Below are 57,671 nucleotides of genomic sequence, written 5' to 3'. Positions count from 1 at the left end.
TCCTCCCTGGATCAGGCCGTCAGGCCTCGTTCAAAACTTGATGCGACAATTGACTATCCGTCGTCAACGGTCCATCGTTCCCGATTGCATGGCGGCATTCCGAACACGACAGCGCGCTTGTATGCCAGCCTGTCTCAGGCAATAGTCCGCCACGCGGCAAAATCCGCTGCGCCGTGCCTCAAACGACGTCTGACGCCAGAAGTAACCTGAAATCGAAAGCCATGCCTGATAATCCCACCCTTGCTTCACTCGCCGCCGACCTCGAGAGCGGCCGCATCACGGCCCGCCAACTGGTCGAGCAATGCCTCGCCAAGATCGCCGATCCCGCAGGCGAGGGACAGCGCGTCTTCATTCACGTCGACAAGGAGGCCGCGCTCGACGCTGCCGATGCGATGGACCGCCTGCGCAAGGCGCATGCTGCGCCGTCGCCCTTTGCCGGCATTCCCGTTTCGATCAAAGACCTCTTCGACATCAAGGGACAGGTGACCCGCGCCGGCTCCCGTGCGCTGGAGGATTCTGCGCCGGCAGAAGCCGACGCGCCTGTGGTGGCGCGGCTGCGCGCGGCCGGCTTCGTCGTGATCGGCCGCACCAACATGACCGAGTTTGCCTATTCCGGCATCGGCATCAATCCGCATTACGGCACGCCGAAGAGCGCCTACAATCGACGCGTCGGCCACGTGCCCGGCGGCTCGTCGTCGGGTGCGGCGGTATCGATCGCCGATGGCATGGCCTTTGGCGCGCTCGGCACCGACACCGGCGGTTCCTGCCGGATCCCTGCGGCCTTCAACGGCATCGTCGGCTACAAGCCGACGCAGCGGCGCATCCCGCTCGATGGCGGTGTGCCGTTGTCGTTCTCGCTCGACAGCTACGGCCCGCTCGCCAATTCCGTCGCCTGCTGCGCAACGCTCGATGCGGTGCTCGCGAGCGAGCCGGTGACGCCGCTGCAGCCGCGTTCGGTGAAAGGCCTGCGGTTCGCGGTGCCGACCACGGTTGCGCTCGATGACCTCGACGATGCCGTGGCAAAGACGTTCGACCGTGCGCTCGCAGCGCTGTCGAAGGCGGGTGCGCTGGTCGAAAAGATCGAGATGCCGGAGTTCCTCGACGTCGGCATCATGAACGCCAAGGGCGGCTTTGCGGCTTCCGAAAGCTACGCCTGGCACCGCTACCTGCTCGCCAGCAAGGGCGACATCTACGATCCCCGCGTCGCCACGCGCATTGCGCGCGGCGAGGGATATCTGGCGGCGGATTACATCGATCTGCTCAATGCGCGAAAGTCGTTCATTGCGCGCGCCGAGAAACGTATCGCGCCCTATGACGCGCTGCTGCTGCCGACCACGGCCAACACGCCGCCGAAGATCGCCGACCTCGATGACGACAAGGCGTTCACATCGGAAAACTTGCGCGCGTTGCGCAACTGCACGCTGATCAACGTGCTCGACGGCTGCGCCATCTCGCTGCCGGCCCATCGTGAAGATGATGCGCCGGTGGGCCTGATGGTGGCGGCAGCGGGCGGATCGGATCGCCGCATCTTCGAGATCGCGGCCGCAATGGAGACCATCATCCGTGTATGACCTCACCTTCACCATCGACGACAAGGGCGTCGCGACGCCGCTGACGCTCGCCATCGACCAGGCCGTGATCGCCGGCTGGACCGGCCGCGATCCGGTGGCGCGCGACAAGCATATTGCCGAGCTCGAGGCGATCGGCATCGCGCGGCCGGCGACGACGCCGATCTACTATCGCTGCTCGGCGCGGCGGCTGACCACCGAGGACACGATCGAAGTCTGCGGCGAGGATTCCAGCGGCGAGGTCGAGTTCGTATTGATCGGCTGGCAAGGCCGCATCTTTGTCGGTTGCGGCTCCGATCACACCGACCGCAAGGTCGAGAGCTACAGCGTCACGGTTTCAAAACAGATGTGCGACAAGCCGATCGCCTCCGAGCTGTGGGAGCTCGAAGATGTCATCGGCCACTGGGACCAGATGATCCTGCGGTCCCACGCCTGGATCGATGGCAAGCGCGTGCTGTACCAGGAGGGTACGCTCGACGCCATGTTGCCGGTGAAGGAACTGATCGCGCACGGTTTCGACGGCAAGGGGCTGCCCGACGGCTGCGCCATGTTCGGCGGCACGTTCGCCGCCAAGGGCGGCATCCGCCCGGCAAGCCGGTTCGAGTTCGAGCTGGAAGATCCCGTGCTGAAGCGCACGATCCGCCATGCCTATGACGTGCTGACCTTGCCGGTGCGGGGGTAGGTAGTCGCCCCATCGTCATTGCGAGCGTAGCGAAGCAATCCATGCCGCAGCGGGCGGAGAGATGGATTGCTTCGCTACGCTCGCAATAACGCCTCATTATCGGAAATCGGGTGGTTGACGGCTCGCGGATTTGCCACCACCTCGGACTAAAGCGAGTATCGTGGTTTGACGGCCGACTTGTTCGATAACTTAGCCGAGCGTCCGGCGCGGGAGGTGATCGCGGAAGGCGCGGTGATCCTGCGCGGATTTGCGCGCCCGTTGGAGCCTGAACTGATCCCGGCGTTGCGCGAGATCGTCGCGCGGGCGCCGTTCCGCCGCATGTTCACGCCCGGCGGCTATCAGATGTCGGTGGCGATGACCAATTGCGGCACGGTCGGCTGGGTCACCGACCGCAGCGGCTATCGCTATGACGGCATCGATCCGGAATCCGGAAAGCCGTGGCCCGCAATGCCGCCGGTGCTCGTGCGGCTGGCGCGGGAAGCGGCAGCGGAAGGCGGCTTCGACAACTTCGCGCCGGATGCCTGCCTGGTCAATCGTTACGAGCCAGGCACAAAGCTGTCGCTGCACCAGGACAAGGACGAGACGGATTTTGCCGCGCCGATCGTATCGGTGTCGCTCGGCCTGCCCGCGACCTTTCTGTTCGGCGGCCTGAAGCGCAGCGACAAGACGGCTCGATATCGGCTGACGCATGGCGATGTCGTAGTGTGGGGTGGGCCGTCGCGATTGTTCTTCCACGGCGTCGCGCCGCTCGCCGACGGTGAGCACGCGGTGCTCGGTCGACAACGGATCAATCTCACCTTCCGCAAGACGCGATAGCTCTCTTTAGTCTAGAGCGATCAAGGTTTCGGCGGATGGATGAACGCCCACGGACTCACTTCCGAATCCGTTGGCACTTCGATCGCGATCACATAGGGCCCGCCGTCGGCCAGCGCCTTTTCCAGCGCAGGACGTAAATGATCCGGCGAGGTGACGCGCGCGGCACCTGCGCCGAACGACTCTGCGAGCTTGACGAAATCCGGATTGACCAGGTCCGACGCCACCACGCGGCCGTCAAAGCGCTCGCGCTGGTCGCGCCGCACGTTGCCATAGGAATTGTTGTTGAACACCAGCGTCACCACGCCGATGCGATATTGCACGGCGGTGGAAAGCTCCTGCACGCCGAACATGAAACCGCCATCGCCCGTGATGGCAACTACCGGCTTGTCGGGATTGGCGACCTTCGCACCAAGGGCGGTCGGAAAGCCGGAGCCAAGCGTGCCCTGATAGCCTGACGTGATGAAGGTGCGCGGCTCGTAGACGGGAAAGCCGTACCAGGAGGCGAAGCCGACCTGCGACAGCTCATCGGTGACGATCGCATTCGAAGGCAGCACCTCGCGGAGTATCTTCAGGTAAGCCATTTGCGGCTGGATGCGCTGGATCTCGCGCGCAGCCGCCGCGGTCGCTTCGCGGATAGCTCCGCGCCGGCCGCTGCTCTTGCCAAAGCCAGCCTTGCGCACAGCCGCGAGCAGCGCGGCGGTGCCGGCCTTCGCGTCGCTCACGATGGCGGCGTCAGACGCGAGCCGGCGCATCTCGACGGGATCGATGTCGATACGGATCGACTTGATGCCGTCAGGCTGGTACGGCCAGCGGAATCCTGACGCCGGCAATTCCATGCGGGTGCCGATCCCGATCATCAGGTCGGTCGTCGGCCACAATTTGTAGGCGGCTGCCATGGTCAGCCCGAGCTCATGCGCATTGGAAACGATGCCGCGGCCGCTGCGGAAGGCGACGACGGGTGCGTCGATCATTTCCGCCAGCTCAAGAATTTCCTCGCCCGCATCGACCGCACCGCTGCCGACAAAGATCATCGGCGTCCTGCTCGCCGCGATCAGTGCAGCGGCGGCCTTGATCCTGTCAGGGTCGGGCAGTGGCGCCGGGAATGGCTCGAACGGCCTTGATGGCGCGACGGCTGCGCGCTGGGTGAAGACGTCCCAGGGCATCTCGAGCGACGCCGGCCCGCGCCGGCCCGACAGCATCTCCTGGAATGCGCGCGACACCATCGCCGGCGCTGCATCGGGATATTCGATACGGTCGGCCCATTTCACGAAGGTGCGCAGCGTCGCGAGCTGGTCCGGCATCTCGTGCAGGTGGCCGCGGCCCTTGCCGAGGAACGCGGTCGGCACCTGGCCGGTGAGGCAGAGCACCGGCTCGTTGCAGCCGAAGGCGGTGAGCAGCGCCGCGCTGGCATTGAGCACGCCGGGGCCGGGCACCACGCTGAACACGCCCGGGCGGCCACTCGAACGCGCATAGCCGAAGGCCATGTAGCCGCAGGCCTGCTCGTGGCGCGCGCCGATCACCTTGAGCTGCGCCTGATGGAAGGCGTCGAACAGGCCATAGATCTGCGCGCCGGGCAGGCCGAACACGGTGTCGACGCCGTGGGCGACGAGCCCGTTGACGATCGCTTCGCCGCCGCTGGTTGAGCTCATCCTGCCGTTCATCCTCTTCTTATAGTTCGTCGACCACGCCGTTGCGCAACACGCCAACGCCTTCGGCCTCGATCTCGATGACATCGCCGGGCTTGAGGTAGCGCGGCGGATCGAACCGTGCGCCGGCCCCGGTCGGCGTGCCCGTGACGATCACATCGCCGGGAACAAGCGTGGTGAAGGTCGAGATGTAGTTGATGAGGTAGCGGAAGCCGAAGATCAACCGACCGGTGCGATCATCCTGCCGTGTCTCGCCGTTGACGCGCGTGGTCAGGCGGATATCCGCGATCTGCGACTCGTCCGCGTAGGGCACGATCCAGGGCCCGAGACTGCCGGTGGAATCGAAGTTCTTGCCCTGCGTGACATTGAACTTGGCGTGTCGCACCCAGTCGCGGATCGTGCCTTCATTGCACAGCGTGATCGCGGCGATGTGACCAAGCGCTGCGCTCTCCGCTATATGCCGGCCAGCCTTGCCGATGACGAGCGCCAGCTCGCCCTCGTAGTCGAGCTGTGCGGACGCGCGCGGCCGGACCAGCGGCGTTTCGTGACCGACGAAGGATCGCGGCGTGCGCAGGAACATGCTCGGATATTTCGGTGCGTCGCTGCCATCTTTGTACTCGGCGTTGCGATCCGGATAGTTGACGCCGATGCAGATGATCTTCTCCGGCGAGGGGATCGGCGGCAGCCAGGTGACAACGTCGAGCGAATGATCCGGCGAACGCCGCACGGCGTCGTCCACGAGCCGCATCAGCGCGCCAGCGGCAATCGCCTCGCGCAGCGTCGGAAATTCCTTCGCAAAGCGTGCCGAGAGATCGACGATGCCGCTGTCGGTCACGGCGCCATAGCGCGTGATGCCGTCGATCGCATAGGTGGCGAGACGAGGTGAAGACATCGGCTCGCTCAATCGGCAATCGTGACGTCGGCAACGAACAGCGGCTCGCGCACCGCCTGTCCGGTGAACGGCGAGCCTTGCTCGAACCAGGAAAGCGGGGCGGGCGCACCCCACAAGGTCTGTCGCCGCGGGTCCTTCAGCGACCAGCGCAGCGGTTCGTGATCGTGATCTCCCGTGAAATAGTCGCTGGTGTAGAGCTCGAGCCGATGGCCGTCGGGATCTCTGACATAGAGGAAAAACGCATTGGAAATGCCGTGGCGGCCGGGCCCGCGTTCCATATTCTTCAGGAAACCGCTGGAGGCCATCACGTCGCAGAGATGCAACACGTTCATTGCCGTCGGCACCCAATAGGCGAAATGGTGCAGGCGAGGGCCCTTGCCGTTGGTGAAGGCGAGGTCATGCACATTGCCCTTGCGATGCATCCATGCCGCGGCAATGCGCCCGTTCGGGCCGTCCTCCTCGCCATATTCGGTGAGACGGAAGCCGAGCCGTGCGTAGAAATCGATGGTGTCCTGCAACTCGGCGGCGAAGACGTTGAAATGATCGAGCCGCTGCGGATGGCAGCCTTTGTAGAGGTCGTAGCGGCGCAAGAGGTGCGGGCGCTTCTCCATCGTCGCATAGAGCTCGAGCTGGAAGCCGAAGGGATCGGAGAACTGCAGGGTGCGACCCTGAAACGGCTGATCGACGAAGCGATAATTGATGCCGTTTTCGGAGAAGAACGCCGCCGCCTTGTCGAGATCGTCGTCCTTGCCGACCTTGAAGCCGAGCCGGCCGCAGGCTGCCTCTTGCGCCTTGCGCAGCACCAGCGAGTGATGTTGGTGCTCCTCGGAGCCGCGGAAGTAGACAGTCTTGTCGTCCGCGTCCTCGACATGCAGCCCGACCGTGGTCTCGTAGAACGCGCGGCTGGCATCGAGGTCGGTCACATCGAGTACGACGTGGCTGCAGCGGATGATGTTGAACGGCGGATCGAAGACATGCTGCGGAACAGGCATCGATGTTTCCCGGGATGACTAAGCGAGCTCGTGTTGCACCTCTCCCATAGGGAGAGGTCGGCGCGTAGCGCCGGGTGAGGGGTTCAGGTCCCTCGATGGAGCGTAACCCCTCACCCGAACTTCTCGCTTGCGCGCGAAGTTCGACCTCTCCCTATGGGAGAGGTGGGGCACCGCGATTGTTGATCCAGCGATGGCGGCCATCAGACGCCCAGTCTCTGTATCTTATGCGTCCCGCGCGCCAGCGAGACGTGCTTGGTTTCCATGTAGAAGTCGAATGAATAGTCGCCGCCGTCACGGCCGATGCCGGATGATTTCATGCCGCCGAACGGTGTCGGCAGGTGCCGGACATTTTCCGAATTCAGCCAGATCATGCCGGCTTCGAGCGCATCCGCCACCCGCAGGGCGCGGCCCATGTCGCCGGTCCAGACATAGCCGGTGAGGCCATATTGCACGCCATTGGCGATCTCGACCGCGTCGCTCTCGTCCCGGAACGGGATGACGGTGAGGAACGGTCCGAACACCTCTTCCTGCGCCACCCGCATCTTGGAATGCGCGCGAGTGACGAGCGTCGGCTGCACATAATGCCCGCCGCCGGGTCCATCATGCGGCTTGCCGCCGACCGCGATCGTCGCGCCTTCCTGCCGCGCGACGTCGAAATAGGAGCAGACCTTCGCCAGATGCCGCTCATGGATCAGCGGCCCGATCTCGGTCGCGGGATCGAGGGGATGTCCGACCTTCAGCGCCTTCACCCGCGCGGTGAGCTTCTCGATGAACTGTTCCGCGATGCTCTCCTGCACCAGGAGCCGGCTCGAGGAGGTGCAGCGCTCGCCGTTCAGCGAGTAGATCATGAACACGACCGCATCGAGCGCGCGCTCGAGATCGGCGTCCTCGAACACGATCACCGGGTTCTTGCCGCCGAGTTCGAAGTGCACGCGCTTCAGCGTCGGGGCGCCCTGGGCCATGATCGCAGATCCGGTCGCGCTCTCGCCGACGAAGCCGATCGCCTTGATCGCGGGATGTTCGGTCAGCGCCTTGCCGGCCTCCTCGCCGAAGCCATGCACGGAGTTGAGCACGCCGTCGGGCACGCCTGCTTCCTTCACCAGCTTGGTCAGGAGATCGGCCGTCACCGGGGACCACTCCGCGGGCTTGTGCACCACCGTGCAGCCGGCGGCGAGCGCGGGCGCGATCTTCCAGGTCGACAGCATGAACGGCGTGTTCCACGGCGTGATCACGCCGACCGGCCCGATCGGCACCCGCGTAGAGATGTTCCAGTGCTCGTCGCTCGGCATATTGAGGCCGTCTCGCGCCTCAGCACATTTGTCGGCGAAGAAGCGGAAATTCTCGGCCGCGCGGATCGCGGCTTTCGCCATGAAGCGATGCGCCTGTCCAGTGTCGATGCATTCGAGCACGGCAATATCGTCGGCATGATCCTCGATCGCGTCGGCCACGCGATTGAGCAGCTTGCGCCGCATCGCGGCCGGCATGTCGCGCCAGGATTTGAAGGCGAGGGCGGCCGCGGTCGCCGCGCGATCGATATCCTCGGCATTGCCGCGCGCGACGGTTGCCAGCACAGCACCGTCGATCGGCGACTTCGTCTCGAACGTTTGCCCGGAGATCGACGGCACCGTCTTGCCGTCGATCATATGGCCGATACCTTCCGCCTTCAGCTTCGCGAGCAGCGGAGCGGCGCGGTCGCGGTTGGCCTGGAACAGTTCGGCCGATTTCGGCACTGCTTTATCCATTGACGGCCTCCACCTTCAGCGCATCGTGGATGTTGTTGCGCTTCCAGCTTGTCTCCTTGTCGTTGATCTGCATGTCGAACGACAGCGCGAATTTGCCGCCCGCGAACACCGGGTCGAGATGAGTCGAAAGCGCGTTGAAGATATGATCTCCCGCCTTCTTGCGGGTCGCAAGATCGCGGCCTTCGCCGAGCCGCAGCACCATGTCGAGAAAGCCGTAATCGTTTCGACCGTCGGCGATCGCATAGTGTTCGCATCTGATGGCGCGAACGCGGATGCCGCCGAGCGGGAAGATGCCGGTCTCGACCGCCGCTTTGCGCACGCGCTCGACGACTTCGCCCATGTCGAGGCGGGAATCCAGGTTGGCCGAATATTCGATGGTGAAATGCGGCATGGTGGATCGCTCCTGGTGCGCGGGGATGATTAACATGTTAAGCGTATCGGCGTAAATTGGTTTGCGGCGTTGTTGCGTTGCAAAAGATAGGCGATGACAGATAAGAAATCATCATTGAACGGTTCGCGGCCGCGCGCGGCAGCAGAGGCGGGGCGTCGTGGGCCGATGCGTGAATTCTCGCGCTCGCTGCCGATGTCGCTGCTGCGCGCGCGTGAGGCCGTGATGCGGCAGTTTCGTCCCTCCCTGCGTCATCACGGGCTTACCGAGCAGCAATGGCGCATCCTGCGCGCGCTCACCTCGGTGGAGGCGGTCGAGGTCACCGACCTCGCGCGGCTCGCCTTTCTGCTTGGTCCAAGCCTGTCGCGCATCCTGCGCGACCTCGAGGCGCGCGGGCTGATCGAGCGCCGTTCGGCGGAGGCGGACCTGCGTCGCGGCGTGGTGTCGATCTCGCCGAAGGGATTGAAGCTGATCGAAGCGGTCGCGCCGACGTCGGAAGCGATCTACGCCGCGATTACGAAACGGTACGGCGTGCGCAAGCTCGCCGAACTGCAGGCCATGCTGGGTGCGCTTGAAGAAAGCCTGGCGGGCTTGTCAGGCGCGGAAGAGGAATGATCGAGGCAGATCAGTAAATGCAAAATTTGCATGATGATATGTGCTGGGATGCATAGCTCGCCTTTCCTGCACATCGTTTGAGCACAAAGGAATTGTCAAGTTCGCGGAATTTGCCCCAATAGTCATGATCTCGTCGGCATTAATCTTTCTTGATGCGCGCAAATAACGATGCATCTGCATCGTTAGTCGAAAACACCGCAATATCAATTTACTCCGAGACGGAGAGCCCGTAAGTACGCACGCGGTTCGCGCCCCGTTGGGGATCGCCAACAGCAAGAAGGGCCGACGAAGACGCCCGGCCTCAGGGAGAAACTGATGAAACTGACGAGACGCGATTTCGCGGCCGGTATCGTCGCCGGCCTTGCCGCCCCCCACGTCATTACCGGCGCAAGAGCGCAGGGCGCCACGATCAAGATCGGCATGTGCGCGCCTGTGACAGGTCCCGCCGCCGAATCCGGCCGCTACGCCATCCAGGGTGCGAAGCTCGCACTTGAAGCCGTCAACAAGGCTGGCGGCATCCTCGGCAAGCAGGCCGAGCTGATCGTGGAGGACGATCAGACCACCAATCCCGGCATCGTGCTGGCCTTCTCCAAGCTGGCTGCGCAATCCGACATCGTCGGCTTCCTTGGTTCGATCCGGTCGACCCAGGTGCACGCCATGGCGCCCGACGTGCTCAAGCTTGGCAAGCCGGTGATGATCGGGGGAACCGATCCGAACCTCACTCACATGGGCAATCAGTGGCTGTTCCGCTTCCGTCCGAATGACAGCTATTCCGGGCGCGTCATCGCCGAGTATGGCGTCAATACGCTCGGCAAGAAGAAATGGGCCGTGCTGCATTCGACCGACGCTTTCGGCACCGCAGGCGGCAAGGCCCTGACCGCTGCGTTGGAAAAACTCGGCTCCCCGCCCGTGCTCGACCAGGGTTATGCCAACCAGAGCCAGGATTTCACCCCGGTCGTGCTCGCGATCAAGCAGTCCGGCGCCGATATCCTTGGTTCCTACTTCACCTTCGAAAACGACCTCGGCATCTTTGCCCGGCAATTGCGCCAACTCGGCGTCAACATTCCCTGGGTCGGCTCGCCCTCGATCGTCAATATCACCGCGCTGAAGCTCGCCGGACCTGCGCTGTACAATACCTACGGTGTTGCGGACTACGCGGAAGATTCCAGCGAAGCTTCCAAGGCGTTCGGCAAGCTCTATCGTGATGCGGTCAAGGTCGCGCCGGATAACCAGAGCTCCTGGCCCTATGACGCGGTCACCGTGCTGGCAGCGGCGATCAACAAGGCCGGCTCGACCGAGCCTGCAAAAATCCGTGAGGCGATCCTGTCGATCAAGAAATTCCCCGGCGCCGAAGGCGAGTATAATTTCGACCAGAACGGCGACGGTTTGCACGGCTATAACATCGTGAAAAACGACAAGGGAAATATCGTTTTCGACAAGCACATTGAATTCAACGATTGACCACGTTTTCGGCCTCTTCGTTCTCCACGGAGAGGCCGAAAGCCTGTCGGCGAATTCTCTGGTTCCTCTTAACCGAAGCTTGTCATGGATCTCGTCCTTCAACTGCTGTTTACCGGTATCGGCATCGGGGCCGTCTACGCGCTGGTCGCGCTTGGTTTCGTGCTGATCTTCCGCGCCACCAACGTGGTGAATTTCGCGCAAGGCGAATTCTCCATGGTCGCGGCCTATCTGATGGTGGTGTTCTCCGTCGATCTCGGCTGGCCCTACTGGCTGTCGTTCCTGCTCGCGCTTGGCGGCATGGCGCTGCTCGGCGTCATCTTCAATCTCGGCGTCTATTATCCGCTGCGCCACCGCACCTTCCTGCCTGTGATCATCGCCACCATCGGCGCCTCGATCCTGCTCGCAAATTCGGTGCTGGCGATCTACGGTCCGCAGCCGCAGGTGCTGCAGGGATGGTTCGATACGCCCGGCATCCAGCTCGGTCCTGTTTATCTCGATAGCCAGTATCTGTTGATCATCGCGGTGACGATCGCGCTCGTGTTCTTCAACTACTGGTTCTTCGAGAAGACGCTGCTCGGCAAGAAATTGCAGGCGACCTCGCAGGACAAGGAAATGGCCTCGCTGCTCGGCATTTCCGTCTCGACCATGATCATGATCACCTTCATCTATTCCGCCGTGCTCGGCGGTCTCGCCGGCATCCTGGTCGCGCCGGTGCTGTTCGTCTCGATCCAGATGGGCTCGACGATCGCGCTGAAGGCGTTCGCGGCCACCATTATCGGCGGCTTCGGCGACGTCGCCGGCGCCATCATCGGCGGGCTAGCGCTCGGCGTCATCGAGACTTTCGGCGCGGCCTACATCTCGGTTCCCTATAAGGACGGCTTCGCCTTCCTGGTGCTGGTCGCCTTCCTGATCTTCCGGCCGCAGGGCATCTTCGGCGAACGTGTGGCGGAGAAAGCATGAGCGCCCCAAGCGACAACATGTCGATCCCGACACCTGCCGTTCATTCGAAGCCGCTGCTGATCCGGCATTCGCCCTTCTTCATTGGCGTGGCGATCCTGGTGGTGCTTGCCGCCAAATTGCAATTCGACGGCTACGTCCTCAACATCCTGCTGCAGGCGACGACGTTCTCGATCGCGGTGTTCGGCCTGTCGGTCGTGCTCGGCCTTTGCGGCCAGATCAACCTGGCACAGGCAGCATTCTTCGGGCTCGGCGCCTATGCGGTCGGCCTCGGCACCACCGACCTGCATCTGAGCTTCTGGCTTTGCCTTGTCGGCGGCTGCGTGATCGCGCTGCTTGCGGGCGCGTTCCTGGGCATGTCGACCCTGCGGCTCGGCGGCCATTACCTTGCGATGGTGACGATCTCGTTCCAGCAGATCGTCACGCTTGTCATGATCAACGCGATCTGGCTGACGCATGGCCCCGACGGCGTCTCCAATATCCGTCGTCCGGAGCTGTTCCAGACCTCGCAGAGCTATCTTGCTTTCTGCGTCGCCATGCTCGCGATCGTCGGCTATCTGGTCTGGCATCTCTCCGACACCAAGCTCGGCCGCGCGATGCGAGCCGTGCGCGACAACGAGCTCGCGGCCGGCGTCAACGGCATCGACGTGTTCCGCACCAAGATCTACGCCTTTGCGCTCTGCGCGCTGCTCGGCGGTCTGGCAGGCGGCCTGTTTGCCGGCGGTTTCGCCTATGTCAGTCCGGATCAATTCTCGTTCGCGGAATCGATCGTGTTCCTGACCATGTCGCTGCTAGGCGGCGTCGCTTCGCCGGTCGGCTCGGCGATCGGCACCGGGCTGTTGATCCTGATCCCGGAATGGCTGCGTTTCCTCAAGAGCGTGCCCGGGCTTTATCTGGCCATCTACGGCCTGTTCGTGATCCTGATCATCCGCTTCATGCCTGACGGTATCTGGGGCTTCGTCGCCGATGCTTTCAACCGGTGGCGCGCGCACACCAAGGCGCCGCCTGTGGCGGCTGCGCTGCAATTGAAGCCCGCATCCGTTGGCGGAGAGTTCGTGCTTGAGGTGACCGGCCTCTCCAAACACTTCGGTGGTCTGAAGGCCGTCGATGGCGTCGACATTGCGGTGAAACGCGGCGGCGTCCACGCGCTGATCGGGCCGAACGGCTCCGGCAAGACCACGACGCTCAACGTTCTCTCTGGCCTCTATCAGGCGACGTCGGGCCGGATCGTGCTCGACGGCACCGACATCACCCACATGCCGCCGCATCGGCGCACGGCTGCGGGTCTCGGGCGCACGTTCCAGAACATTCGCCTGTTCCGTTCGATGACGGCGCTCGAGAATGTCGAGATCGGCGCCGAGCGGCCCGGCAACAGCATGATCGGGAAGGGCGAGGATGCGCTGACCGAACGGGCGATGGAGGCACTGACCTTCGTCGGTCTGGGCAACCGCGCCAACGAGCTGATCTCGAGCTTCTCCTACGGCCACCAGCGCCTGATCGAGATCGCGCGCGCGCTCGCCGCCAATCCGACGCTGTTGCTGCTCGACGAGCCGGCTGCCGGCTTGAACTCGACTGAGAAGCTCGAACTGCATGAGCTGCTCAAGCGCATCGCAGCGCAAGGGCTGACCATCCTCATCATCGATCACGACATGACGCTGGTCTCCGAAGCCGCCCAGCACATCACCGTGCTCAATTTCGGTCGCCGCATCGCGGACGGCGAATCCATGGCGGTGCTGCGCCATCCCGATGTCGTCTCCGCCTATCTCGGGAGCGAATGATGCCGCTGCTCGAAATCCGCAATCTCGTGGTCCGCTACGGCGAGATCGAAGCGCTGCGCGGCGTCACCATCGCCGTCGAGGCCGGGCAGGTGGTGACCTTGCTCGGCGCCAACGGCGCCGGCAAATCCACCACGCTCCGCGCGATCTCGGGGCTTGCCAAGCCCACGTCCGGCGAAATCCTGTTCGACGGCGAGTCGATCGCCGGCCTCGGGCCGGAATCGATCGTCCGGCTCGGCATCTCGCATGTGCCGGAGGGCAGGCGCGTGTTCCCGGGCCTCACGGTCAAGGAAAACATCATGCTCGGCGCGTCGAACCGAAAGGCTTCGTCGGCGCAGATCTCGCGCGAGGCCGATGCGATGTTCGACCTGTTCCCGGACATCCGCGCCTTCGCCGATGCGCTGGGCTGGACGCTGTCGGGCGGCCAGTTGCAGATGGTCGCCGTCGCCCGCGCGCTGATGGCGAAGCCGCGGCTGTTGCTGCTGGACGAGCCTTCGCTGGGTCTTGCGCCCGTCATCGTGCAGGCGGTGTTCCGCATCATTTCGCAGATCAGGAAAGACACCACGGTCTTGCTTGTTGAGCAAAATGCGCGCATGGGACTTTCGGTTGCCGATCACGGCTTCGTCCTGGAAACGGGCCGGATCGTGCTTGGCGGCAAGCCCGACGAATTGTGGGGCAACGAGGCCATCGCCGCGGCCTATCTCGGCGGTCACGCCAAGGCCAGCGCTTAAGAAGCATGATCCGGAGGAGCCGGTTTGCCGGAAGGATCGTGCTCCAAACCAAGGAGCGAGTGACATATCCATGGTGACGATCAAGGTCGACAATCTCATTGATTTTGTTGGAGACGTTTTTTCACACGCCGACTCGTCGTCCGAGGAAGCACGTCGCATTGCAACATATCTGACGACTGCCAATCTCACCGGCCACGACAGCCACGGCGTGATCCGCGTGCCGGTCTATATCCGCTGGAAGAAGATGGGCTCGGTGGTCCCGAACCAGACTCCCGAGATCGTGGTCGATACGCCTTCGCTCGCCGTCGTCGACGGCAAGTTCGGCTACGGCCAGACGGTTGCGCCGGTTGCGGTCAAGCTCGGCATCGAGAAGTGCAAGAAGGCAGGACTTGCCGCGGTTGCGCTGCGCAATGCCGGCCATATCGGCCGCGTCGGCGATTGGGCGGAGATGGCTGCCGCCGAAGGGCTGGTGTCGGTGCATTTCGTCAATGCCGCGGGCTCGCTCCTGGTTGCGCCGTTCGGCGGCGTCGAGAAGCGGCTGTCGACCGCGCCCTATTGCGTCGGCATTCCGCGCCAGGGCCAGGACCCGATCGTGCTCGATTTCGCCACCTCGATCGTCGCCGAGGGCAAGGTTCTGGTCGCAAGCCGCGGCGGCAAGAAACTGCCCGTTGGCGCGCTGGTCGATTCCGACGGCACCCTGAGCGAAGACCCGCACGTGCTGTATGGGACGTATACGCCCGATGGGCCGCGCGACCACACCAAGGGCACCGGCGCGATCCGCGCCTTCGGTGATCACAAGGGATCGGGACTGGCATTCATCTGCGAACTGCTCGGCGGCGCCCTGTCCGGAACGGGCGCGACCGCGCCGGACCGGCGCTTTGCCAACGGCATGCTGGCCTTCTACATCGACCCCAAGGTGATCGATCCCGCCAATTTCTTCGACGGCGAAATCTCGCGCTATGTCGACTTCATCCGCGAGACCAAGCCGATTGCCGGCACCGATAAAGTGCTGATCCCGGGTGACCCCGAAAGGAAGACCCGCGCCGAGCGCACCAAGAACGGCATCCCCTTGCCTGACGACACCTGGGCGGCGATAGTGAACACCGCGCGCGAAGTCGGCGTCAGCGAAGTCAGCATCCAGCGGGCAACAAGCTAACGGGCACCGTCATTGCGAATTGCCGTCATTGCGAGGAGCGATAGCGACGAAGCAATCCATGTTTCAGCTTATGGTGAGATGGATTGCTTCGCTCCGCTCGCAATGACGGGAGGTCCGACAACAAGGGAAGGAAAGCAAAGTGGCGAATAATAAAGTCAAGCAAATCTGGGCGTCGGGCAAAGCGGTGGTCAACGCGTGGCTGGCGATCCCGTCGGGCTTTTCGGCCGAAGTGATCGCGCAATGCGGTTTCGACAGCGTCACCGTCGACCTGCAGCACGGCGTGCAGGATTATCTGTCGATGGTGCAATGCTTCCAGGCGATGAACGCCCATCCGGTGACGCCGATGGTGCGCGTGCCCTGGAACGAGCCTGGGATCATCGGCAAGGTGCTCGACGGCGGCGCCTATGGCGTGATCTGCCCGATGGTCAACACGCCGCAGGAAGCCAAGAACCTCGTCTCCTATGCCAAGTATCCGCCGAAGGGCACGCGCTCCAACGGTCCGATCCGCTCCGGCATGTATGGCTCGGCCGGCACCTACCAGCAGACCGCCAACGACGAGATCGTGCTGCTGCCGATGATGGAAACGCGGACCGCGGTCGAGAACATGGAAGCGATCCTCGACGTCGAAGGCATCGACGGCGTCTATATCGGTCCGTCCGATCTCGGTTTCTCCTACGGCCTGGTGCCGAAGCTCGATCGCGACGAGCCGGAAATCCTCAAGATCTACGAGAAGATCATCAAGGAATGCGGCAAGCACGGCCTCAATCCCGGCATCCACTGCAGCGGCGCCGAAGGCGCGGCGCGTGCGATCAACATGGGCTTCAAGCTCGTCACGCTCTCGAACGAGAGCGGATTGATGATGACCTATGCCAAGATGCAGGTGAACCAGACCCGCAAGGAAGCTGGCGGAAAAGCGTAAGAGAGCGAATAGCGAAATGGCGAGTAGCGAGTAGGGAATAGCAAGGCGGGAACAGCGACCCTATTCGCTACTCGCCATTCGCTATTCGCCCCCTCCAGCTACTCGCCTCTCCCAAGGAGAGACCCCCCATGGCCCCGGCACCCGTGATCCGCCTGCATCCCGATGACAGCGTGCTGATCGCGCGCGCGAGCCTGCCTCCGGGGCTTGAGGTCGCAAGCGGCGTCACCACCGTCGACCGCATCCCGGCCGGCCACAAGGTCGCGATCAAGCTGATCGCGGAGGGCGAGCCGATCAAGCGCTATGGCCAGATCATTGGCTTTGCCACGGCACCGATCGCGCCGGGCCAGCACGTCCACACCCAGAACTGCGGCATGGGCGATTTCGCCAAGGACTATGCCTATGGCGTCGACGTGAAGCCGGTGCCGAATTTCGATCTGCCGGCTACTTTCGACGGCATCCGACGTCCCGACGGTCGCATAGCGACGCGCAACTATATCGGCATCCTCACCTCGGTGAATTGCAGCGCTCATGTAGCTGGCCTCGTCGCTGACGTCTTCAAGAAGAATCCGTTCACCGGCGACAACCCGCTGGCCGATTTTCCGAATGTCGACGGCGTCGTTGCACTGACCCACAAGACCGGCTGCGGCATGACCCAGGACGAGCCGCTGGCGCTGCTTCGCCGTACGCTCGGCGGCTACGCGCGGCATGCGAATTTCTCCGCTGTGATCGTGCTCGGTCTCGGCTGCGAAGTGAACCAGATCGGCGGCCTGATGCAGGAGCAGAAACTTGCCGGGCGGCTGCGCGCGATGGACATCCAGGAAGTCGGCGGCACCCGCAAAACCGTGGAAGCCGGCGTCGCCTTCGTGCGCGAAGCGCTCGCCGACGCCAACAAGGTCAAACGCGAGAAGGTTGCCGCGAGCGAACTCACGGTGGCGCTGCAGTGCGGCGGCTCCGACGGCTATTCCGGCGTCTCCGCCAATCCCGCGCTCGGCGCGGCCAGCGATCTCCTGGTGCGGCACGGCGGCACCGTGATCCTGTCCGAAACGCCTGAGACCTACGGCGCTGAGCATCTTTTGACGCGGCGTGCCGTCAGCCGCGAGGTCGGCGAGAAGCTGGTCGGCCTGATGCGCTGGTGGGAAGAATACACCCAGCGCGAAGGCGCCGAGATGAACGCCAATCCGAGCCCCGGCAACAAGGCCGGCGGTCTCACCACGATCCTCGAAAAATCGCTGGGCGCGATGGCGAAGGCGGGCAGCACCAATCTGGTTGACGTGCTGCACTACGCCGAGGCGGTGACCAAGCGCGGCTTCGTGTTCATGGACACGCCCGGCTACGACCCGGTCGCGGCGACCGGGCAGGTGGCGGGCGGCGCCAATCTGGTCTGCTTCACCACGGGCCGCGGCAGCGTGTTCGGCTGCAAGCCCGCGCCCTCGATCAAGCTCGCCACCAACACGCCCATGTACAAGCGCATGGAAGACGACATGGATGTCAATTGCGGCACCATCCTCGATGGCGAGGAGACCGTACAGGAATGCGGCCAGCGCATTTTTGACCTCATGCTGAAGACGGCATCGGGACAGCCGACCAAGAGCGAGAGCTTCGACTTCGGCGGCGCCGAGTTCGCGCCGTGGGTGCTGGGAGCCACGATGTGAGATGGCGAGTGGCGAGTAGCGAATAGGGCCGTTCCGCTTCTATTCGCCACTCGCCACTCGCCCGCCCCATAGGCACCCGTGCCCGTTGTTAGTGGCTGCTGTCGGCCGGAACCAGTGTTCTGCTTAAAAAAGCTGCTGGAGTCCGCCATCCGTGTCGATCTTCGTCGCACTGCATCACGTCACGCATTACAAGTACGACCGACCGATCGACCTCGGGCCGCAGACCGTTCGCCTGCGTCCGGCGCCGCATACGCGCACGCCGATCCTGAGCTATTCGCTCAAGGTCACGCCGCCTGATCACTTCGTGAACTGGCAGCAGGACCCGCAGGGCAATTGGCTGGCGCGGCTGGTGTTTCCGGAGAAGGCGACCGAGCTCAAGATCGAAGTCGATTTCACCGCGCAGATGACGGTGATCAATCCGTTCGATTTCTTCGTCGAGTCCTACGCCAGCTCCTATCCGTTCCAATACACGAGCGATCTCAAGAACGAGCTCGCGTCGTATCTCGCAACGATCGAGCCGGGGCCGCTGCTCGCAGCCTACCTGAAGGAGATTCCGCGCGAGGCCGACAGCACCGTCAATTTCCTGGTCGACCTCAACGCCAAGCTGCAGAAGAAAATCCGCTACGTCATCCGCATGGAGCCTGGCGTGCAGGCGCCGGAGCAGACGCTGGCGGCCGGCGCGGGCTCCTGCCGTGACTCGGCATGGCTGTTGATCCAGATTCTGCGCCATCTCGGTTTCGCCGCGCGCTTCGTCTCCGGCTATCTGATCCAGCTTCGTCCCGATATCGATCCGGTCGAGGGCCCGCGCGAAGTCGAGAACGACTTCACCGACCTGCATGCCTGGGCCGAAGTCTACCTGCCGGGTGCGGGGTGGATCGGCTTCGACGTCACCTCCGGCATGCTGACGGGCGAGGGGCACATCCCCGTTGCGGCTACGCCGCACTACCGCTCGGCTGCGCCGATCTCCGGCACTGCCGGCTTCGCCAATGTCGATTTCGCATTCGAGATGAGCGTCAAGCGCATCCGCGAGGCGCCGCGGATCACGCGTCCGTTCTCGGATCAATCCTGGGCGCGGCTCGACGCGCTCGGCGAGCAGGTCGATGCCGATCTGAACAAGGAGGACGTGCGGCTCACCATGGGCGGCGAGCCGACCTTCGTCTCGGTGGATGATCTCGAAGCGCCGGAATGGAACATCGCCGCCGTCGGTCCGACCAAGCGTGCGCTCGCTGATGATCTGATCCGCCGCCTGCGTGATCGTTTCGCGCCGGGCGGCTTGCTGCATTACGGCCAGGGCAAATGGTATCCGGGCGAAAGCCTGCCGCGCTGGGCCTTCGGCCTCTACTGGCGCAAGGACGGCGTGCCGATCTGGAAGAATGCCGATCTGATCGCGAAGATCGAAAGCCCGCATAAAGCGCAGATCAAGGACGCCGAACGCTTCGCCGTGACCATGGCACAGAAGCTCGCGCTGGCGGCCGACTACGTCATGCCGGCGTTCGAGGATACCGTCTATTGGATGGAGCGCGAAGCCGCGCTTCCCGCCAATGTCAGCCCCGAAAATTCGAAGCTGTCCGATCCGGAGGAGCGCTCGCGCTTGGCGCGGGTGTTCGATCAGGGACTGACGACGCCAAAAGGATACGTGCTGCCGATCCAGCGCTTCAGTCCGCTTGCCGGCGTGCGCGCCCGTTGGCGCAGCGAGCACTGGAAGATCCGACGCAGCCATCTGTTCCTGTCGCCGGGCGATTCCCCGCTCGGCCTGCGGCTGCCGATCGCCTCGCTCGAGCACGTCCTGCCGGAAGATTATCCCTACATCATCGAGATCGATCCGATGGCGCCGCGCGACCGTCTGCCAGACTTCGATGAGGAATTGAAGCGTCTGCTGGAGGACCTCCCGGAGCCGCCTCCGGTGCGCACGGCGATGTCGATCGAAATCCGCGACGGCACCCTGTGCGCCTTCATGCCGCCGGTCGAGAAGGCCGACGACTATCTCGAACTGATCGCGGCGATCGAGGCGACCGCCGAAGAACTGCAGCTGCCCGTCCATGTCGAGGGCTATGGGCCGCCGTTCGATCCCCGCATCGAGGTTATCAAGGTCACCCCCGATCCCGGCGTGATCGAGATCAACATCCAGCCGGCACAAAGCTGGCGCGATGCGGTCGATATCACCTTCGGCCTCTATGAGGACGCCGCGAAAGTGCGGCTCGGCGCCAACCGTTTCCTGATCGATGGCCGCCACACCGGCACTGGCGGCGGCAACCACATTGTGGTCGGCGGCAGCAACCCGCAGGATTCGCCGTTCCTGCGCCGGCCCGATCTGTTGAAGAGCCTCGTGCTGTATTGGCAGCGGCATCCGTCGCTGTCCTATCTGTTCTCCGGCATGTTCATCGGCCCGACCAGCCAGGCGCCGCGCATCGATGAAGCGCGCCACGACGGGCTCTATGAACTCGAGATCGCGCTTGCCCATGTGCCGCCGGCAGGCGTCGAAGCGCCGCTATGGCTGGCGGACCGGCTTTTCCGTCATATCCTTGTCGACATCACCGGCAATACTCACCGTGCCGAAATCTGTATCGACAAGCTCTATTCGCCTGATGGGCCGACTGGCCGGCTCGGCCTGGTCGAATTCCGCGCGCTCGAAATGCCGCCCGATCCCAGGATGTCGCTCGCGCAGCAGCTTTTGATCCGCGCGCTGATCGCGAAACTCTGGCGCGAGCCGCAACAGGGCAAATTCGTGCGCTGGGGTACGACGCTGCATGACCGCTTCATGCTGCCGCATTTCCTCTGGGAAGATTTTCTGGACGTGCTCGCCGACCTTAGGCTGTCCGGCTACGATTTCTCGCAGGAATGGTACACGGCGCAGCTCGAATTCCGCTTCCCCATGTTCGGCCATGTCCATCATGGCGGCGTCGCGCTGGAACTCCGGCAGGCGCTCGAGCCGTGGCATGTTCTGGGCGAGGAAGGTTCTGCCGGCGGCACCGTCCGCTATGTCGATTCCTCGGTCGAGCGGTTACAGGTCAAGGCCTCAGGCTTTGTCGAGGGCCGTCACGTCATCACCTGCAACGGCAGGCGGATGCCGATGACGGCGACCGGCCGCTCGGGCGAGGCGGTCGCCGGCGTCCGCTTCAAGGCCTGGCAGCCGGCTTCCGGCCTGCATCCGACCGTCCCCGTTCATGCGCCGCTGACCTTTGACCTGATCGACACGTGGAACGGCCGTTCGCTCGGCGGCTGCGTCTACCATGTCGCCCATCCCGGCGGTCGCAGTTACGAGACCAAGCCGGTCAATTCCTACGAAGCCGAGGCGCGGCGGCTGGCCCGCTTCCAGGATCACGGCCATACTCCCGGCCGGATCGAGCCGCCGCCGGAGGAACGCACAATTGAATTCCCGTTGACGCTCGACTTGCGGACGCCGCTCCTGCATTGATCTAGAGCGTTTTCGAGCGAAGTGGACAGCGGTTCGCGTGAAGAAAACGCGTCAAGACAGGAATCGAATCTAGAGCTTCGGTTCTGATTCAATCAGAACCGAAGCTCTGGGGTCAGGGAGTCGACATGGCGACTGGCCAGGATCACAGTCAGGAGAACAGGGGCCGCCCGGCCCAGCGCCGCATGGCGCAGTGGTCGCGCGACTATGCGCGGCTGCCCGGCATTCCCGACGAATATATCGGCCCGGACGGCAGTCCGCGCCCGGTCTGGACCCGCTTCTTCGATGCCTTCGCCGCGCTTTCGCCGGCCGAGATCGAGCGGCGCTTCGCCGCCGCCGATCGCCATTTGCGCGACGCTGGTGTCACCTACCGCGCGCCTGGCGACACCTCCGACCGGCTGTGGCCGCTGAGCCACCTGCCGCTGATTATCGATGACGCCGACTGGCGGCAGTTGGTCTCCGGCATCACGCAGCGCGCGCAGCTGCACGAAATGATCCTGCGCGACATCTATGGCGAGGGACGTCTGGTCGCTGATGGCGCGATCCCCGCCGCCGCGATTGCGGGCAGCAGCGAATATCTGCGCGCCGTCGCCGGCATCAAGCCGCCGGGGGGCCGCTACCTCCACCTCTATGCAGCCGATGTCGGCCGGGGCCCGGACGGTCGCTGGTGGGTGCTCGGCGACCGTACGCAGGCGCCGTCGGGCGCCGGCTATGCGCTGGAAAATCGCCTGGTGCTGTCGCGCGCTTTTGCCGGCCTTTACAAGTCGATGAATGTCGAGCGCGTCGCGCCGTTCTTCGAGGCGTTCCGCGACGGCTTGCGCGCCAGCGCCGATCGCGACGAGCCGCGGATCGGTCTGTTGACGCCGGGCTCATTCAACGAGACCTATTTCGAGCACGCGACGCTGGCGCGCTATCTCGGTTTCCTGCTGGTCGAAGGCGACGATCTCGCCGTCAGCGGCGACCGTGTCCATATCCGCACCGTTGCCGGATTGAAGCGGCTCGACGTGCTGCTGCGCCGGGTCGATTCCAACCGGCTTGATCCGCTCGAGCTCAACGCCTCCTCGCATCTCGGCGTGCCAGGCCTGATCGAGGTGCTGCGCAAGGGCGGTGTAGTGGTCACCAACATGCCCGGTTCGGGTGTGCTCGAAGCGCGGGCGCTGCTCGGTTTCCTGCCAAGCCTTTGCCGGCGCTTGCTTGGCGAAGAACTGGAGATGCCGCATATCGCGACCTGGTGGTGCGGCCAGAAAGCCGCGCGCGAACAGGTGCTGTCGCGGCTCGATGATTTCGCAATTGAAAGCGCCTATGGCAGGGGTGTTCCGGGCTTTGGCGGCCATGGCCCTGTGCTCGCGGGCGAGTTGTCGCCGAGCGAACGTGAACGGCTGCAGAACGCGATCGCCGAGCGCGGCATCGACTTTGTCGGCCAGGAACTGGTGCGGCTGTCGACCACGCCGGTGTGGGAGAACGGCCAGCTCACGCCGCGCCCGTTTGTGCTGCGCGTCTTCGCCGCGGCCACGCCGCATGGCTGGACGATCCTGCCCGGCGGCTTCTGTCGGATCGCCGAACAGGCGGATGCCCGCGCGGTGTCGATGGGCGACGGCGCGCGCGCCGCGGATGTCTGGGTGGTGTCGGAAAAAGCGGTCTCGACCGCGAGCCTGTTGCCTGCCGGCGATACTGTGCGCATCCGCCGCATCGCCGGCGTATTGCCGAGCCGTGCCGCCGACAATCTGTTCTGGCTCGGCCGCTATCTCGAACGCGCCGAAGCGACGCTGCGATTGATCCGCGCGCTCGGCTCGCCGATGCGCGATCCCGCAAGGTCGAATGTGGGCGGCGCGTCCAACCTGCATTCGGTGGAGCGCATCCAGCGCATGCTGGTGGCCTGGGGCGCGAGTTCGCAGACGGCGCGGGCGAACCCGGCCAGAGTCGTGGCCGAAGCGTTGCAGAGCGAGCAGCGTTTCGGCTCGGCATTGTCGCTGGTTCGCTCGGCGCAGCGCACCGCCACCTCGCTGCGCGAGCGGCTGTCGCCGGATGCCTGGCAGGTCATCACCGAGATGGTGGACCGGCTCGGCGAGGAGGTCGAGGACGACGATGGCGTCATCAGCGCGGCCGAATTGACGCTGCAGGAACTGGCGAGCTTCGCGGGCCTCGCGCAGGAGAACATGAACCGCGCCGCCGGCTGGCGCTTCCTCGATATGGGCCGTCGCGCCGAGCGCGCCATCAACACCACCCGCTTCGCGCGGCAGTTTGCTTATGACGAGGCTGGTGACGAAGACCTCGACATTCTGCTGACGCTCGTCGATTGCCAGATCACCTACCGCTCTCGCTATTTGCTGACGCCGGTTCTCGCGCCGGTGCGCGATCTCGCGGTGCTCGATACCTACAACCCGCGCTCGGTCGCGTTCCAGGTCGAAAGCCTCAACGAACACATCGCGGCGCTGCCGAGCCTGAAGGAATACGGGATGATCGAGCGTCCGCAGCGGCTCGCGGTCGCGCTGCAGGCGATGCTGGCGACCGCAGAAGCCGAGACGCTCGACGTAAAAACGCTGTTCTCGCTGGAGCAGGACCTGCTCAATCTCGCCGACGCCATCGGGCTGCATTACTTCCCGCACGGACCCAATGCGAGCCGGCCGGAGAAGCTGACGGGCCTCGCGTGATCTACGATATCAGGCACGTCACCACCTATTTCTACGAAAGCCCGGTCAGTTTTGCGCGATGCTCGCTGCGGCTGGAACCGCAAAACGGCAACGGGCAGGAGCTGATTTCCCACAGCGTCGAGATCAGGCCGCGGCCCGCGGAGCGCACGACGCGGCGCGACTTCTTCGGCACGCACACCGAAAGCATCCTGATAGAGAGCGCGCATCGCAACTTGCGCATCGACTCGCGCTCGCGCGTCGCGGTCTCGCGCCATGCACCCGGCCGCACCGCGCCGAGCCTAGCCTGGGAGAGCGTGCGCGACATCGCGTTCGAGGCGACGAGCCTCGGACCATCCTCGCCGATCGGCTACGTCTTCGCGAGCGCGCTGGTGCCGGTGCTCGGTCCGCTCACGGCCTACGCCTCCGCAAGCTTTCCGCGAGGAGGCGGCATCCTCGCCGGTGCCGCAGACCTGATGCGCCGCATCCGCGGCGACTTCAAGTACGATTCCAAGGCCACCGTGATCTCGACGCCGCTAACGGAAGTGTTCGAGAAACGCCATGGCGTCTGCCAGGATTTTGCCCATGTGATGATCGCAGGCCTCCGCGGCCTCGGCCTCCCTGCAGCCTATGTCAGCGGCTATCTGCGCACCGTCCCTCCGCCGGGACAGCCGCGCTTGCAAGGAGCTGACGCGACACATGCCTGGGTTTCGGTGTGGTGTGGCGTCGAGCTCGGCTGGATCGGTTTTGATCCGACCAACGATCTCCTGGTCGAGAACGATCACATCATCCTCGCGGTCGGCCGCGATTTCTCCGACGTCTCGCCGATCGACGGCATCATCGTCGGCTCGCGCAAGCAGAAGCTGAACGTTGCCGTCGACGTGCTGCTGGTGGAGTGACGCTATTGCACGCGTAGCAGCGCCGATCACTCGGCGAATGCTGCTGCGGACGGCAACAGTCCGACCGCGCGCTTGCCGCGCAGCGTCTCGGACGGGTACTCGCCGAACAGGCTTCGGTAATATTGGGCGAACCGTCCGAGCTCGATGAAGCCCTGCTGCATCGCGACTTCGCCGACGGTGACTTCTCCGGGCATGCTTTCCCTCAGCATGGAATGGATGGCGCAAAGGCGCTTGTGGCGCAGGAACGTCACGGGGCCGATGCCGAACACTTCGTGAAAGGCGCGGTGAAGTCCGCGCCGCGACAGGCTGAATTCGGCGCAGATCTCGGAGATATGCACCGGCCTTGGGCCCACCGTATCGAGATATTCCTCGACACGGCGAACGAGCTTCATCGCCGACGGCAGATGGCCGCGGTCGTCCGGCGGCAGCGAATTGAGGATGGTGCCGGTCATGCAGTCGACGATGGCGCGCTTCCAGAATTCGGCCGCATCATCCGAAAATACCGACTCGTGCCGCGCGAGATTTGAAATGATCTGGGGCAGCCGGCGGGCTGCGACCATGCCGATCTCATCCTTGGCGCGATAGTAGTTCTTTTGCAGCCAATGCGTGGGATCGCTGAGCCGCGCGTCGCCGCCGAAGACGGAGCCGAGATGCGAGAGATCGAGCCGGACCGCTGCATAGGTGGATGCGCCATGGAAGATCCCGTCATGCTCGACCAGCGGCGGGATCACCAGGACGTCGGACGGACGCATGTCGAACGACCAGTGCGTGACGCGGTCTTCGGCATCAAGCAGCATTCCGACGATCAGCCGGTCGTCGCTCGAAATACGCTGCGTGCGCAGGCCGAGATTGAACGAGCCGATGCTCAGCGAGAAATCCCCGATGCCGACATGAGACAGGGTCCCGCGCAGCCTGCCACGTCCGATCTGCATGACGTCGACATGGCTGCCCTTGACGCCTTGATGCATGCCCTCGAAGCCATCAAGGTTGGAGATGTTTACCGAAAGACGTTGCGCCATCTTCGCTTCCCCCACGCGCGGTGGGGCAGTGTCGCTCCCGACAACAAGCCGGAGACGGCGAAGTTCCTGCCACACCCTGACACCGATTTGTGGTCGCGATTCGGGTTTCGTGATGGCGCGCATGCGGCAACAATTTTCGCTGAGCTTTCGTCAAAGCCTTTTTGCGAACGCGAAGAGCCGGGTGCATCGCCGGGTTGGCGTGGCGGCGGAGAGCGAGCTTGCCGAAAATTGGCACAATCTGCACATCACAGGCATGCGGAGTTGGTCTATCGTTTGATCCTCAACCAGAGCAGGCACGCGATCAGGTCGGGTTGGACCGCATCACGCGCCATAGAGTCGGCTGTGCCTATCGCAGCCTGCGCGCACGACAAGAAAAGGGGCTCAACTGTGGTTGCCGCTGGGCTGGCGGCGCTCGAACCGGAAGGGGCGCGACACCGCGCAAAGCTGGCGCCATGTTTCGGGCAGGGACCGAGTGCAGTAGCTTTCAGCCGGATGATATCAGGACCGAGGACATGGTCTGGATTCCCGGCGGTGCGTTCCGGATGGGATCAGACCATCACTACCCCGAAGAAGCGCCATCGCATCGCGTAAGGGTCGACGGTTTCTGGATCGACCGTGCACCGATCACCAATTGGCAGTTCCGCGAGTTCGTGCTCGCCACCGGCCACATCACCGCGGCGGAGATTCCGCCCGGTCCCGCGAACGATCCGGACGCACCGCCGGACATGCGTCTGGCCGGCTCGCTCGTCTTCACGGCGCCGCGGCGGGTGCGCGATTTGCGCGACACCAGCCAGTGGTGGACGTTCGTGCCCGGCGCCAACTGGCGCCATCCATACGGCCCCAAGACCCACATCAACGTGCTCGGCAGTCATCCGGTCGTGCACATCACCTACGCCGACGCATTGGCCTACGCGAAATGGGTCGGGAAGGAATTGCCGACGGAAGCGGAATGGGAATTCGCCGCGCGTGGCGGGCTTGAGGATGAGGAATACGCCTGGGGCAACGCCTTGATGCCCGGCGGCGTGCACGTGGCCAACACCTGGCAGGGCAATTTCCCGGTCCAGAACCTGTGCGAGGACGGCTATGACCGCACCTCGCCGGTGACGGCATTCCCGTCGAACGGCTATGGCGTCTACGACATGATCGGCAACGTCTGGGAGTGGACGACCGATTGGTGGTCGGCACACCACGAAGCCGACGCGCAGCATGGCGTTCCGCACAATCCGGTCGGCGGCCGCAAGGAGGCCAGTTACGATCCGGCGCGCCCGCGGGCCCGCATTCCGCGCAAGGTGCTCAAGGGCGGCTCGCATCTCTCCGCGCCGAACTACAGTCGCCGCTATCGTCCCGCCGCGCGGCACGCCGAAGCGATTGATGCCTCGACGAGCCATGTCGGTTTCCGGTGCGTGCTGCGGTCACCCGTTTCCACGTCTCGCCACCATTCTTGATGACCACTCTCCTGCGGGTTGCAAACCGCCGGAGCGAGCCACCAGGCCGAGAAGAAATCGTTGAATCGGTTCCGATGGTGGGAACGAGTCGGGGCCTGCGGGAGTTCACCCTCTTGGCAGCAGGGGAAGGCATGGTGTCGAATACTGCGAATGTGAGGCCGGGGGGCGAACCAGCGGCCGTCATGTTGTTCCCACAGCCGGCGCTGCAGCTGGTCTACGACACAGCGCCGATCGGCTTGGCATGCCTATCGCCAGACTGCCGGTATCTGCAGATCAATCAACGCCTTACCGAGATATGCGGATTGTCCGTCGAGTACCATCTCGGACGTACCGTCAGGGATTGCGTGCCGGCGCTGGCCGACTCGGTCGAGCGGATCGTGCGGTCGATCATGGAGACCGGCGAACCGGTGATCGGCATCGAAGTCGCCGGTCAGCGGGCCGATCAGGTCGATGAGCGTTTCTGGGTGACGTATTGGCACCCGCTGCGCGCACCAAGCGGCCAGATCGTCGCCATCAATGTCGCGGCGGAGGAGATCACCGAACGGAAGCGCAACGAGCAAGCGCTTCGCCAGGCCCGCGACGCGGCCGAGGACGCGCTGCGCGATCTGCGCGAGGCCCAGGCTTCGCTGGTCGAGGCCGAGAAGCTTGCCGCGCTTGGACGGATGGTCGCGGGCGTCGCCCACGAGGTCAACAATCCCGTCGGCATCAGCCTGACGGTAGCGTCGTCGCTTCAGCGCAGGACCGAGCGCTTTGCAGCGGAAGCCGCGCGCGGCGGCCTCCGCCGTTCGACGCTGACCGAGTTCGTCGCTGCGATCAACGATGCGTCGAACCAGCTCGTGACAAACCTCAATCGCGCGGCCGAACTGGTGAGCGCGTTCAAGCAGGTCGCGGCCGATGACGATCAATCCGAGCGGCGTGAGTTCGATGTCGGCGAGTTGACCGGACGGATCCTCGTCAACCTGCGTCCCGAATTTGAGGAGCGCGGTATCCTGTTGAATGCATCATGCGAGCCGGACCTTCGGATGAACAGCTATCCCGGTCCTTACGGGCAGGTGTTGACCAATCTGGCGTTCAATGTCATCGCGCATGCGTTTACGGACGGCGGCGGAGGTGGTGTCGAGCTGACCGTGCGCGCCGCAGGGCCCGATCATGTCGAGGTGGTCTTTGCCGACAATGGTTCGGGGATGAGCGCCGAGATCAGGCGTCGCGCGTTCGATCCCTTCTTCACGACCCGCCGCCACGAAGGCGCGACCGGCCTCGGCCTGCACATCGTCCACAACATCGTGACCGAACGCCTGGGAGGGCGCATCAGGCTGGATAGCGAGCCCGGCAGCGGCACGCGCATTCAGCTGCTGTTGCCGAGGATCGTCGCCGAACCAACACCGCGGATGGGCTGATCACGCGCTCCTGCGCGCGCCCTCAATCGGATCGGCGCGCAAATTGCGGAAAAACTTCTCGACCTCGCGCGACAGCGTCTCGGCCGTCGCGGTCAGTTCCCCGGACGCAGAAAGCACCGATTCCGCGGCGACGGATGTCTTTCCCATCGCTTCGCTGAGCGAGCCGATATTGACCACCAGCGTGTCATTGCCTTGCGCGGCCGCCTGCGCATTGATCGAGATCTCGCGCGTCGCGGCGTCCTGTTCGCCGACGGCGCTCGCGATGTTCGATGTCACCGCGTTGATCTCGCGCACGGCGTTGCCGATCTCGCGCACCGCCTCGACCGAATTGCGCGTCGAGGCCTGGATCGTGCCGATATTCTCGCCGATGTCGACGGTGGCTTTCGCCGTCTGTTCCGCCAGCGCCTTGACCTCATGGGCGACGACCGCAAAGCCGCGGCCGGCTTCGCCGGCGCGCGCGGCCTCGATGGTGGCGTTGAGCGCGAGCAGGTTGGTCTGCTCGGCGATCGCCCGGATCAGCGTGAGCACGCCGTCGATGCGCTGGGTCGCGGCGGCAAGCCCTTCGATCTCGGCGACCGATTTGTCGGTGCGCTGGCCGGCCTGCTCGACCGCGCCGGCGGACTGGTGGACCTGGCGGCCGATCTCCTGCACCGAAGCCGAGAGCTCTTCGGCGGCGCTGGCGACAGCGGAGACATTGTCGGCAGCTTGCGTGGTGGCGCCGGCGGCCGTCACCGCGCGATCGCTGGCATCGGATGCGACGCTGGCAATGGCCTGCGCCGTATCGCGCATCGAGGCCGCGTTGTCGTTGACCGCGCGCAACACGGCGCCGATCGCCTCGCGGAATGCTTCCACCGAGGTTTCGATGTGCCTGGTGCGCTCGTCGCGTGCCTTCGATTCCTGCAGCACCTGCGAGTTGAGATTGCGGTTGCGCTGCATCGCCTCCCGGAAGATCTCGATCGCGCGCGCCAGCGCGCCGATCTCGTCGCCGCGCCTTGTGTGGGGAACCGCGACGTTCTCCTCGCCTGCCGCGACCTGCCTGATCGTTGTGGTGATCGCCGACAGCGGGCGGGCGACCGAGCGCGCGATGATCAGCACGCCGAGCACCACCAGAACCAGCGCCAGACCGCCAAGGCCGGTCAGGACGAGGGCCATGGTGCGGCTGGTGTCGGTCTCGTGCGCCAGCTTCTTGCTGCGCTCGGCATAGACCTTCGACAGCGCCTCCAAATCCTTGTTCAGCGCCGTGCGAACGTCGCGGTTGGCGTCGTTGTCGCCCCATTCGCGGCCCGCGGCGGCGCCGATCTCGACGCCGCGGCGCACGAGCTCTCTGCGGAAGTCGACGAACTGCTCGATGCGTTTCTTGAAATTGGCGAACTGCTCGGCATCGTCGGCCTGGACAATCTGCTCCCAGTTCTTGACCACGGCGAGGACACGCTCGTTGAACTTGAGGAGCCCGTCGCCGTATTTCTTCACCGTGGCCGGCTCCGTCGACATGTAGATGCCGCGGGATTCCATCACCACTGCATAGACGAGCGAATTGACCCGCTCGACGTTCAGCGCCTCGCGGCTTGCCGTCTCCACGGCTTCCGTAAGCTCCGCGTTCCGGCGGCTGTTGTAGTCGGACAGGAAGGTGATGGCCGCGGTCAGCACCGCAAACAGCGCGAAGATCGCATACAGCTTGGCAGCGAGCGAAAGCCGGGATGTCATGGTGCGGACAGGGATGGGGTGGGAGGACGTCGTGATTTCAGCCATTCGCGGCACTCCAGACAGGCCGGGGAGCACTGGCGGCCGGTAAAATCATCCAGAATTTTGGTGGATTATTTCTTAATGCGCGAAGTTTTCCGCATTGCAACCGGCGGCAGGGTGGCCCGGCCGGGACCGGGCCGGATAACCCGTCGGCACTGGTTCTTGCATGGTGATAGGCTGTTGATCCAATGAAGCGCGGCCAGCGCGCGGGAACTCGTTATGCTCTATCGCCACGTCATCGGTGCCACCTCCTACGTGTTCGGCGATTTGCGCGACCTGCTCGCCAAGGCCGCGCCGCCGCGCTCCGGCGACCGCCTTGCGGGGATCGCGGCCGGAAGTGCGGAGGAGACGATCGCGGCGCGGATCGCGCTCGCCGATGTGCCGCTGAAGCAGTTCCTCAACGAGGCGGTCATTCCCTACGAGGACGACGAGGTCAGCCGCCTGATCCTCGATACCCATGATGCAGCGGCTTTTGCCACCGTCTCGTCACTGACCATCGGCGGGTTTCGCGACTGGCTGTTGTCGGATGCCGCGACGACCGACGCGCTGCAGAAGCTGTCCCGCGGCATCACGCCGGAAATGGCGGCCGCGGTGTCGAAACTGATGCGCAACCAGGACCTGATTCTGGTGGCCAAGAAATGCGAGGTGACGACCCGCTTCCGCAACACCATCGGGCTGCGCGGCCGGATGAGCACGCGGCTGCAGCCCAACCATCCCTTCGACGACGTCAAGGGCATCACCGCCTCGATCCTCGACGGGCTCCTGCTCGGATCGGGCGACGCCTGCATCGGCATCAATCCGGCAAGCGATGACCCCAATGTCATCGGCGGCCTGTTGAGACTGCTTGACGACATCATCACGCGCCTTTCAGTCCCGACCCAGGGCTGCGTGCTGACTCATGTGACGACGACGCTGGGGCTGATCGGGCAGGGCCTGCCGGTCGATCTGGTATTCCAGTCGATCGCCGGGACGGAAGCCGCCAACCGCAGTTTCGGCGTCGATCTTGCGCTGCTCGGCGAAGCGCGGGCGGCCGGACTGTCGCTTCGCCGCGGCACGGTCGGTGACAACGTCATGTATTTCGAGACCGGGCAGGGCTCCGCGCTGTCGGCCAATGCCCATCACGGCGTCGACCAGCAGACCTGCGAGGCCCGCGCCTATGCGGTCGCCCGCGCCTTCGATCCTCTGCTCGTCAACAGCGTGGTCGGCTTCATCGGCCCGGAATATCTCTACGACGGCAAGGAAATCATCCGCGCCGGCCTGGAGGATCATTTCTGCGGCAAGCTGCTCGGCCTGCCGCTCGGCGTCGACGTCTGCTACACCAACCACGCCGAGGCCGACCAGGACGACATGGACAATCTCCTGACGCTGCTGGCCGCGGCCGGTGTCACCTTCATCATGGGGGTGCCGGGCGCCGATGACGTCATGCTGAATTACCAGTCGACGTCGTTCCACGACGCGCTCTATATCCGGGACGTGTTCGGTCTTAAGCGGGCGCCCCAATTCGACGACTGGCTGTTGCGCGCGGGCCTCGCAGGAAAGGACTTCCGGCTTGCCGACGGTGCAGAACTGCTGCCCGAATTTGCCTCGCGCCTGATCGCCTGAGACTCGGCGTTCCGTCCTCGCAGTGCGCTTTGGCAACGCCCCGTTCCCTGCGCGTGTGCACCGCCACAATCTTGAAGAATTTCTGGCCCAGCGTTCAATGCCGTGCTTACATTTGGTTTAGGCTCGTCTTAAGGAAGTTTTGATGAGAGCTGAGGGCATCGAGACGGCACGACGCATCCTCTGCGTCTTCCCGCGCTACACATCGGCGTTCGGTACGTTCGAATACGCCTATCCCTTGACCGACGGCGTCAAGGCCTTCATGCCGCCGCAGGGGCTCTTGCTGATCGCCGCCTATCTGCCGGAGAACTGGCAGGTCCGCTTCATCGACGAGAACATCCGTCCCGCCGGCAACGCAGATTTCGAGTGGGCGGAGGCGGTCTTCGTCAGTGGCATGCACATCCAGCGCCACCACATGAACGACATCTGCCGTCGTGCGCATGCCTTCGATCTTGCCGTCGCCCTTGGCGGCCCGTCGGTCAGCGCCTGCCCGGACTACTATCCGTCCTTCGACTATCTTCACGTCGGTGAGCTCGGCGACGCCACCAATGAGCTGATTGCGCGGCTTGCGCGCGACACGTCGCGTCCCGCCGAGCAGGTGGTCCTGAAGACCATGGACCGTGTGCCGATGACGGAGTTTCCGATCCCGGCCTATGAGCTTGCGGAGACGAAACGCTATTTCCTCGGCAGCATCCAGTTCTCCAGCGGCTGCCCCTATCAGTGCGAGTTCTGCGACATCCCCGGCCTCTACGGCCGCAACCCGCGCCTGAAGACGCCGCAGCAGATCATCGCCGAGCTCGAGCGGCTGCGAGAATGCGGCATGACCGACACGGTCTATTTCGTCGATGACAATTTCATCGGCAACCGCAAGGCGGCGCTGGATCTGTTGCCGCATCTGATCGAGTGGCAGAAGAAGACCGGCTACGTCGTGCGGCTGGCCTGCGAGGCGACGCTGAACATCGCCAAGCGGCCCGAGATCCTCGAGAAGATGCGCGAAGCCTACTTCGTCACCATCTTCTGCGGCATCGAGACGCCCGATCCCGACGCGCTGAAGGCGATGCACAAGGACCACAATATGATGGTCCCGATTCTGGAAGGCGTACAGACCATCAATTCCTACGGCATGGAAGTCGTCTCCGGCATCATCATGGGCTTGGACACCGATAAGCCCGAGACCGGGGACGCGCTGCTCGCTTTCGTCGATGAATCCAGGATTCCGCTATTGACGATCAACCTGCTGCAGGCGCTGCCGAAGACGCCGCTCTGGGACCGGCTCGAGCGCGAAGGGCGCCTCGTCGACGACGACGGTCGCGACTCCAACGTCGAGTTCCTCTTGCCCTACGATGAGGTCATCAATTCGTGGAAGCGGTGCATGGAGGTGGCCTACGAGCCTGAAAAGTTGTTCGCGCGTTACGAGCACCAATGCGACTACACCTACGCCAACCGCGTGAAGGTGCCGATGATCCCCGAAAAGAAGAGCTGGGCCAATATCAGGCGCGGGCTGATCATGTTGCGCAACATCTTCTGGCAGGTCGGCGTGCTCGGCGACTACAAGCGGACATTCTGGAAGTTCGCGCTCGGGCGGCTTCGCCGCGGCGACATCGAGGGATTGATCGCATCTTCGATGATCGCGCATCACCTGATCACGTTCGCGCGTGCGGCTTCGAGCGGCCAGCAGAATGCGTCGAACTATTCGATCCGGCTGCGCGAAGCTTCGGTGCCTGCCGAGTAGCCGGAAATGAAGCCGCCGGCGCCGCCGCCCCTTTCGCTGACCCGCTTGCGGGAATTGACGCCGGCGCGTGTCGGGCTCGGCCGTTCCGGCGCCAGCCTGCCGACCGAGGCGCTGCTGCACTTCACGCTCGACCATGCCCGTGCTCGCGACGCCGTTCATGCTGCCTTCGATCTTGAGGCCCTGATTGCGGGATTGAACGACCTCGGCGTCCAGCCGCTCCAGGTGTCGAGCCAGGCGCGGCATCGGCGCGACTATCTCAGGCGTCCCGATCTCGGACGCATGCTCGATCCCGAATCGCGACGCTCACTGGAAAGCCACGGCGGCACGTCCAGCCAACTGGCCCTTGTGATCGGCGACGGCCTGTCACCGACCGCGGTCAATGTCCATGCGGTCGAACTGCTTCGCCATTTGCTGCCGCAGCTTGCGGCCGGCCGGATCGATGTCGGTGCGGCTGTCATCGCTTCGGGCGCGCGTGTTGCGCTGGGCGACGAGATCGGCGCGCTTCTCAACGCGCGCATGGTCCTGCTGCTGATCGGCGAGCGGCCCGGCCTGTCCGCGCCCGACAGCCTCGGCGCTTACCTGACCTTCGCGCCGCGGATCGGCCGCACGGACGCAGAACGAAACTGCATCTCCAACATTCATCGCGCGGGCCTCACTTACGAGGAGGCTGCCTGCCGAATCGCGTGGCTGGTCCACGAAGGACTGAGCCGCGAGATCACCGGTGTTGCGTTGAAGGACGAGAGCGGAGGCATTCCGCCGCAGTTGGGTGCGCCCTGAGCTCATGATCCGCGAAAAGATCACGTTCGAACAAAGGGATGAGAGCGGGATTGCGTCAGTCCGATCCGCTCCTGCCCCCTGTGACAAATCAGATACTTAATGGCTATTTTTGTACCGCACACGCCGATTTGACCTCTCCCTCGTGCTTGCGAGGCGGGGGAGGGGCCTGTAAAACCGGCGGCGGTCAATACTTCCGTGTTTTCAAAGGCTAGTGCCGATTGGAAGTGGCCGCAGAGCGTTGTTCACGCCCGTAAAACCCAAGCTAGACAATTCGCGCCGATTTCAGAACTGGACAGGGCATGCTCGAAAAGAATTCCGAAAGTCAGGTCCACGTCGGAAAGGTCGAGGAGCCGCCGCAGGGACCCAGCATCGCTTTCGGGCTGGAACGCATCGGGCTGATCGCGGTCAAGGCGCCGGTCGTCTCGCTGATCGTGCTGATCGCGCTGATGATCGCGGCCGTGTTCGGCATCCAGCGGATCAAGATCGATGATTCGCTCTCCCAACTGTTCCGCTCCAACACCAAGGACTACAAGCAGTATGAGGAGGTGACGAAGCGCTTCCCGGCGACCGAGTTCGACGTGCTGGTCGTGGTCGAGGGCAAGACGCTGCTGGCGCGCGACAACCTCGAGAAATTGCGCGACATGGTCACCGACCTGCAACTGGTCGACGGCGTGCGCGGCCTGGTCTCGCTGTTCTCGGCGCGGCAGGCGCCGGAGCCCGGCAAATTGCCGGCGGCGCTATTCCCCAACGAACTGCCGGAAGGCGCGGCCTTCGACAAGTTCGTCGAGACGGTGAAATCCAACGAGATCATTCGCGGCAAGCTGTTGTCGGAGGACGGCACGCTGGCGCTGGTCGTGCTGTCGCTCGATCCCGAAGTGGTCTCAAGCAATAAGCTGAGCACCGCGGTCGGCGATATCCGCAAGGTGATGGCCGACGACCTCTCCGGCAGCGGCCTCGACGCCCAGCTTTCCGGCGTGCCGGTGATGCAGCTCGAGATCCGCAACGCGGTCGAGCGCGACGGATTGACCTACAACGTCCTCGGCATCCTTGCCGGCTGCATCATCGCGATCATCTTCTTCCGCAAGATCTCCTTCATGGTGGTGGCGGCATTCCCGCCGATGATCGCGATCCTGCTCGCGCTCGGCGGTCTCGGCTGGGCCAACTTCAATCTCAACATGTTCCTGAACGTGATGACGCCGCTCATCATGGTGATCAGCTTCTCCGACTCGATGCAGCTCACCTTCGCGGCGCGCGACCGGCTGATCGCGGGGCAGGACAAATTGAGCGCCTTCACCAATGCCGTCCGGGTGGTGGGGCCGGCCTGCGTGCTGACGCATGCCACCGCCGGCATTTCCTTCATCGCGCTGCAGTTCTCCGATTCCGACCTGATCCGGAAATTCGGCGAGGCGGGGCTTGCCGCCACCATCATCGCGCTGCTCGCGGTGCTGTCGCTGGTGCCGGTGTTCGGCGTGCTGTTCGTGCGCAACGAGCGGATCTTCGCGGTCAAGTTCCAGAGCGCGGATGCTGGCGTGCAGGCGCTGCGCAATTTCTGCTACTGGATCGCGGTACGCATGGTCAGCCGGCCCGGGCTGTTCAGCCTGATCGCGCTGATCTTCGTCGGCGGGCTCGGCATCATCTATGCCAATCTTGAGCCGCGCTATCGGCTTGCCGACCAGGTGCCGGACAAGCGGCAGGCGGTCGAGGCCAGCAATCGGCTTGACGCCAAGCTGACCGGCGCCAATCCGATCGACGTGCTGATCGAATTCCCGAAGGGCGCTTCACTCTATTCGGCCGAGACCTTGAAGGTGATCGCTGAGGTTCACTCCACGGTCGAAGGCGCGGCCGGCGTCGGCAATGTCTGGTCGCTGGAAACGCTGCGTCGCTGGCTTGCCGAGAAGGCTGGTACAACCGACGTGGCGACGCTGAAGGAATATGTCAGCGTCATCCCCGAACATCTGGTGCGGCGCTTTATCTCCGCTAACCAGGATGCCGTGGTGGTGTCCGGCCGCGTGCCCGATCTCGATTCAAGCGAGATCCTGCCGGTGGTCGACAAGCTCGATCACGCGCTGGACAAGGTGCGCGCCGAGCATCCCGGCTACGAGATCGCGGTCACCGGCCTGTCCGCGATCGCCGCGCGCAACAGCGCCAGCATGATCGAAAAGCTCAACCACGGGCTGACGATCGAGTTCGCCCTGGTCGCGATCTTCATCGGGCTCGCCTTCCGCTCCGTCGTCGTGATGTTCTCCTGCATCCTGCCCGGCATCTTCCCGGTGGTGCTGTCGGGCACGGTGTTGTGGCTGCTCGGCGAAGGCCTGCAATTTGCGAGCGTCGTGGCGCTGACGGTATCGTTCGGCCTCGGCCTCTCGGCGACCATCCACTTCCTCAACCGCCTGAGGCTCGAGCGCAAGCCCGGCATCAGCGCCGCGCTCGCGGTGGAGCGCGCGACGGTGCTGGTCGGACCTGCATTGATCCTGACCACGGTGGTGCTGGCCTGCGGGTTGGTGGTGACCGTGTTCTCCGACCTGCCGTCGCTGCGCCTGTTCGGCTGGCTCTCCGCCTTCTCGATGATCGCAGCCCTCGTCGCCGATCTCTTCATCCTCCGGCCGACCGCGATGTTCCTGATCAACCTGTCGGAAAAATTGCGGGGCAGGGCGACACCGCCGCCTCAAGCCAAGGCGGCGGAGTAGGCGCCCTGGTTAACCCAGCGCGCCGTTCACCGCGGCCTGGTCGTGCAGCGAGAAGCGCGGGCCGGCATACATGAAAGAGCACTGATGGATCACGATCTGTCCGCCGCTCACCGTCACATGCGAATAGTCCGGCGCTTCGTGCGAGCCGGGAATGTGGCCCTCGGTCTTGAGGTCGAACGCGACCTGATGCGCGAGTGCGCGCTGGATATGGAAGGGGATGCCGTTCCAGAGCCCTGCGATCGGCCGATGCAGATGGCCCATGAACAGGTAATCCGGCCGGCGCGTGCGCGCGATCACCGCCCATTCGGCGTCTGGATTGGCGAGCCGGATGGTGTCCATGTAGCGCAGGCCGGTGTCGAATGGCGGATGATGTTGGAACAGCAGCAGCGGGCGGTCCGTTGGCGCTGAGGTCAGTGCGTGCTCGAGGAAGGCGAGCCGGCGCTCGCAGAGCAGGCCCTCGTGGTTCGGAGCCGCCTCGTTCAATGTGTCGAGGGTAACGATGGTCGCGGCGTCGAACAACTGCATGGATTGCACGAAACCGCAGGCGTCGCTGATGACGCCCGGAAAATATCGGCCGAAGGTATCGCGGCGGTCGTGATTGCCCATCATCAGGATGGTCGGCGCGTTCAGGCGCGCCAGCACGTCGGCAAGATGTTCGTAAGCCGCGTCCTCGCCCCAATGGGCGAGGTCGCCGGTGACGATGACGAAGGCGATATCGGGATGGTCACGGTTGATGCAGGCGATCGCGGTGGCGAGCCGCTCGGCCGGATCGAGGCCGTAGATCTTGCGGCCGCGGGCGACGAAATGGGTGTCGGTCAGGACGACAAATTTCATCGGATCATGGTCTCCCGGTTCCAGGCCTGATAGTCGGGCGAACCTTCGATGCGGATCGGACCAATGTAACCGAATTCGACCATGTGTACCGTGACGTAGTCCTCGCCGAAGAACACGACGCCGTAGGCTTCAGGCAGATCCGACGCGCTCAGGAGTTTTGTCTCCGAGAACAGTGGATAGCTCGCATGGTTGGTGCCGCGCAGCGAGGAGACGGGAACGCCGGCCACCGATCCCGCCAGCGGCAGGTGGCAATGGCCGAAAAAGATATGCCGGATCTGCTCGCGATGCCGCGCCACCAGTTGCCGGAAGGCGGCGTCGTCGAGCAGGCGGATCTGATCGAGCGGAGCGATGTGCACCGGCATCGGGTTGTGATGCATGAACAGCAGGAACGGCCCGTCATGCTCGGCGAGTTGTGCTGCAAGCCATCCGAGCCGTTCGTCGCAATAGCGGCCGGCGTGCGTTTCGGGTTGCGCGGTGTCGAGGAACAGGCAGCGCGCTGCGGGCAGATCATGGACACCCTGCACGAAACCGCCTTCGCCGGTGAGTTCGGGAAACACGCTGAGGAAGTTGGCGCGGCTGTCGTGGTTGCCGATGCACAGTCGCACCGGGATCGGGAACGATTCAAGGCGTTGCTTCAGCCATTGATAGTCGTCGCGGTCGCCCCAATCCGAGAGGTCGCCGGTGATCACCATCAGTTCGGCGTCATGATGATCCCTGAGGATGTGGGTCAGCGCGCGTTCAAAGTTCTTCCGCGGATCGCGGCCGCCGATGGTCGCACCCGGCGCTGTCAAATGGATATCGCTCATATGGATGAGTTTCATGGGGACGCTCCGCAAATGAGCTGCAGGGCGCATGATACGCCCCGCAGCGGGTTTCGAAAGGCGTTAGAGCGTTTTCTAGCGAAGTGGATACCGGTTCGCGTGAAGAAAACGCGTCAAAACAAGAATCTAGAGCTTCGGTTCTGATTCAATCAGAACCGAAAATGCTCTAGCGCGCCGCGCCTGATGTCTTCGGCAGCAGCTTCTGCACGTCGGCCGTCATATCGGCGAGCACGGCATCGGGCTCCTTGGAGCGCGCGCCGCTGACGATCGAGTTCATATGGTCCTTGATCACGTCGGTGATCTTCAACCCGTTGTCGCCGGGGAAGGCGTACCACTTGGTGAGCAGCGCCATCTGGCTCACCGCGGTATAGTTGTTCGGGTTCCTGGTGTAGAAGTCCTTCAGGTAGACTTCGTTGGCGACCTTGTTGGCCGGCATGTAACCGGTGGTCTCGGCCATGATCGCCGCGCCCTTCGGCCCGGCCCAGAACTTTACCACGTCCCAGGCCGCATCGCGCTTCGCCTTGTCCTTTGACAGGATCATCACGACATTGCCGCCCGCCGGCAGGCGGCCGTTCGGCGACACGACGTCGGGGAAAGTGTGGGTCTTCAATTCGAACTTGCCGCCGATCATCTGCGTGACCTTGTTCAGATCGGAGGTCGAGGTGATGTGGAAGCCTGTCTTGCCGGCGGCGAAGGCCGCGCGCATCGCGGGCTGGTCGAGGTTCGGCATGCCGCCTTCATTGACGAGGCGGGCGAGCATCCGGATCCCGAACTGCCCTTCGGGACCGTTGAAGGCGACTTTCGTTTCATCCGCATTGAGCATGGTGCCGCCGCGCGCGAACACCGGCGCCTGCCACAGCCAGTTGCCGGTGATGTCCCACACGTAAGTCACGCCGTTGATGTCAGGGCCGAGCGCCTTGATCTTCTTCGCCTGCGCGATCAGTTCGTCCCAGGTCTTCGGCAGGTTGTTCGGATCGCCGCCGGCCTGCTTCAAGAGGTCGAGATTGACATAAACAATCGGCAGCGAGATCGCGAAGGGCAGGGCGTAGATCTTGCCGCTGGCGGTGCCGATGTCGAACATCGCCTGGTGGAAGCCCTGGCGGTCGAAATCCTTCTCGGCGGCGATGTAATCGTCGAGCTGGGCCGGGATGTTCTTGTCTACGAGCACGCGGATGCGGTTCAGGCCCTGGAAGGTGACGTCCGGCATCTGGTTCGTCACTGCTTCGCGCAGCACCTTCTGGGTGCCGTCCTCATAGGACTCGTAAGGCGCGCGCAGCGTGATCTTGATGTCCGGCCGTTCCTTGGCGAACTCTTCAGCGATGCGCTTGTGGGTCTCGGTGAACAGTTCCGGATATGGATATTGCAGCACGATCTCGGTCTGCGTTTGTGCCAGCGACGCGCTGGCGGCAAGCGACAGCACGGCTCCGGCGATCCACGATTTCAGCATAGGACAGGCTCCCTGTTTGAGGTGACGCGTTACTTGATTCCGGTCAGAGTGATGCCTTCGATGAAGCGGCGTTGCGCGAGCAGGAAGGCGATCAGGAGCGGCGCGATGATCACCATCGCCGCCGCCATCAGCGGGCCGTAATTGGTGCCGGCCTCGTTGTTGCGGAAATGCGCCACCGCCAGCGGCGGCGTGCGCAACTGCTCGCTGTTGAGCACGATCAGCGGCCAGAAATAATCGTTCCAGTGCGCGACCACGGAGAAGATGCCGAATGCGGTGACCGCGGGAATGGCGGCGGGCAGCATCACCCGCCAGACGATGCCGAACTCGGAGATGCCGTCCATGCGCGCCGCGTCCACGAGATCATCGGGGACCGACTTGAAGAACTGGCGCATCAGGAAAATGCCGAATACAGAGATGGTGAAGGGCAGCACGAGCGCTGCGTAGCTGTCGAGCAGGCCGAGCTTGTGCAGCAGCAGGAATACCGGGATCGCGGTGGCCTGCGGCGGGATCAGGATTCCGAACAGCACCAGCGCGAACAGCGTGTCGCGGCCGAGGAAGCGCAGCTTCGCCAGCGCATAGGCGGCGGGCAGCGAGATCAGCACCTGCAGCACGAAGATCGAGACGGTGACGATCACGCCGTTGAGCAGGAAGCGCCAGAGATTGGCCTTGGCAAAAGCGATCTTCAGATTGTCCCACAACGCGAAATGATGCGGGATCAGATGCAGCTCGCTGGAGAACACCTCCTCCGGCGGCTTCGACGCGGTCGAGATCATCCAGATGAACGGAGCCAGCAGCACCAGGGCGCCTGCGATCAGCAGGATGTGGCGGACGGCGGGCCAGAGCATCGTGCGAAGAGTGTTCATGCGGTTTGCACGCCGCGATCGGCGAGCCTCGCTTTGATCAATGTGAGCAGGAGGACGAACACCAGAAATACGACCGTCAGCGCGGCGCCGTAGCCCGAGCGGAAGAACTCGAATCCCTCGGTGTACATGGTGTGGATCAGCACCTCGGAGGATTTCGACGGCCCGCCCTTGGTGAGGATGTGCACGGTGTCGAACACCTGGAACGAGCGGATGCCGCTGATCACGATGACGAAGGTCGTCACGGGCGCTAGCATCGGCCAGGTCACCAGGCGAAACCGTGCCCAGGCGCTCGCGGCGCCGTCGATCTCGGCGGCCTCGTAGAGCTGCTTGGGGATCGACACGAGGCCGGCGAGGAACAGCACCATGTTGAAGCCGACCGCCTGCCAGATGCCGATCGCGCAGAGCGCATAGAGCGCGGTGCTGCGGTCCTGCAGCCAGCTGAAGGCCGGCAACCCGGCGCCGCGCAACAGCCCGTTCACCAGGCCGAACTGCGGATGCAGCATGAATTCCCAGACCACAGCCATCGCGATCAGCGTCGCCATGACAGGCAGGAAGTAGATGGTGCGGTAGAGGCCGCGCAGGCTGGCGCCGCTTTCGATCAGGAGCGCGATGGCCAGGCCGAGCGTCACCGCGCCGGGCACCACGATCACGACATAGGTCAGCGTGTTGCGCAGCGAGATCCAGAATACCCGGTCGGCGAACATGTCCTGGTAGTTGGCAAGGCCGATCCAGGAGAACGCGGGCGCACCGAGCTGATAGTCGGTGAAGGAGAGCGCGATCACGCTCGCGAGCGGGCCGAGCAGCATGAGCAGCATCAGCGTGAACGCCGGCGCGACCAGGCCGTAGGCCGTCAGCGCCCGCTGGTCGCGTTTTCGCAGGCTTGCGCGTGCAGCCGGCGCGGCGACCGCGGCGGTGTCGATGGTTGCGGCGTCAGACAATGGCCCGCTCCCGCACGCGCTCGGCATGCTCGATCTCGACCTCGATCCGCTTGCCCTCGGCATTGAAGGCGCGCACCGCATCCATTGCGAAGCCGAACGAGACCGGGGTTGCGATCGGCGGCAGCCGCCTCGGGTCGTCGATGCGCGCCACAAGGCGCACGTCGCTACCGTTGACGCCGAGATGCAGGAACGCTTCCGAGCCCATGTTCTCGGCGTGAACGACGTGGCCGGCGAACGGCCCGCTGCCGAGCTCGATCCGCTCCGGACGCACGCCGATGCGGCAGGCGCCAGGTGCGGCAGAACTCGTCAGCCGCAGCGCAACGCCGAGCGCCTCGATGCGGCCGCCCTCGCGGATGCGCCCGGGCAGGACGTTGATCTTCGGGCTGCCGACGAATTCGGCAACACGTATGTCGCGCGGGTTGTCGTAGATGTCGGTGGGCGTGCCGACCTGCACCAGCTCGCCGTCGATCATCACGGCGATCCGGCTCGACATCGTCATCGCCTCGGCCTGGTCATGGGTGACGTAGACAAAGGTCGCGTTCAGCCGGCGGTGCAGTTGCGCGAGCTCGGCGCGCATATGGACGCGCAGCTTGGCGTCGAGATTGGACAGCGGCTCGTCGAACAGGAAGGCCACCGGCTGGCGCACGATGGCGCGTCCGACCGCGATGCGTTGCCGCTGTCCGCCCGACAGTTGCGCCGGCTTGCGGCCAAGCAAATGCGCGATTTCGAGCTGCTCGGCGACCTTTGCCACGTCGTCGCGGATGCCGCGTTCCTTGCGGCGTCGGCTCGGCAGCAGCGCGCCGACGAGCGGCAGGCGCTCGATCGCCGAGAGGCGCCGCATGCGCAAGGGCACTGCGATATTGTCGAACGCGCTCAGGTGCGGATAGAGCGCGTAGGACTGGAACACCATCGCGAGGTTGCGCGCGCTCGGCCTGATACCGTCGGCGGCGATACCGTCGATGCTGACTTCGCCGGCGCTCTGCGGCTCGAGGCCCGCGATCACGCGCAGCAGCGTTGATTTGCCGCAGCCGGAAGGACCGACCAGCGAGATGAACTCGCCATTCTCGATCCTGAGGTCGACGCCCCTCAGGATCTCCGTGCCATCGAACGATTTCCTGATGGCGCTGAGTTCGATCGTTGCCATGTTGCCCCGTGCATCAAGCCGTGTCGTTGGTGCACAGGGTTACGGAGGAGGTCTGACAGTCACATAACGTTCAAAAGCCTTTCTTAGGCTGAACGCAGGCTTTGCTTTGATGGCCAAGCGGTGTCGCGGCAACCAGGGGTAACCGACATTGGCTTTGACGTGGTCCCGCGTGCGAGCGGTGAACGCGGTGTTCGAGAGTGGAACGTTTGCGGGCGCGGCGCGGCGGCTCGGTGTGTCGCAGCCGGCTGTGGCGCAACTCGTACGCGATCTCGAAGCCGAATTCGACGTTGCGCTGTTCGATCGCCATGGGCAGACGCTGGTGGCCACACCGCTGTGCCGCAGGCTCTACGCGACGACGCAGCGAGTCCAGGCGATCGAGGCGGATGCGCTTGCGATCCTGGAGCAGCGCGACGAAGTGTCTGGCGGTGAATTGCGGATCGGCCTTGGCAACGCGATGCCGGGCATGTCGCTGATCGCGACGTTCCGGAAGCTGTTTCCGAAGATCCAGGTCAATGTCGAGATCGGCAGCTGGTCGGCCATCGTCGGCGCCGTGGTCGATCAGCGTGTCGACGTCGGCGTGCTTCCCGAAGTTCCCGAGGGCAACCGTTTTCGCCGCGAGGCCTGCGTGCAGCAGCGTGTGGTGGCGATCTGCCATCCCGGCCACGCGCTGAGCCGTCAGGCGCGGGTATCGGTTGCCGATCTCGTGCAATATCCGCTGGTGTTTCGCGACCGCGATTCATCGGCGCAGCGCGCGCTCGACAAGGCGTTTCGCGCCGCCAATCTGCAGCCGACGCCGGCGCTTGTCGTGAACACACGCGAGGGCATGCTGGAGGCGGTTGCGCACCGGCTTGGCGTCGGCTTCATCTGGGAGTACGGCTCGAGCCGCGTCGATCGCATCGCGAAAGTGGCGATCACGGAAATGGATGTGGGCTCGCCGGAATATATCTTCTCGCTCGCCGGCAAGCGCGGCAAGCTGGTCGAACTGTTCTATCACACGCGCGGCATGTCATCGCCCGGCGATGGCATGATGTCCTGACCGCGCCGTCTCAAGGAAACATCAGATGAACGAAGCGCTTCGTCCGCGCCCGAAGATCGCCGAGACCGTCATCGAGCCGACGGTCAAGCTGCGCGAGAGCACGATCGGCAAGAGCTGCGAGATACTCGGCGATACCTCCGTCGAGTATTCGCAGCTCGGCGATTTCTCCTATCTCGGCCCTGGCTGCATGGTCGGGGATGCAGAGATCGGCCGGTTCTGCGCGATCGCTGCGCAGGTCCGCATCGGCGCACCGAACCATCCGATCGACCGTCCGTCGCTGCACCGTTTCACCTACTGCCCCGAATATTACTCTGAGACGGCCGAACGTGATCGCACGTTCTTTGCCGAGCGGCGGGGCGATCGGGTGGTGATCGGCAACGATGTGTGGATCGGACACGCTGCCATCGTCCTGCCCGGTGTCAGGGTGGGGGATGGCGCGGTGCTGGCGGCGGGCGCCGTGGTGACGCGCGACGTGGCGCCTTACACCATCGTCGGCGGCGTGCCGGCTCGCCAGATCCGCGAGCGGTTCAATCGCAAGATCGCGGCACAGCTTGCGCGGATCGCCTGGTGGGATTGGCCGTTCGAAACCATCATGGCGCGCCTGGGCGAGTTCCAGTCGACGGATATCGAGGCCTTCTGTGCGCGCTGGGACGGTGCTGCGTCGGCTGAGTAGGTGCGGGGACACCGCCCCGCGATCGCAGTGTCGCAGCCCGGGTTACGCTGTCGCTTCACCCGGGCCACAGAATTCGCGGACCCTATCAGCCCTTCGTCAGGGTGATGTTGACGCCGCGGATCTCACCCTTGGAGTCGATCTGCACGACCTGCCTGTTGCCGTGGGCGCGCAGGTTCAGCGTGGCGGCGAATCCGGACGCCTCGACGAACACCTCGATCTGGCCGCCGCCCGCGGTACCCTGCAGGTTGCCGAAGATGTTGCGGCTCCTCTCGCTCCAGTTGCCGGAGATGCGCTCACCCTGGCTCGTCACGTCGCTGGAGAGGTCGAACTTGTAGCTGTCGCTGGCGCAATTCAGGCTCTGCTTCAGGCCAAGCCCGGTGGCGTTGACCTTGTAGCTGGCCTTGCAGCGGATCCGTTCGGTGGTGCCGTTGGAGAGCGCAACGGTGCCCGAACCGCTCCACGATCCGTCAAAACCGGCGAATGGTCCCGATGATTGGGCGTTGCCCGCGCTGACCGACAACATGACCACCGCGCCAATGCCGGCCGCGGTGATCGCGCGACCGAACAAGCCCAAACCAAACCGCTTCATTGTGAGTTTTCCCATCAAAAATAGACGACCTTCTTCAAGATACGCCTCGCCGCATCGAACACTTAGTGCTGATCGCGATCCCACAGGTTCAAACGACCCACCCAGCCTGTCATAGCCGGCAGAGTCGCAGAAAACACGTCATTTTTGCCCGACAGAATCAAGAAGCATGTCACTTCGTGTCTGTCCATCCGTTATCGGCATCTACGCTGCAACAGTCTGTAGCGAACCGTGATCGAAAGGAATTTCTTGGTTTTTCAACTGATTAGATAGCGCTTTACAACGCCGCAAATTTGGCCGCATTTAGCAGCGCTTGTCCTTTCTTCGTCGCTTTGCTACGCGGCGGCGCAAATCCCAATAAATCCGTGCCGGGTCCTGCCGAAATGCAACTTCCGGAACAGGATTTTTTGCTGTCGAAAATGAAGGAATACGATGCGTAAAGTTCTATTGGCCCTCGCGCTGCTGTCGATCCCGCTTTCATCCGGAGCCTTCGCCCAGCAGCAATCGCGCAGCGGCACGCCGCAGGAACAGAAGGCCTGCACCCGCGACGTTCAGAAGCACTGCCGCGCGGTGATCGATCAGGGCGACTTCACCATCCTCGCGTGCCTGAAGGAGAACCGCAGCAAGATCAGCGCGGCCTGCGACCAGGTATTGAAGACCCACGGGCAGTAACGCCGCATTTTGCACGCGAAAAATTGCCGCAAAGAGAGCCTGTGCCCACTGTGTGATATTGGGCACAGGAGCCGCACACATTGCCCATACAGCATTGGTTTTGGTCGCGTATTCCCCTATATGGGGCACGCAATCCACCGCATGCGCACAACGTCTGGCGCATGCCCCTTAGCCAGGGCGAATGTGGCCGGTTCCTGATGACAAGCGCGAGCGAACTGCGATCCGGGAAGACCCACCGCGACGAGAATTTTCCAGTCGCGTCGTGGATCATTCATCCGCGTCATCGCGCCCTGATCCTTTCCTTCTATAATTTCGTCCGCACCGCCGACGACATCGCCGACCATGCAACGTTGCCGGCGGACGAAAAGCTTCGCTATCTCGATCTGCTCGAGAAGGAGCTGCTGGGCGAGGGAGACACCCAAAAGGAAGCCGTCAATCTGCGCCGCGCACTCGCCGAGCGTGCGATGCCACCACGCCACGCGCTCGACGTGCTGACCGCGTTCCGCATGGACGTGACAAAACTGCGCTACGAGAACTGGGACGAGGTGATCCATTACTGCCGCTACTCGGCGATGCCGGTCGGCCGCTTCATGCTCGATGTCCACGGCGAGAGCACGTCCACCTGGACCGCGTCGGACGCGCTGTGCGCGGGCTTGCAGATCAACAATCACCTGCAGGATTGTGCCAAGGACTACAAGAATCTCAACCGCATCTACCTCCCGCGCGATGCGCTGGCCGCATCCGGCGCCACCGTCGAGATGCTCGGGGAGCCGAAGTCGCCGCCGCCGCTGCTGCGATGCCTGCAGGCGCTGGCGGTGCGCACCGAGGCGCTGCTTGCCGAAAGCAAATCGCTCGCCGCCGAAGTGAAGGATTTGCGATTGGGCGTGGAGATATCGGTGATCCAGGCATTCGCCGACAAGATCGTGAACATGCTGAAGGTGCGCGATCCGCTCAGCGAGCGCGTGCATCTCAGTCCGCTCGAAATGCTCGGCCACAGCCTTGGCGGCGCTGTCGGCGAGTTGGCCCGCCGCGCCGTTGGGCGCCGGCCCGTGTCAAAAACGGCGGCCGGCGCATGAGCGTTGAGACGGCGGCGGCCAACGCAGATTATGACACCACCGCGTCCGGCAGTTCGTTCTACGCCGCGATGCGGATTCTGCCGCGCGCGCAGCGCGAGGCGATGTTCCAGATCTACAGTTTTTGCCGTCAGGTCGACGACATCGCCGATTCCCACGGCCCGCGCGACGAGCGGCTGGCAGCGCTGCAACAATGGCGTGACGACATCGATGCCCTGTACCAGGGCAATCCGCCGCCGCGGCTCAAGGATTATGTCGCCTCGGTCAAGTCCTTCGGCCTGAAGCGTGAGGATTTTCTTGCCATCGTCGACGGCATGGAGATGGACGTGCCGCAGGACATCCGCGCGCCCGACATGACGACGCTCGATCTCTATTGCGATCGCGTGGCGAGCGCGGTCGGCCGGCTCTCGGTGCGGGTGTTCGGCCTGCCCGAGGACGACGGCATCCTGCTCGCGCATCATCTTGGCCGCGCGCTGCAGCTCACCAACATCCTGCGCGACGTCGACGAGGACGCCGGTCTCGGACGGCTCTATCTGCCGCGCGAGATGCTGTTGCATGCCGGTATTACGTCCAACGATCCCCAGCGGGTGATCGCCGAACGCAACTTGCCGCGAGTGTGCCTGCCGCTCGCCGAACGGGCGAAAAAGCATTTCGAGAAGGCGGATGAGATCATGAAGCGTAACTCGCGCCGCGCGGTCCGCGCGCCGCGGATCATGTCGAAGTACTATGGCGCAATTCTCGACCTCCTGATTGCCCGCGGCTTTGCCGCGCCGCGCGGGCCCGTTCACGTCAGCAAAATGCAAAAGATCGGCATCCTTCTTCGTTACGCGTTCATCTGAGATCTGATGCAAAAGACCGTTCATATCATCGGCGCCGGTATTTCCGGCCTCTCAGCGGCCGTTCGCCTTTCCAACGCGAATTACACGGTGCACGTCCACGAGGCGACGCAGCAGGCCGGCGGCCGCTGCCGTTCTTATTTCGATGCCGCGACCAATCTCACCATCGACAACGGCAATCACCTGTTGCTGTCCGGCAATCGCCATGCGCTGGCCTATGCAAAATCGATCGGCACCGAGGCTGGGCTGGTCGGGCCGGAACGCGCGAAATTTCCCTTTGTCGATCTTGCAAGCGGCAAGCGCTGGGAACTCGATCTCGGCTCGTCCCGCTTGCCGCTCTGGGTATTCGACGAAGCGCGCCGCGTGCCCGATACGAGCTTGCGCGACTACCTTGCGCTGGCGCCGCTGGCCTGGGCCGGGACCGACAAGCGGGTCGGCGATACCATCGCATGCAAGGGCACACTGTACGATCGTCTGGTGCAGCCGCTGTTGCTCGCCGCGCTCAATGTCGATCCGCCCGAGGGCTCGGCGGGACTGGCCGGAGCGATCGTACGCGAGACCCTGCTTGCCGGCGGCGAGTCCTGCCGGCCGCTGATCGCGCGCGACGGTTTGAGCTCGGTCTTGATCGAACCGGCGGTGAAGCTGCTGCAGGAGAGGGGTTCGAGCGTGCGGTTCAGCCATGAACTGCGGCAGTTCGGCACGGTGTCCGATCATGTCAGCGAGCTGAAATTCGGCGACGACATGATCGATCTTGCGCCCAGTGACGCCGTGGTGCTCGCAGTCCCGCCGCGCGCAGCGGCATCGCTGGTGCCAGGCCTGAAGATCCCCACCAAATTCCGCGCCATCGTGAACGCGCATTTCCGCTTCGATCCGCCGCCCAATGCTGCGCCGATCCTCGGCGTGATCGGTGGCCTCGTGGAATGGTTGTTCGCGTTCCCGCAGCGGCTTTCGGTCACGATCAGCAATGGCGATCGTCTCGTCGATATGCCGCGCGAGGAACTGGCGCAGGCGATCTGGCGCGATGTCTGCAAGGCCGCCGGCGTTGGTGGCGATTTGCCGCCTCCATTGCCCCCTTGGCAGATCGTGCGCGAGCGACGTGCCACATTCGAGGCCACGCCGGAACAGCACGCTCTGCGGCCCGGCGCAGTGACCGCCTACAAAAACCTGTTTCTCGCCGGCGATTGGACTGATACGGGACTGCCGGCAACGATCGAGGGATCGGTGCGATCTGGTGACCGCGCTGCCGATCTGGTCCTGGCAAGGCACTGACACACGCCGCGCATGCGGCAGCATGAGCTAAGAGTAAGGAGTAATCGAGCAAAATGGATTCCGTCAGCGATACCGCCGCCGTCGATCCGGTCGCACTGGAGAAGAGCATCTCCACGGCGACCGAGGCGCTGCTCGGCCATCGGCAATCCGACGGACATTGGGTGTTCGAACTCGAAGCCGACAGCACGATCCCGGCGGAATATGTGTTGCTGTGCCACTATCTCGGCGAGCCCGTCGACAGCGTGCTGGAAGCAAAGATCGCCAACTACCTCCGCCGCGTGCAGGGTGCCCATGGCGGCTGGCCGCTGGTGCATGACGGTCCGTTCGACATGAGCGCGAGCGTGAAGGCCTATTTCGCGCTCAAGATGATCGGCGATTCCGTCGACGCGCCGCATATGGTGAAAGCGCGCGAGGCGATCCGTTCGCGCGGCGGAGCGGCGGCGAGCAACGTCTTCACGCGCTTCCTGCTGGCGCTGTTTGGCGTCGTGACCTGGCGTGCGACGCCGGTGCTGCCGGTCGAGATCATGCTGCTGCCGCTGTGGTCGCCGTTCCACATCAACAAGATCTCCTACTGGGCGCGCACCACGATGGTGCCGCTGATGGTGTTGGCCGCGCTGAAGCCGCGGGCGAAGAACCCGAAGGGCGTCGGCGTCGACGAGCTGTTCCTGCAGGACCCCAAGTCCGTCTGCATGCCTTCGAAGGCGCCGCATCAGAGCTGGGGCTGGTTCCTGCTGTTCCGCGGGCTCGACAGCGTGCTGCGCGTGGTTGAGCCGCTCTTCACGAAGAGCTTGCGCCAGCGTGCGATCGATGCCGCGCTCACCTTCATCGAAGAGCGGTTGAACGGCGAGGACGGCATGGGCGCGATCTATCCGCCGATGGCCAACATCGTGATGATGTATGACGCGCTCGGCAAGGATGAGACTTATCCGCCGCGTGCCCTCACGCGGCGCGGCCTCGAGAAGCTTTTGGTGATTCGCGAGCACGAGGCCTATTGCCAGCCCTGCGTATCGCCGGTGTGGGACACCGCGCTGACGTGCCATGCGCTGCAGGAGGCCGGCGGCGAGGAGACCCTTGCCAAGGCCAAACAGGGGCTCGATTGGCTGAAGCCGCGCCAGGTGCTCGATTTCAAGGGCGACTGGGCGGTGAAGGCGCCCAACGTGCGGCCGGGCGGCTGGGCGTTCCAGTACAACAACGATCATTATCCCGACCTCGACGATACCGCTGTTGTCGTCATGACGATGGACCGGGAGCGGCGTCATAGCGGTACGAAGGAGTACGACTCGGCGATTGACCGCGCCCGCGAATGGATCGAGGGCATGCAGAGTCGCGACGGCGGCTGGGCCGCCTTCGACGTCAACAACCTCGAATATTATCTCAACAACATCCCGTTCTCCGACCACGGCGCGCTGCTCGATCCGCCGACCGAGGACGTCACCGCGCGCTGCGTCTCGATGCTGGCGCAGCTCGGTGAGACCGAAAAGTCCAGCAAGGCGGTCGCCGACGGCATTGCCTATCTGCGCCGCACCCAGCTTGCCGAAGGTTCCTGGTACGGCCGCTGGGGGCTGAACTTCGTCTACGGCACCTGGTCGGTGCTTTGCGCGCTCAACGCCGCAGGCGTCGACCATCAGGACCCTATGATTCGGAAAGCGGTGGACTGGCTGGCCTCGATCCAGAATCAGGACGGCGGCTGGGGCGAGGACGCCGTCAGCTACCGGCTCGATTATCGGGGCTATGAGGCCGCGCCTTCGACTTCCTCGCAAACGGCATGGGCCTTGCTTGCCTTGATGGCGGCAGGAGAGGTCGAAAATCCCGCAGTCCGCCGGGGGGTGGAGTACCTAAAAAGCACACAGAGCGAAAAAGGACTCTGGGAGGAGCAGCGTTACACGGCTACAGGCTTTCCGCGTGTGTTTTACTTGCGTTATCATGGTTACTCCAAGTTCTTCCCGCTCTGGGCGCTAGCGCGGTATCGGAATTTGCGAAACACGAACAGCAGGGTGGTAGGGGTCGGAATGTGAATCTGGGGGCGGGGGCCGCCGCGACTGTGGGGAAAATGCTGGATCCGCGGCCGGTCTTGATTGTGACGGGATTAGTGCAAGAGGCTCGCATTGCAGCTGGGCCGGGCATGATCGTCATTTGTAGTTCCAGCGACCCGCAGCAGCTTCGCGCGCTATTGGCGACGCTCGATTCGTCGTCGTTCCGCGGCGTGATCTCGTTCGGCGTGGCCGGCGGGCTCGATCCCGCGTTGCGATCGGGCGACGTCGTGGTGGCGACGGAGGTGCTCTCCGGCGACACCCGATTCCTGGCCGATATGGCCTTGAACGAGGAGATGGTTGCCAGCGCCACATTAAGGCGCCGCAAGATCGTCAGGGCCGGGCTTGCCGGCGTCGAACAGGTGATTGCGGCCAGGGCCTGCAAGGCGGCGCTGCGCTCGGAAACCGGTGCCTCCGCCGTCGACATGGAGAGCCACATCGCTGCGGCCTACGCGAGCAAGGCGGGCATACCGTTCGCTGCGCTCCGGGTGATCAGCGATCCCGCCCACCGCGCGCTGCCGGAATTGGCGAAGACCGCGGTCAAGCCGAACGGCGACATCGACCTGCGCAAGGTGCTGCGCGGCGTGGCCCGCAATCCGCTGACGCTGCGCTCGCTGGTCTCGACCGGAATCGACTTCAATCGAGCGCTGCGCTCCTTGCGCGGCTGCCGTGGCTTCCTGCTGGGCGGCGAGAGCCTCGTCCCCGTGGAGCCGATGATTCGCTCGGCGGCGTAGCCGCTGGGGCCGTAGCCCGGGTGAAGCGTTAGCGTAACCCGGGCCGCTCGCATGGCCGATACAGGTGTCCCTGGTTGCGCTTCGCCTCACCCGGGCTACGGAACTGTTTCCGACCTCAGTGGAATGAGCATTGCCGATCGAAGACTGGTGATGGTCGCACGCACCCAAGTCGGAATGGTTACTTTCGGAGATTGAAGAGGGCCTAATCCCGCGCCGAGGGGGTACTGGCCGAAATAGGTCACTCGCTTTTTTGAAATAGGCCACTGGCAAATACAACCGGGAACCCCATTTACGGACTCCACCAGAATGGAGGTAGGGAATATGTCCCGAGTTACTGAGGCTGAAGTTGCTGAGGCGGCCATTAAGGTTCTTACTGATCGATTTACTGGTCGTGCGACCATTAAAGAGTTGGTTGAAGAAATTCCGAATTACCTAACGCTGTCTGCTGAGGACCTTGCGCCGTCACCGACTAGACCGGGTGAAGCGCTGTGGGAACAGCAGGTCCGCAACATCACCTCGCATAAAGCTTCGCCCGGAAACGCAATCTATGAAGGCAAGCTTGTCGCCATACCCGGCGGCTTGGCGCTGCCGGGTCGCGAGGTTGCCGCCTAGCTAGGCGAACTTCGCCTTGTAGCCGGGCTTGAACCACTTCAATTCGGTTCGGCCCGGAGCATCTTTATCCCAAACAAACCACGCATAGGCCGTTGTTCCGCTCCCTTTCGGCTCAACGCCGCTTGGGTAAAACGTGATGCGTTCGCTAAAAACCCAGACGCGCGCGGGCGGTATTTTGGTGAATATTGTGTTCGCTCTATTCGCGCCCTCAAGGAAGGCAAGCCGCAACAGCAAAGCGAACTTTCGGTTAGAGTGCTTGACGCCGCTTGCGATGAACCCCTCGGCGCAGTTGTACGGCGGGTTCGTTACGATGTTGTCGGCTGACCATTTCGGTTCAAGAAAATCAAAGCCGATTTCTCCGTAGCCGCGATCATACAAGTCAGAGCTGCGAACCGGCTGTCCGGTTTGCTCTAATACGCGGGACATGGTCCCATCCCCGCACGCGCTCTCCCAAATCTCGCCGTTGAATTTTTCGTTGTCGATCAGCGCGAACGTGGCCCATGGGGGTGTAGGGAAAAAATCGGGCCCGCTGAGATCAGCGAACCTTTTCATTGTCGGCTTAAAGCCGCCGTTCAAGTTGTAAGTTGGATCTGCCATCCGAATCTCCTCGGATGGCAGAGTAACAGAATCATTGATTCCGCAAGGCTTTTTCGTGAGTCATTATGACTCACCCTGCTTCCCTTCCTGGAGTCGGGTGATGTCTGGCCTGAACAGGAGCGTAAGCTTTGGCTTCAACTGTTAGAGGGCAGCTTCAAGCTGATCTACAAGGACGCACCAATCCCGCCACCACCGGTGACGCTGAATATTGAAAGGCAAATGGCCTCCCGCCGCGTCAGGATTGAGAGACCAAAGTTAGTTGTGGCGTTTTCCGGAGTGCATTGGCAAATAGGTTCAAGAGTGATTCGCCAGACCAAATCGAAGTAGCTTTGGCGAGGACTTCAAAAGTCCCTTCAACGCTATCTTCCAATACGACAAAGACGCCACCATCACCACCAAGGTCGTCAAGAGCCTGGTCTTCAAAGGTGACGCGGGAAATCTCAGTGAGCCACAGTCTTTTGTGGTTGTCGATTGCAACAGATAGGTCTTCATCCATGGCTTTGTCTCCTGCGCTTCATCCCTCGGTCCGCGAACGTCGCGAACCGCGCATGTCGGCTGCGGCTTTGGCCGAATATTTGATCCTGCGCCCGGATGGGCAACAGAACATCTTGCATGACAGCAAGTATTCCCGTCCGCCCATTGTGACCGCCAATGGCGAAGCTATGAGGGCGCTCCGAGCGTACAACCAAGACCCTCGACGTTCGCAGGACACTCTGCTTCGGGTTAAGGACGCGTTAACCACAAAATCCGAGGCGGCCGATATCACGCCAAAGCAGCGAGATGAAGCCCTGCGCTGCCTCGAAATCATCGATTTGTTTGAGCGGAACGAAAACGCGCTTGGCATGCGCTCTATGGCTCTCAGTGAGGCACCAACCTTCGAGGCCATTGAGATTGAAAGCGTCATGATCTCAATCCGTCCCGACTTCATTGTTGGTGGTGGGGCACCGAACCGCGTCGGTGCGGGCATTCTGAGGGTGGCGAAAGCGCCCGATCCGGCTGGTGGCAAGAGGCCGGAAACCCGGGAGCGTCGGGGCGAAATTCGGCGCGAAATGGCGCGCTATATGGTGGCGATGCAGCAGCTTTTGTTGGAAGCCCAGAAGGGTGCATTGGGAGTTTCGGACCGCGATCTTTGCTTCGTTGCGGACGTGCGGCTCGGTGAGAGGATTGGGCCGGCCGCAGACCATGCCGTCCGCCTCCGCGACATCCGGGGCGCGTGCAGGCAAATTGCCGGGCTGTGGGAAGCCGTAACTCCTAAGCCAAGCCTGTTCAAAAAGCCGTAGCGATCCGCGCCGGACTAGGCGTTTCCGCCTGGTCCAACGGAGGCATGAACAGAGCTTGGCGCTTTTTGCCACAGCGAAATTCAACTCAGGCCACGGGGGTTAAAACAGGCCAGTGCCGTCGACCTATGTCGGCCAGTGCCCGGATCGCAGGCATCCCGGGTTGCGCTTCGCTCCACCCGGGCTACGGACAGAGCAGCTACGAACAAAACAAAAGGCCCGACCGTCATCGACGGTCGGGCCTTTTGCTGATTCGGCGTTGCTCGCGCCTTACGCGGCGGTCGAGGCTTTCTGTGCGGCCTTCTGCTCGGCGGCCAGCGCTTCGTCGCGGCGGATCTCGGAGAGCTTCTTCTGGACCTGCTCCGAGAAGATGTACTGCGCCGGGCGCTGCTTCGAGAGGTCGATCTCGGGTGCCATCGGACCCTTGGTGCGGATACCGCGCATCGACACCCACATGGCCTTCAGCGGGTTGTTGAGCGCCGCGATCGCGGCGGTCGGCTCGTAGCCGCAATGCGCCATGCAGTCGGCGCACTTCTCGTACTTGCCGGTGCCGTAGGAATCCCAGTCCGTGGTGTCCATCAGCTCCTTGAAGGTCTTGGCGTAGCCTTCGCCGAGCAGATAGCAGGGCTTCTGCCAGCCGAAGATGTTGCGCGCCGGCATACCCCACGGCGTGCACTCATATTCCTGGTTGCCGGCCAGGAAGTCGAGGAACAGGCCGGAATGCATGAAATTCCACTTCTTGCCCTTGCCGAGCGCAAAGACGTCGCGGAACAGCTTCTTGGTCTTGGTGCGGTTGAGGAAGTGCTCCTGGTCGGGCGCGCGCTCATAGGCGTAGCCCGGCGACATCGAGACGCCGACACCGAGTTCGGTGGTGAGGTCGAGGAATTTTGCGATTTCCTCCGCCGGATGGCCGTCGAAGATGGTGGCATTGACGTTGACCGTGAAGCCGCGCGCCTTGGCCGCCTTGATCGCGGAGACCGCGCGGTCGAACACGCCCTTCTGAGACACGGCCTTGTCGTGATGCTCCTTCAGCCCATCGAGATGTACCGAGAAGAACAAATAGGGCGACGGCTCGAACAGATCGAGCTTCTTTTCCAGAAGCAGCGCGTTGGTGCAGAGCGAGACGAACTTCTTGCGCGCCACCAGGCCGCGGACGATCTCGCCGATCTCCTTGTGGATCAGCGGCTCGCCGCCGGGGATCGCGACCATCGGCGCGCCGCACTCATCGGCCGCGTCCCAGCATTCCTGCGCGGTCATACGGCGGTTGAGGATCGCGTCCGGATAGTCGATCTTGCCGCAGCCCACGCAGGCGAGATTGCAGCGAAACAGCGGCTCAAGCATCAGCACGAGCGGATAGCGCTTGCGGCCCAGCAGCTTCTGCTTGAGCAGATAGCCGCCGATGCGCATTTCCTTGAAGAAGGGTATTGCCATTACAAGCTTTCTCTCTCGACTCTCACGACGAAGTTTTGATCAGCCCGCGGTCAGTTCGGCCGGCAGGCGGAATTCGATGTTCTCCTCCCGGCCCGACAGGACCGACACCTCGACCGGTCCGATGCGCCGTAACGCCTCGATCACGTCGTCGACCAGCACCTCGGGCGCCGAGGCACCCGCCGTGATGCCGACGGTCTTTGCATTGTTCAGCCATTCTGGGTTGAGTTCGCTGCCATCGGCAATGAGATAACTGGCGACGCCCGCCTCGGTGCCGATTTCACGCAACCGATTGGAATTGGAACTGTTGGCGGCCCCCACCACCAGGATGACATCCACCAATTTGCTTAGATCCCTTACCGCAGACTGGCGGTTCTGTGTGGCATAGCAGATATCCCGGATGTCAGGACCTTGAATATCTGTAAACCGGGCCTGGAGCGCCAGAATTATGTCGCGTGTGTCATCTACGCTCAGGGTGGTCTGGGTGATGTAGGCGATCGGCGTATCGGCCGGCAGCGTCAGGGCGTTGACGTCCTCGACGCTCTGGACCAGCAGCACGGGGCCTGGAACCTGGCCCATGGTTCCCTCGACCTCGGGGTGGCCGGCATGCCCGATCAGGACCAGTGACCGGCCCTTGGACATATAGCGCTTGCCCTGGTTGTGGACCTTGGTGACCAGCGGGCAGGTGGCGTTGAGCACCGGCAGGCCGCGCGCGGCGGCCTCTTCCTCGACGCTGCGCGCCACGCCATGGGCGCTGAACACGGTCACCGCGTTCGACGGGACCTCGGAAAGGTCCTCGACGAAGATCGCGCCCTTGTTTTTCAGGCTTTCGACGACGTATTTGTTATGTACGATCTCATGTCGCACATAGACCGGCGGCCCGTATTTCTGAAGCGCACGCTCGACGATCTCAATGGCGCGCACCACGCCGGCACAAAAGCCGCGCGGCTGCGCTAGAAAAACCTCCATAGGACGTCCGTTAAGCAAATTGCACCAATCCGATCCGAAAACCCGGGCGGCCGGACGTCCTGCAGCCGGCATCTTGTGCCTGCTGCAATATCCGCACCACCGGTTCCTGCACCTAAGCCCACCCCCAAGCGCACGGAAGAAGAGCGCTTTGTGTCAAAAAATGAGCGTCTAGGAGCCTGTCCGAGTAGTCCCTGTTCAATTGGGTGGGAGTCTGATTTTATTGGCGGCGATGAGCAAGTATTTTCGCCTCTGGAAGATTGATCAGCCGCAGCTTCTGCCGCCCAGCGTGCAGGATTTCGTACCGAGGGACCACTTGTCACGGTTCATCGTGGAACTGGTGCGGGAGAGCCTCGACCTCACCGAGATTATCAGCAGCTACACGAGTGCACTCGGCCAGCCGCCGTTCGATCCGCGCCTGATGGTGGCGCTGCTGCTCAACGGCTATGCGAGCGGCATCTACTCCTCCCGGCGCATCGCCAAGGCGTGCATCGAGCGCGCCGACT

The 57,671-nt window shown here is 63.6% G+C and carries 49 protein-coding genes; 31 read left to right on the top strand and 18 right to left on the bottom strand.

What is annotated here, in order from left to right; all coding sequences use genetic code 11:
* Positions 1-221 precede the first annotated feature (221 nt).
* From K288_RS0124535 to alkB, 3 genes are all read left to right on the top strand, one after another.
* On the top strand, positions 222-1,571 hold the full coding sequence (locus K288_RS0124535) for an amidase (protein WP_027581947.1): 1,350 nt from the start codon (positions 222-224) through the stop codon (positions 1,569-1,571).
* Positions 1,564-2,250, top strand: a complete 687-nt coding sequence (locus K288_RS0124530; protein WP_027581946.1) for a DUF2848 domain-containing protein — start codon at positions 1,564-1,566, stop codon at positions 2,248-2,250. The genes K288_RS0124535 and K288_RS0124530 overlap by 8 nt, the downstream gene beginning before the upstream one ends.
* Positions 2,251-2,415: 165 nt before the next feature.
* On the top strand, positions 2,416-3,066 hold the full coding sequence (gene alkB / locus K288_RS0124525; RefSeq protein ID WP_027581945.1) for a DNA oxidative demethylase AlkB: 651 nt from the start codon (positions 2,416-2,418) through the stop codon (positions 3,064-3,066).
* 20 nt (positions 3,067-3,086) lie between these two features.
* On the opposite strand, the gene K288_RS0124520 is transcribed toward alkB, so the two are convergent.
* The 5 genes from K288_RS0124520 to K288_RS0124500 form a co-directional block, all read right to left on the bottom strand.
* Positions 3,087-4,715 (bottom strand): thiamine pyrophosphate-dependent enzyme, encoded by a 1,629-nt coding sequence (locus K288_RS0124520; RefSeq protein ID WP_027581944.1) that lies wholly within the window; start codon positions 4,713-4,715, stop codon positions 3,087-3,089.
* A 19-nt stretch (positions 4,716-4,734) separates the two neighbouring features.
* On the bottom strand, positions 4,735-5,604 hold the full coding sequence (locus tag K288_RS0124515) for a fumarylacetoacetate hydrolase family protein (RefSeq protein ID WP_027581943.1): 870 nt from the start codon (positions 5,602-5,604) through the stop codon (positions 4,735-4,737).
* 8 nt (positions 5,605-5,612) lie between these two features.
* A complete protein-coding gene (gene hpaD / locus K288_RS0124510) occupies positions 5,613-6,596 on the bottom strand; it encodes a 3,4-dihydroxyphenylacetate 2,3-dioxygenase (RefSeq protein WP_027581942.1) in 984 nt (327 codons plus the stop codon).
* A 200-nt stretch (positions 6,597-6,796) separates the two neighbouring features.
* Positions 6,797-8,338, bottom strand: coding sequence for a 5-carboxymethyl-2-hydroxymuconate semialdehyde dehydrogenase (gene hpaE / locus K288_RS0124505; protein WP_027581941.1), 1,542 nt, complete (start codon positions 8,336-8,338; stop codon positions 6,797-6,799).
* Positions 8,331-8,729 (bottom strand): 5-carboxymethyl-2-hydroxymuconate Delta-isomerase, encoded by a 399-nt coding sequence (locus K288_RS0124500; RefSeq protein ID WP_027581940.1) that lies wholly within the window; start codon positions 8,727-8,729, stop codon positions 8,331-8,333. The genes hpaE and K288_RS0124500 overlap by 8 nt, the downstream gene beginning before the upstream one ends.
* A gap of 93 nt (positions 8,730-8,822) precedes the next feature.
* On the opposite strand from K288_RS0124500, the gene hpaR reads away from it, so the two are divergent.
* The 11 genes from hpaR (at position 8,823) to K288_RS0124445 (ending at position 24,930) form a co-directional block, all read left to right on the top strand.
* On the top strand, positions 8,823-9,341 hold the full coding sequence (gene hpaR / locus K288_RS0124495; protein WP_027581939.1) for a homoprotocatechuate degradation operon regulator HpaR: 519 nt from the start codon (positions 8,823-8,825) through the stop codon (positions 9,339-9,341).
* 315 nt (positions 9,342-9,656) lie between these two features.
* Positions 9,657-10,802, top strand: a complete 1,146-nt coding sequence (locus K288_RS0124490; RefSeq protein WP_027581938.1) for an ABC transporter substrate-binding protein — start codon at positions 9,657-9,659, stop codon at positions 10,800-10,802.
* A gap of 84 nt (positions 10,803-10,886) precedes the next feature.
* Positions 10,887-11,762, top strand: a complete 876-nt coding sequence (locus tag K288_RS0124485; protein WP_027581937.1) for a branched-chain amino acid ABC transporter permease — start codon at positions 10,887-10,889, stop codon at positions 11,760-11,762.
* Positions 11,759-13,537: a branched-chain amino acid ABC transporter ATP-binding protein/permease gene (locus K288_RS0124480; RefSeq protein WP_027581936.1), complete on the top strand. Its 1,779-nt coding sequence runs from the start codon at positions 11,759-11,761 to the stop codon at positions 13,535-13,537. Before K288_RS0124485 ends, K288_RS0124480 begins: the two co-directional genes overlap by 4 nt.
* Positions 13,537-14,265 carry an ABC transporter ATP-binding protein gene (locus K288_RS0124475; RefSeq protein WP_027581935.1) on the top strand — a complete coding sequence of 243 codons (729 nt, stop codon included), beginning with the start codon at positions 13,537-13,539 and terminating at the stop codon, positions 14,263-14,265. Before K288_RS0124480 ends, K288_RS0124475 begins: the two co-directional genes overlap by 1 nt.
* 70 nt (positions 14,266-14,335) lie before the next feature.
* Entirely contained in the window at positions 14,336-15,421 is a 1,086-nt protein-coding gene (locus K288_RS0124470) for a malate/lactate/ureidoglycolate dehydrogenase (protein WP_027581934.1), read from the top strand.
* Between the two features lie 139 nt (positions 15,422-15,560).
* The gene (locus tag K288_RS0124465; protein WP_027581933.1) at positions 15,561-16,340 is read left to right on the top strand and encodes an aldolase/citrate lyase family protein; all 780 of its coding nucleotides are present in this window, start codon (positions 15,561-15,563) and stop codon (positions 16,338-16,340) included.
* A 128-nt stretch (positions 16,341-16,468) separates the two neighbouring features.
* Positions 16,469-17,992, top strand: coding sequence for an altronate dehydratase family protein (locus tag K288_RS0124460; RefSeq protein ID WP_027581932.1), 1,524 nt, complete (start codon positions 16,469-16,471; stop codon positions 17,990-17,992).
* Positions 17,993-18,143: 151 nt separating this feature from the next.
* Positions 18,144-21,407, top strand: coding sequence for a transglutaminase family protein (locus K288_RS0124455; RefSeq protein ID WP_027581931.1), 3,264 nt, complete (start codon positions 18,144-18,146; stop codon positions 21,405-21,407).
* A 125-nt stretch (positions 21,408-21,532) separates the two neighbouring features.
* On the top strand, positions 21,533-24,055 hold the full coding sequence (locus K288_RS0124450) for a circularly permuted type 2 ATP-grasp protein (RefSeq protein WP_027581930.1): 2,523 nt from the start codon (positions 21,533-21,535) through the stop codon (positions 24,053-24,055).
* Positions 24,052-24,930, top strand: a complete 879-nt coding sequence (locus K288_RS0124445; RefSeq protein ID WP_027581929.1) for a transglutaminase family protein — start codon at positions 24,052-24,054, stop codon at positions 24,928-24,930. Before K288_RS0124450 ends, K288_RS0124445 begins: the two co-directional genes overlap by 4 nt.
* Positions 24,931-24,956: 26 nt before the next feature.
* Here K288_RS0124445 and K288_RS46420 read toward each other — a convergent pair whose 3' ends face one another.
* The gene (locus tag K288_RS46420; RefSeq protein ID WP_051334697.1) at positions 24,957-25,949 is read right to left on the bottom strand and encodes a helix-turn-helix domain-containing protein; all 993 of its coding nucleotides are present in this window, start codon (positions 25,947-25,949) and stop codon (positions 24,957-24,959) included.
* A gap of 512 nt (positions 25,950-26,461) precedes the next feature.
* Between K288_RS46420 and K288_RS0124430 the strand changes: the two genes are divergently transcribed.
* Together K288_RS0124430 and K288_RS0124425 are read left to right on the top strand one after the other, a co-directional pair.
* Positions 26,462-27,394, top strand: a complete 933-nt coding sequence (locus K288_RS0124430; protein WP_244443237.1) for a formylglycine-generating enzyme family protein — start codon at positions 26,462-26,464, stop codon at positions 27,392-27,394.
* Positions 27,395-27,576: 182 nt separating this feature from the next.
* Positions 27,577-28,791: a PAS domain-containing sensor histidine kinase gene (locus K288_RS0124425; protein WP_043160578.1), complete on the top strand. Its 1,215-nt coding sequence runs from the start codon at positions 27,577-27,579 to the stop codon at positions 28,789-28,791.
* On the opposite strand, the gene K288_RS0124420 is transcribed toward K288_RS0124425, so the two are convergent.
* Positions 28,792-30,540, bottom strand: coding sequence for a methyl-accepting chemotaxis protein (locus K288_RS0124420; RefSeq protein WP_051334696.1), 1,749 nt, complete (start codon positions 30,538-30,540; stop codon positions 28,792-28,794).
* Between the two features lie 213 nt (positions 30,541-30,753).
* Between K288_RS0124420 and K288_RS0124415 the strand changes: the two genes are divergently transcribed.
* From K288_RS0124415 to K288_RS0124400, 4 genes are all read left to right on the top strand, one after another.
* Positions 30,754-32,136: an ethanolamine ammonia-lyase subunit EutB gene (locus tag K288_RS0124415; protein WP_027581925.1), complete on the top strand. Its 1,383-nt coding sequence runs from the start codon at positions 30,754-30,756 to the stop codon at positions 32,134-32,136.
* 142 nt (positions 32,137-32,278) lie between these two features.
* Positions 32,279-33,865 carry a B12-binding domain-containing radical SAM protein gene (locus K288_RS0124410; RefSeq protein ID WP_027581924.1) on the top strand — a complete coding sequence of 529 codons (1,587 nt, stop codon included), beginning with the start codon at positions 32,279-32,281 and terminating at the stop codon, positions 33,863-33,865.
* Positions 33,866-33,871: 6 nt separating this feature from the next.
* Positions 33,872-34,642 carry an ethanolamine ammonia-lyase subunit EutC gene (gene eutC, locus K288_RS0124405; protein ID WP_027581923.1) on the top strand — a complete coding sequence of 257 codons (771 nt, stop codon included), beginning with the start codon at positions 33,872-33,874 and terminating at the stop codon, positions 34,640-34,642.
* Between the two features lie 299 nt (positions 34,643-34,941).
* Positions 34,942-37,329, top strand: a complete 2,388-nt coding sequence (locus tag K288_RS0124400) for an MMPL family transporter (RefSeq protein WP_027581922.1) — start codon at positions 34,942-34,944, stop codon at positions 37,327-37,329.
* A 9-nt stretch (positions 37,330-37,338) separates the two neighbouring features.
* Here the strand turns inward: K288_RS0124400 and K288_RS0124395 are convergent, their stop codons facing one another.
* The 6 genes from K288_RS0124395 to K288_RS0124370 form a co-directional block, all read right to left on the bottom strand.
* The gene (locus K288_RS0124395; RefSeq protein ID WP_027581921.1) at positions 37,339-38,163 is read right to left on the bottom strand and encodes a phosphodiesterase; all 825 of its coding nucleotides are present in this window, start codon (positions 38,161-38,163) and stop codon (positions 37,339-37,341) included.
* Entirely contained in the window at positions 38,160-38,984 is an 825-nt protein-coding gene (locus K288_RS0124390) for a phosphodiesterase (protein ID WP_027581920.1), read from the bottom strand. The genes K288_RS0124395 and K288_RS0124390 overlap by 4 nt, the downstream gene beginning before the upstream one ends.
* Positions 38,985-39,150: 166 nt before the next feature.
* Positions 39,151-40,431, bottom strand: coding sequence for an ABC transporter substrate-binding protein (locus K288_RS0124385; protein ID WP_027581919.1), 1,281 nt, complete (start codon positions 40,429-40,431; stop codon positions 39,151-39,153).
* 29 nt (positions 40,432-40,460) lie between these two features.
* Positions 40,461-41,294, bottom strand: coding sequence for a carbohydrate ABC transporter permease (locus K288_RS0124380; protein WP_027581918.1), 834 nt, complete (start codon positions 41,292-41,294; stop codon positions 40,461-40,463).
* On the bottom strand, positions 41,291-42,232 hold the full coding sequence (locus K288_RS0124375) for a sugar ABC transporter permease (RefSeq protein ID WP_027581917.1): 942 nt from the start codon (positions 42,230-42,232) through the stop codon (positions 41,291-41,293). Before K288_RS0124375 ends, K288_RS0124380 begins: the two co-directional genes overlap by 4 nt.
* Positions 42,225-43,376, bottom strand: coding sequence for an ABC transporter ATP-binding protein (locus K288_RS0124370; RefSeq protein WP_027581916.1), 1,152 nt, complete (start codon positions 43,374-43,376; stop codon positions 42,225-42,227). The genes K288_RS0124375 and K288_RS0124370 overlap by 8 nt, the downstream gene beginning before the upstream one ends.
* Before the next feature lie 169 nt (positions 43,377-43,545).
* On the opposite strand from K288_RS0124370, the gene K288_RS0124365 reads away from it, so the two are divergent.
* On the top strand, positions 43,546-44,412 hold the full coding sequence (locus K288_RS0124365; RefSeq protein WP_244443236.1) for a LysR family transcriptional regulator: 867 nt from the start codon (positions 43,546-43,548) through the stop codon (positions 44,410-44,412).
* Between the two features lie 25 nt (positions 44,413-44,437).
* Positions 44,438-45,085, top strand: a complete 648-nt coding sequence (locus K288_RS0124360; protein ID WP_027581914.1) for a DapH/DapD/GlmU-related protein — start codon at positions 44,438-44,440, stop codon at positions 45,083-45,085.
* Between the two features lie 85 nt (positions 45,086-45,170).
* Here K288_RS0124360 and K288_RS0124355 read toward each other — a convergent pair whose 3' ends face one another.
* Entirely contained in the window at positions 45,171-45,674 is a 504-nt protein-coding gene (locus K288_RS0124355) for a hypothetical protein (protein WP_027581913.1), read from the bottom strand.
* A gap of 429 nt (positions 45,675-46,103) precedes the next feature.
* Between K288_RS0124355 and K288_RS0124345 the strand changes: the two genes are divergently transcribed.
* The 7 genes from K288_RS0124345 to K288_RS0124315 all read left to right on the top strand — a co-directional run bounded on the left by K288_RS0124345 (position 46,104) and on the right by K288_RS0124315 (position 52,897).
* Complete coding sequence (locus K288_RS0124345; protein WP_027581912.1) at positions 46,104-46,343, top strand: cysteine rich repeat-containing protein; 240 nt, start codon at positions 46,104-46,106, stop codon at positions 46,341-46,343.
* Between the two features lie 197 nt (positions 46,344-46,540).
* Positions 46,541-47,419, top strand: coding sequence for a squalene synthase HpnC (hpnC, locus tag K288_RS0124340; protein WP_027581911.1), 879 nt, complete (start codon positions 46,541-46,543; stop codon positions 47,417-47,419).
* The gene (hpnD, locus tag K288_RS0124335; RefSeq protein ID WP_027581910.1) at positions 47,416-48,255 is read left to right on the top strand and encodes a presqualene diphosphate synthase HpnD; all 840 of its coding nucleotides are present in this window, start codon (positions 47,416-47,418) and stop codon (positions 48,253-48,255) included. Before hpnC ends, hpnD begins: the two co-directional genes overlap by 4 nt.
* A 6-nt stretch (positions 48,256-48,261) precedes the next feature.
* Positions 48,262-49,521: a hydroxysqualene dehydroxylase HpnE gene (gene hpnE, locus K288_RS0124330; RefSeq protein WP_027581909.1), complete on the top strand. Its 1,260-nt coding sequence runs from the start codon at positions 48,262-48,264 to the stop codon at positions 49,519-49,521.
* A gap of 53 nt (positions 49,522-49,574) precedes the next feature.
* The gene (shc, locus tag K288_RS0124325; protein WP_027581908.1) at positions 49,575-51,536 is read left to right on the top strand and encodes a squalene--hopene cyclase; all 1,962 of its coding nucleotides are present in this window, start codon (positions 49,575-49,577) and stop codon (positions 51,534-51,536) included.
* Positions 51,533-52,285, top strand: coding sequence for a phosphorylase (locus K288_RS0124320; protein WP_027581907.1), 753 nt, complete (start codon positions 51,533-51,535; stop codon positions 52,283-52,285). Before shc ends, K288_RS0124320 begins: the two co-directional genes overlap by 4 nt.
* 321 nt (positions 52,286-52,606) lie before the next feature.
* Entirely contained in the window at positions 52,607-52,897 is a 291-nt protein-coding gene (locus K288_RS0124315) for a hypothetical protein (protein WP_152535652.1), read from the top strand.
* On the opposite strand, the gene K288_RS0124310 is transcribed toward K288_RS0124315, so the two are convergent.
* Positions 52,898-53,494: a hypothetical protein gene (locus K288_RS0124310; RefSeq protein WP_051334695.1), complete on the bottom strand. Its 597-nt coding sequence runs from the start codon at positions 53,492-53,494 to the stop codon at positions 52,898-52,900.
* A 235-nt stretch (positions 53,495-53,729) separates the two neighbouring features.
* Positions 53,730-53,990, bottom strand: a complete 261-nt coding sequence (locus K288_RS52600) for a hypothetical protein (RefSeq protein ID WP_152535651.1) — start codon at positions 53,988-53,990, stop codon at positions 53,730-53,732.
* Between the two features lie 52 nt (positions 53,991-54,042).
* Here K288_RS52600 and K288_RS0124305 point away from each other — a divergent pair, with 52 nt between their 5' ends.
* Entirely contained in the window at positions 54,043-54,774 is a 732-nt protein-coding gene (locus tag K288_RS0124305) for a hypothetical protein (protein WP_027581904.1), read from the top strand.
* Positions 54,775-55,041: 267 nt separating this feature from the next.
* On the opposite strand, the gene hpnH is transcribed toward K288_RS0124305, so the two are convergent.
* Entirely contained in the window at positions 55,042-56,202 is a 1,161-nt protein-coding gene (gene hpnH / locus K288_RS0124300) for an adenosyl-hopene transferase HpnH (RefSeq protein WP_027581903.1), read from the bottom strand.
* A 39-nt stretch (positions 56,203-56,241) separates the two neighbouring features.
* On the bottom strand, positions 56,242-57,168 hold the full coding sequence (gene ispH, locus K288_RS0124295) for a 4-hydroxy-3-methylbut-2-enyl diphosphate reductase (protein ID WP_027581902.1): 927 nt from the start codon (positions 57,166-57,168) through the stop codon (positions 56,242-56,244).
* Positions 57,169-57,388: 220 nt separating this feature from the next.
* Here ispH and K288_RS46415 point away from each other — a divergent pair.
* A partial coding sequence (locus tag K288_RS46415) for a transposase (protein ID WP_160168997.1) occupies positions 57,389-57,671 on the top strand: 283 nt, incomplete at its 3' end.

It is taken from the genome of Bradyrhizobium sp. Ai1a-2 (genome assembly GCF_000426245.1).
In the GTDB taxonomy this organism is placed as follows: Bacteria; Pseudomonadota; Alphaproteobacteria; order Rhizobiales; family Xanthobacteraceae; genus Bradyrhizobium.
The sequence above is the reverse complement of the archived record's forward strand: the minus strand, read 5'-3'. Positions and strand labels throughout refer to the sequence as shown.

Excerpts from the sequence above, each read along its gene's own strand:
- K288_RS0124450 (WP_027581930.1), top strand. The coding sequence starts at position 21,533 with ATGGCGACTGGCCAGGATCACAGTCAGGAGAACAGGGGCCGCCCGGCC.
- K288_RS0124485 (WP_027581937.1), top strand. The coding sequence starts at position 10,887 with ATGGATCTCGTCCTTCAACTGCTGTTTACCGGTATCGGCATCGGGGCC.
- K288_RS0124460 (WP_027581932.1), top strand. The coding sequence starts at position 16,469 with ATGGCCCCGGCACCCGTGATCCGCCTGCATCCCGATGACAGCGTGCTG.
- eutC (WP_027581923.1), top strand. The coding sequence starts at position 33,872 with ATGAAGCCGCCGGCGCCGCCGCCCCTTTCGCTGACCCGCTTGCGGGAA.
- K288_RS0124520 (WP_027581944.1), bottom strand. The coding sequence starts at position 4,715 with ATGAGCTCAACCAGCGGCGGCGAAGCGATCGTCAACGGGCTCGTCGCC.
- K288_RS0124380 (WP_027581918.1), bottom strand. The coding sequence starts at position 41,294 with ATGAACACTCTTCGCACGATGCTCTGGCCCGCCGTCCGCCACATCCTG.
- K288_RS0124490 (WP_027581938.1), top strand. The coding sequence starts at position 9,657 with ATGAAACTGACGAGACGCGATTTCGCGGCCGGTATCGTCGCCGGCCTT.
- K288_RS0124310 (WP_051334695.1), bottom strand. The coding sequence starts at position 53,494 with ATGGCAGATCCAACTTACAACTTGAACGGCGGCTTTAAGCCGACAATG.
- K288_RS0124395 (WP_027581921.1), bottom strand. The coding sequence starts at position 38,163 with ATGAAATTTGTCGTCCTGACCGACACCCATTTCGTCGCCCGCGGCCGC.
- K288_RS0124470 (WP_027581934.1), top strand. The coding sequence starts at position 14,336 with ATGGTGACGATCAAGGTCGACAATCTCATTGATTTTGTTGGAGACGTT.
- hpnH (WP_027581903.1), bottom strand. The coding sequence starts at position 56,202 with ATGGCAATACCCTTCTTCAAGGAAATGCGCATCGGCGGCTATCTGCTC.
- shc (WP_027581908.1), top strand. The coding sequence starts at position 49,575 with ATGGATTCCGTCAGCGATACCGCCGCCGTCGATCCGGTCGCACTGGAG.
- K288_RS0124415 (WP_027581925.1), top strand. The coding sequence starts at position 30,754 with ATGCTCTATCGCCACGTCATCGGTGCCACCTCCTACGTGTTCGGCGAT.
- K288_RS0124345 (WP_027581912.1), top strand. The coding sequence starts at position 46,104 with ATGCGTAAAGTTCTATTGGCCCTCGCGCTGCTGTCGATCCCGCTTTCA.
- K288_RS0124410 (WP_027581924.1), top strand. The coding sequence starts at position 32,279 with ATGAGAGCTGAGGGCATCGAGACGGCACGACGCATCCTCTGCGTCTTC.
- K288_RS0124480 (WP_027581936.1), top strand. The coding sequence starts at position 11,759 with ATGAGCGCCCCAAGCGACAACATGTCGATCCCGACACCTGCCGTTCAT.
- K288_RS46420 (WP_051334697.1), bottom strand. The coding sequence starts at position 25,949 with ATGGCGCAACGTCTTTCGGTAAACATCTCCAACCTTGATGGCTTCGAG.
- K288_RS0124400 (WP_027581922.1), top strand. The coding sequence starts at position 34,942 with ATGCTCGAAAAGAATTCCGAAAGTCAGGTCCACGTCGGAAAGGTCGAG.
- ispH (WP_027581902.1), bottom strand. The coding sequence starts at position 57,168 with ATGGAGGTTTTTCTAGCGCAGCCGCGCGGCTTTTGTGCCGGCGTGGTG.
- hpaD (WP_027581942.1), bottom strand. The coding sequence starts at position 6,596 with ATGCCTGTTCCGCAGCATGTCTTCGATCCGCCGTTCAACATCATCCGC.
- hpaE (WP_027581941.1), bottom strand. The coding sequence starts at position 8,338 with ATGGATAAAGCAGTGCCGAAATCGGCCGAACTGTTCCAGGCCAACCGC.
- hpnC (WP_027581911.1), top strand. The coding sequence starts at position 46,541 with ATGACAAGCGCGAGCGAACTGCGATCCGGGAAGACCCACCGCGACGAG.
- K288_RS0124430 (WP_244443237.1), top strand. The coding sequence starts at position 26,462 with ATGGTCTGGATTCCCGGCGGTGCGTTCCGGATGGGATCAGACCATCAC.
- hpnD (WP_027581910.1), top strand. The coding sequence starts at position 47,416 with ATGAGCGTTGAGACGGCGGCGGCCAACGCAGATTATGACACCACCGCG.
- K288_RS0124315 (WP_152535652.1), top strand. The coding sequence starts at position 52,607 with ATGTCCCGAGTTACTGAGGCTGAAGTTGCTGAGGCGGCCATTAAGGTT.
- K288_RS0124385 (WP_027581919.1), bottom strand. The coding sequence starts at position 40,431 with ATGCTGAAATCGTGGATCGCCGGAGCCGTGCTGTCGCTTGCCGCCAGC.
- hpaR (WP_027581939.1), top strand. The coding sequence starts at position 8,823 with ATGACAGATAAGAAATCATCATTGAACGGTTCGCGGCCGCGCGCGGCA.
- hpnE (WP_027581909.1), top strand. The coding sequence starts at position 48,262 with ATGCAAAAGACCGTTCATATCATCGGCGCCGGTATTTCCGGCCTCTCA.
- K288_RS0124355 (WP_027581913.1), bottom strand. The coding sequence starts at position 45,674 with ATGAAGCGGTTTGGTTTGGGCTTGTTCGGTCGCGCGATCACCGCGGCC.
- K288_RS0124305 (WP_027581904.1), top strand. The coding sequence starts at position 54,043 with ATGTCGGCTGCGGCTTTGGCCGAATATTTGATCCTGCGCCCGGATGGG.
- K288_RS0124500 (WP_027581940.1), bottom strand. The coding sequence starts at position 8,729 with ATGCCGCATTTCACCATCGAATATTCGGCCAACCTGGATTCCCGCCTC.
- K288_RS0124475 (WP_027581935.1), top strand. The coding sequence starts at position 13,537 with ATGCCGCTGCTCGAAATCCGCAATCTCGTGGTCCGCTACGGCGAGATC.
- K288_RS0124515 (WP_027581943.1), bottom strand. The coding sequence starts at position 5,604 with ATGTCTTCACCTCGTCTCGCCACCTATGCGATCGACGGCATCACGCGC.
- K288_RS52600 (WP_152535651.1), bottom strand. The coding sequence starts at position 53,990 with ATGGATGAAGACCTATCTGTTGCAATCGACAACCACAAAAGACTGTGG.
- K288_RS0124425 (WP_043160578.1), top strand. The coding sequence starts at position 27,577 with ATGTTGTTCCCACAGCCGGCGCTGCAGCTGGTCTACGACACAGCGCCG.
- K288_RS0124390 (WP_027581920.1), bottom strand. The coding sequence starts at position 38,984 with ATGAAACTCATCCATATGAGCGATATCCATTTGACAGCGCCGGGTGCG.
- K288_RS0124370 (WP_027581916.1), bottom strand. The coding sequence starts at position 43,376 with ATGGCAACGATCGAACTCAGCGCCATCAGGAAATCGTTCGATGGCACG.
- K288_RS0124420 (WP_051334696.1), bottom strand. The coding sequence starts at position 30,540 with ATGGCTGAAATCACGACGTCCTCCCACCCCATCCCTGTCCGCACCATG.
- K288_RS0124360 (WP_027581914.1), top strand. The coding sequence starts at position 44,438 with ATGAACGAAGCGCTTCGTCCGCGCCCGAAGATCGCCGAGACCGTCATC.
- K288_RS0124535 (WP_027581947.1), top strand. The coding sequence starts at position 222 with ATGCCTGATAATCCCACCCTTGCTTCACTCGCCGCCGACCTCGAGAGC.